General features: G+C 66.9%; 50 protein-coding genes, 2 tRNA genes and 2 other RNA genes (2 of these 54 running past the window's edge). 35 read left to right on the top strand and 19 right to left on the bottom strand.

Features of this window, described 5'->3' with window-relative positions; genetic code table 11:
• The 3 genes from ACILRJ_RS07130 to ACILRJ_RS07120 form a co-directional block, all read left to right on the top strand.
• A protein-coding gene (locus tag ACILRJ_RS07130; protein ID WP_395681799.1) for a protein kinase domain-containing protein crosses the window boundary here: on the top strand, positions 1 to 2,734 show its 3' portion. The gene continues 119 nt to the left of window position 1, outside the view; the window shows 2,734 of its 2,853 coding nt (coding positions 120-2,853); the start codon falls outside the window, past its left edge; the stop codon is at positions 2,732 to 2,734.
• A gap of 103 nt (positions 2,735 to 2,837) precedes the next feature.
• A tRNA-Ser gene (locus tag ACILRJ_RS07125) sits at positions 2,838 to 2,928 on the top strand.
• Between the two features lie 76 nt (positions 2,929 to 3,004).
• Positions 3,005 to 3,397, top strand: coding sequence for a DUF6165 family protein (locus ACILRJ_RS07120; RefSeq protein ID WP_395681797.1), 393 nt, complete (start codon positions 3,005 to 3,007; stop codon positions 3,395 to 3,397).
• A gap of 49 nt (positions 3,398 to 3,446) precedes the next feature.
• Here the strand turns inward: ACILRJ_RS07120 and ACILRJ_RS07115 are convergent, their stop codons facing one another.
• A complete protein-coding gene (locus ACILRJ_RS07115) occupies positions 3,447 to 4,520 on the bottom strand; it encodes a glycosyltransferase family 9 protein (protein ID WP_395681795.1) in 1,074 nt (357 codons plus the stop codon).
• 71 nt (positions 4,521 to 4,591) lie between these two features.
• Between ACILRJ_RS07115 and ACILRJ_RS07110 the strand changes: the two genes are divergently transcribed.
• The 7 genes from ACILRJ_RS07110 to ACILRJ_RS07080 all read left to right on the top strand — a co-directional run bounded on the left by ACILRJ_RS07110 (position 4,592) and on the right by ACILRJ_RS07080 (position 12,149).
• Positions 4,592 to 5,332 carry a 3-deoxy-D-manno-octulosonic acid kinase gene (locus ACILRJ_RS07110; protein ID WP_395681793.1) on the top strand — a complete coding sequence of 247 codons (741 nt, stop codon included), beginning with the start codon at positions 4,592 to 4,594 and terminating at the stop codon, positions 5,330 to 5,332.
• Entirely contained in the window at positions 5,332 to 6,090 is a 759-nt protein-coding gene (locus ACILRJ_RS07105) for an MBL fold metallo-hydrolase (protein ID WP_395681791.1), read from the top strand. The genes ACILRJ_RS07110 and ACILRJ_RS07105 overlap by 1 nt, the downstream gene beginning before the upstream one ends.
• Complete coding sequence (gene moaA, locus ACILRJ_RS07100; protein WP_395681789.1) at positions 6,090 to 7,133, top strand: GTP 3',8-cyclase MoaA; 1,044 nt, start codon at positions 6,090 to 6,092, stop codon at positions 7,131 to 7,133. The genes ACILRJ_RS07105 and moaA overlap by 1 nt, the downstream gene beginning before the upstream one ends.
• On the top strand, positions 7,105 to 7,629 hold the full coding sequence (gene moaC, locus ACILRJ_RS07095) for a cyclic pyranopterin monophosphate synthase MoaC (RefSeq protein ID WP_395681787.1): 525 nt from the start codon (positions 7,105 to 7,107) through the stop codon (positions 7,627 to 7,629). Before moaA ends, moaC begins: the two co-directional genes overlap by 29 nt.
• Positions 7,626 to 7,865: a MoaD/ThiS family protein gene (locus ACILRJ_RS07090; protein ID WP_395681785.1), complete on the top strand. Its 240-nt coding sequence runs from the start codon at positions 7,626 to 7,628 to the stop codon at positions 7,863 to 7,865. The genes moaC and ACILRJ_RS07090 overlap by 4 nt, the downstream gene beginning before the upstream one ends.
• Positions 7,862 to 8,302 (top strand): molybdenum cofactor biosynthesis protein MoaE, encoded by a 441-nt coding sequence (locus ACILRJ_RS07085; protein WP_395681783.1) that lies wholly within the window; start codon positions 7,862 to 7,864, stop codon positions 8,300 to 8,302. Before ACILRJ_RS07090 ends, ACILRJ_RS07085 begins: the two co-directional genes overlap by 4 nt.
• A 256-nt stretch (positions 8,303 to 8,558) precedes the next feature.
• Positions 8,559 to 12,149: a reprolysin-like metallopeptidase gene (locus ACILRJ_RS07080; RefSeq protein WP_395681781.1), complete on the top strand. Its 3,591-nt coding sequence runs from the start codon at positions 8,559 to 8,561 to the stop codon at positions 12,147 to 12,149.
• Positions 12,150 to 12,214: 65 nt separating this feature from the next.
• On the opposite strand, the gene ffs is transcribed toward ACILRJ_RS07080, so the two are convergent.
• Both ffs and ACILRJ_RS07070 read right to left on the bottom strand, forming a co-directional pair.
• Positions 12,215 to 12,311, bottom strand: an RNA gene (gene ffs, locus ACILRJ_RS07075) — signal recognition particle sRNA small type.
• A gap of 36 nt (positions 12,312 to 12,347) precedes the next feature.
• Positions 12,348 to 12,437, bottom strand: a tRNA-Ser gene (locus tag ACILRJ_RS07070).
• 162 nt (positions 12,438 to 12,599) lie between these two features.
• Between ACILRJ_RS07070 and dnaX the strand changes: the two genes are divergently transcribed.
• The 4 genes from dnaX to ACILRJ_RS07050 all read left to right on the top strand — a co-directional run bounded on the left by dnaX (position 12,600) and on the right by ACILRJ_RS07050 (position 15,884).
• On the top strand, positions 12,600 to 14,345 hold the full coding sequence (gene dnaX, locus ACILRJ_RS07065) for a DNA polymerase III subunit gamma/tau (protein WP_395681779.1): 1,746 nt from the start codon (positions 12,600 to 12,602) through the stop codon (positions 14,343 to 14,345).
• A gap of 17 nt (positions 14,346 to 14,362) precedes the next feature.
• Complete coding sequence (locus tag ACILRJ_RS07060) at positions 14,363 to 14,686, top strand: YbaB/EbfC family nucleoid-associated protein (RefSeq protein ID WP_395681777.1); 324 nt, start codon at positions 14,363 to 14,365, stop codon at positions 14,684 to 14,686.
• 126 nt (positions 14,687 to 14,812) lie between these two features.
• A complete protein-coding gene (recR, locus tag ACILRJ_RS07055; protein WP_395681775.1) occupies positions 14,813 to 15,409 on the top strand; it encodes a recombination mediator RecR in 597 nt (198 codons plus the stop codon).
• 130 nt (positions 15,410 to 15,539) lie between these two features.
• The gene (locus ACILRJ_RS07050) at positions 15,540 to 15,884 is read left to right on the top strand and encodes a histidine triad nucleotide-binding protein (protein WP_395681773.1); all 345 of its coding nucleotides are present in this window, start codon (positions 15,540 to 15,542) and stop codon (positions 15,882 to 15,884) included.
• 212 nt (positions 15,885 to 16,096) lie between these two features.
• On the opposite strand, the gene ACILRJ_RS07045 is transcribed toward ACILRJ_RS07050, so the two are convergent.
• From ACILRJ_RS07045 to ACILRJ_RS07030, 4 genes are all read right to left on the bottom strand, one after another.
• Positions 16,097 to 16,657 carry a Slp family lipoprotein gene (locus ACILRJ_RS07045; RefSeq protein WP_395681771.1) on the bottom strand — a complete coding sequence of 187 codons (561 nt, stop codon included), beginning with the start codon at positions 16,655 to 16,657 and terminating at the stop codon, positions 16,097 to 16,099.
• 203 nt (positions 16,658 to 16,860) lie between these two features.
• On the bottom strand, positions 16,861 to 18,813 hold the full coding sequence (locus ACILRJ_RS07040) for a transglutaminaseTgpA domain-containing protein (RefSeq protein ID WP_395681769.1): 1,953 nt from the start codon (positions 18,811 to 18,813) through the stop codon (positions 16,861 to 16,863).
• On the bottom strand, positions 18,810 to 19,796 hold the full coding sequence (locus ACILRJ_RS07035) for a DUF58 domain-containing protein (protein ID WP_395681767.1): 987 nt from the start codon (positions 19,794 to 19,796) through the stop codon (positions 18,810 to 18,812). The genes ACILRJ_RS07040 and ACILRJ_RS07035 overlap by 4 nt, the downstream gene beginning before the upstream one ends.
• A gap of 4 nt (positions 19,797 to 19,800) precedes the next feature.
• A complete protein-coding gene (locus tag ACILRJ_RS07030) occupies positions 19,801 to 20,748 on the bottom strand; it encodes an AAA family ATPase (RefSeq protein WP_395681765.1) in 948 nt (315 codons plus the stop codon).
• A 182-nt stretch (positions 20,749 to 20,930) separates the two neighbouring features.
• Here ACILRJ_RS07030 and ACILRJ_RS07025 point away from each other — a divergent pair, with 182 nt between their 5' ends.
• From ACILRJ_RS07025 to ACILRJ_RS06975, 11 genes are all read left to right on the top strand, one after another.
• Positions 20,931 to 22,172 carry a lipoprotein-releasing ABC transporter permease subunit gene (locus ACILRJ_RS07025; protein ID WP_395681763.1) on the top strand — a complete coding sequence of 414 codons (1,242 nt, stop codon included), beginning with the start codon at positions 20,931 to 20,933 and terminating at the stop codon, positions 22,170 to 22,172.
• A 24-nt stretch (positions 22,173 to 22,196) separates the two neighbouring features.
• Positions 22,197 to 22,685 (top strand): YegJ family protein, encoded by a 489-nt coding sequence (locus ACILRJ_RS07020; protein WP_395681761.1) that lies wholly within the window; start codon positions 22,197 to 22,199, stop codon positions 22,683 to 22,685.
• 5 nt (positions 22,686 to 22,690) lie between these two features.
• Positions 22,691 to 23,395, top strand: a complete 705-nt coding sequence (lolD, locus tag ACILRJ_RS07015) for a lipoprotein-releasing ABC transporter ATP-binding protein LolD (protein WP_395681759.1) — start codon at positions 22,691 to 22,693, stop codon at positions 23,393 to 23,395.
• 122 nt (positions 23,396 to 23,517) lie between these two features.
• Positions 23,518 to 26,040 (top strand): DNA internalization-related competence protein ComEC/Rec2, encoded by a 2,523-nt coding sequence (locus ACILRJ_RS07010; protein ID WP_395681757.1) that lies wholly within the window; start codon positions 23,518 to 23,520, stop codon positions 26,038 to 26,040.
• Positions 25,937 to 26,563 (top strand): MotA/TolQ/ExbB proton channel family protein, encoded by a 627-nt coding sequence (locus ACILRJ_RS07005; protein ID WP_395681755.1) that lies wholly within the window; start codon positions 25,937 to 25,939, stop codon positions 26,561 to 26,563. Before ACILRJ_RS07010 ends, ACILRJ_RS07005 begins: the two co-directional genes overlap by 104 nt.
• 7 nt (positions 26,564 to 26,570) lie before the next feature.
• Complete coding sequence (locus tag ACILRJ_RS07000; RefSeq protein WP_395681753.1) at positions 26,571 to 27,002, top strand: ExbD/TolR family protein; 432 nt, start codon at positions 26,571 to 26,573, stop codon at positions 27,000 to 27,002.
• Positions 26,999 to 28,792: a lipid A export permease/ATP-binding protein MsbA gene (gene msbA, locus ACILRJ_RS06995; protein WP_395681751.1), complete on the top strand. Its 1,794-nt coding sequence runs from the start codon at positions 26,999 to 27,001 to the stop codon at positions 28,790 to 28,792. The genes ACILRJ_RS07000 and msbA overlap by 4 nt, the downstream gene beginning before the upstream one ends.
• Position 28,793: 1 nt before the next feature.
• The gene (gene lpxK / locus ACILRJ_RS06990; RefSeq protein WP_395681749.1) at positions 28,794 to 29,786 is read left to right on the top strand and encodes a tetraacyldisaccharide 4'-kinase; all 993 of its coding nucleotides are present in this window, start codon (positions 28,794 to 28,796) and stop codon (positions 29,784 to 29,786) included.
• A 271-nt stretch (positions 29,787 to 30,057) separates the two neighbouring features.
• Positions 30,058 to 32,748 (top strand): magnesium-translocating P-type ATPase, encoded by a 2,691-nt coding sequence (gene mgtA / locus ACILRJ_RS06985; protein WP_395681747.1) that lies wholly within the window; start codon positions 30,058 to 30,060, stop codon positions 32,746 to 32,748.
• A gap of 95 nt (positions 32,749 to 32,843) precedes the next feature.
• Positions 32,844 to 37,217 (top strand): DEAD/DEAH box helicase, encoded by a 4,374-nt coding sequence (locus ACILRJ_RS06980; RefSeq protein ID WP_395682064.1) that lies wholly within the window; start codon positions 32,844 to 32,846, stop codon positions 37,215 to 37,217.
• Between the two features lie 17 nt (positions 37,218 to 37,234).
• A complete protein-coding gene (locus ACILRJ_RS06975) occupies positions 37,235 to 37,849 on the top strand; it encodes a DUF4142 domain-containing protein (protein ID WP_395681745.1) in 615 nt (204 codons plus the stop codon).
• Between the two features lie 372 nt (positions 37,850 to 38,221).
• Here ACILRJ_RS06975 and ssrA read toward each other — a convergent pair.
• Positions 38,222 to 38,574, bottom strand: a transfer-messenger RNA (tmRNA) gene (gene ssrA / locus ACILRJ_RS06970).
• A gap of 87 nt (positions 38,575 to 38,661) precedes the next feature.
• Here ssrA and ACILRJ_RS06965 point away from each other — a divergent pair.
• Positions 38,662 to 39,498: a sulfotransferase domain-containing protein gene (locus tag ACILRJ_RS06965; RefSeq protein ID WP_395681743.1), complete on the top strand. Its 837-nt coding sequence runs from the start codon at positions 38,662 to 38,664 to the stop codon at positions 39,496 to 39,498.
• An 83-nt stretch (positions 39,499 to 39,581) separates the two neighbouring features.
• Here the strand turns inward: ACILRJ_RS06965 and smpB are convergent, their stop codons facing one another.
• Positions 39,582 to 40,073, bottom strand: a complete 492-nt coding sequence (gene smpB / locus ACILRJ_RS06960) for an SsrA-binding protein SmpB (RefSeq protein ID WP_395681741.1) — start codon at positions 40,071 to 40,073, stop codon at positions 39,582 to 39,584.
• A 77-nt stretch (positions 40,074 to 40,150) separates the two neighbouring features.
• Between smpB and ACILRJ_RS06955 the strand changes: the two genes are divergently transcribed.
• Together ACILRJ_RS06955 and ACILRJ_RS06950 are read left to right on the top strand one after the other, a co-directional pair.
• On the top strand, positions 40,151 to 40,582 hold the full coding sequence (locus tag ACILRJ_RS06955; protein WP_395681739.1) for a type II toxin-antitoxin system RatA family toxin: 432 nt from the start codon (positions 40,151 to 40,153) through the stop codon (positions 40,580 to 40,582).
• Complete coding sequence (locus ACILRJ_RS06950) at positions 40,575 to 40,868, top strand: RnfH family protein (protein WP_395681737.1); 294 nt, start codon at positions 40,575 to 40,577, stop codon at positions 40,866 to 40,868. The genes ACILRJ_RS06955 and ACILRJ_RS06950 overlap by 8 nt, the downstream gene beginning before the upstream one ends.
• Positions 40,869 to 40,874: 6 nt before the next feature.
• On the opposite strand, the gene ACILRJ_RS06945 is transcribed toward ACILRJ_RS06950, so the two are convergent.
• On the bottom strand, positions 40,875 to 41,291 hold the full coding sequence (locus tag ACILRJ_RS06945; protein ID WP_395681735.1) for an outer membrane protein assembly factor BamE: 417 nt from the start codon (positions 41,289 to 41,291) through the stop codon (positions 40,875 to 40,877).
• Between the two features lie 90 nt (positions 41,292 to 41,381).
• Between ACILRJ_RS06945 and fur the strand changes: the two genes are divergently transcribed.
• Both fur and ACILRJ_RS06935 read left to right on the top strand, forming a co-directional pair.
• Positions 41,382 to 41,795 (top strand): ferric iron uptake transcriptional regulator, encoded by a 414-nt coding sequence (fur, locus tag ACILRJ_RS06940; RefSeq protein WP_395681733.1) that lies wholly within the window; start codon positions 41,382 to 41,384, stop codon positions 41,793 to 41,795.
• A 2-nt stretch (positions 41,796 to 41,797) separates the two neighbouring features.
• Complete coding sequence (locus tag ACILRJ_RS06935; RefSeq protein WP_395681731.1) at positions 41,798 to 42,082, top strand: hypothetical protein; 285 nt, start codon at positions 41,798 to 41,800, stop codon at positions 42,080 to 42,082.
• Between the two features lie 123 nt (positions 42,083 to 42,205).
• Here the strand turns inward: ACILRJ_RS06935 and recN are convergent, their stop codons facing one another.
• Positions 42,206 to 43,885, bottom strand: a complete 1,680-nt coding sequence (gene recN / locus ACILRJ_RS06930; protein WP_395681729.1) for a DNA repair protein RecN — start codon at positions 43,883 to 43,885, stop codon at positions 42,206 to 42,208.
• Between the two features lie 208 nt (positions 43,886 to 44,093).
• Between recN and hrcA the strand changes: the two genes are divergently transcribed.
• From hrcA to dapB, 5 genes are all read left to right on the top strand, one after another.
• A complete protein-coding gene (gene hrcA / locus ACILRJ_RS06925; protein WP_395681727.1) occupies positions 44,094 to 45,146 on the top strand; it encodes a heat-inducible transcriptional repressor HrcA in 1,053 nt (350 codons plus the stop codon).
• 117 nt (positions 45,147 to 45,263) lie between these two features.
• Positions 45,264 to 45,779 carry a nucleotide exchange factor GrpE gene (gene grpE, locus ACILRJ_RS06920; protein WP_395681725.1) on the top strand — a complete coding sequence of 172 codons (516 nt, stop codon included), beginning with the start codon at positions 45,264 to 45,266 and terminating at the stop codon, positions 45,777 to 45,779.
• 95 nt (positions 45,780 to 45,874) lie between these two features.
• On the top strand, positions 45,875 to 47,779 hold the full coding sequence (gene dnaK / locus ACILRJ_RS06915; protein ID WP_395681723.1) for a molecular chaperone DnaK: 1,905 nt from the start codon (positions 45,875 to 45,877) through the stop codon (positions 47,777 to 47,779).
• 104 nt (positions 47,780 to 47,883) lie between these two features.
• A complete protein-coding gene (gene dnaJ / locus ACILRJ_RS06910) occupies positions 47,884 to 49,011 on the top strand; it encodes a molecular chaperone DnaJ (protein ID WP_395681720.1) in 1,128 nt (375 codons plus the stop codon).
• 228 nt (positions 49,012 to 49,239) lie between these two features.
• On the top strand, positions 49,240 to 50,052 hold the full coding sequence (gene dapB / locus ACILRJ_RS06905; RefSeq protein WP_395681718.1) for a 4-hydroxy-tetrahydrodipicolinate reductase: 813 nt from the start codon (positions 49,240 to 49,242) through the stop codon (positions 50,050 to 50,052).
• Positions 50,053 to 50,361: 309 nt separating this feature from the next.
• Here dapB and ACILRJ_RS06900 read toward each other — a convergent pair whose 3' ends face one another.
• From ACILRJ_RS06900 to metG, 8 genes are all read right to left on the bottom strand, one after another.
• On the bottom strand, positions 50,362 to 51,627 hold the full coding sequence (locus tag ACILRJ_RS06900; RefSeq protein WP_395681716.1) for an OprO/OprP family phosphate-selective porin: 1,266 nt from the start codon (positions 51,625 to 51,627) through the stop codon (positions 50,362 to 50,364).
• A gap of 117 nt (positions 51,628 to 51,744) precedes the next feature.
• A complete protein-coding gene (gene nth, locus ACILRJ_RS06895) occupies positions 51,745 to 52,383 on the bottom strand; it encodes an endonuclease III (protein WP_395681714.1) in 639 nt (212 codons plus the stop codon).
• Positions 52,380 to 53,066, bottom strand: a complete 687-nt coding sequence (locus ACILRJ_RS06890) for an RnfABCDGE type electron transport complex subunit B (protein WP_395681712.1) — start codon at positions 53,064 to 53,066, stop codon at positions 52,380 to 52,382. The genes nth and ACILRJ_RS06890 overlap by 4 nt, the downstream gene beginning before the upstream one ends.
• A gap of 46 nt (positions 53,067 to 53,112) precedes the next feature.
• A complete protein-coding gene (locus tag ACILRJ_RS06885; RefSeq protein ID WP_395681710.1) occupies positions 53,113 to 54,090 on the bottom strand; it encodes a hypothetical protein in 978 nt (325 codons plus the stop codon).
• Between the two features lie 122 nt (positions 54,091 to 54,212).
• Positions 54,213 to 54,443, bottom strand: a complete 231-nt coding sequence (locus ACILRJ_RS06880; protein WP_395681708.1) for a hypothetical protein — start codon at positions 54,441 to 54,443, stop codon at positions 54,213 to 54,215.
• A gap of 103 nt (positions 54,444 to 54,546) precedes the next feature.
• Positions 54,547 to 54,774 (bottom strand): DUF2007 domain-containing protein, encoded by a 228-nt coding sequence (locus ACILRJ_RS06875; protein WP_395681706.1) that lies wholly within the window; start codon positions 54,772 to 54,774, stop codon positions 54,547 to 54,549.
• 104 nt (positions 54,775 to 54,878) lie between these two features.
• Positions 54,879 to 55,886 (bottom strand): hypothetical protein, encoded by a 1,008-nt coding sequence (locus ACILRJ_RS06870; protein ID WP_395681704.1) that lies wholly within the window; start codon positions 55,884 to 55,886, stop codon positions 54,879 to 54,881.
• 64 nt (positions 55,887 to 55,950) lie between these two features.
• On the bottom strand, positions 55,951 to 56,732 hold the 3' end of the coding sequence (metG, locus tag ACILRJ_RS06865) for a methionine--tRNA ligase (RefSeq protein ID WP_395681702.1). 1,438 nt of this gene lie beyond the right edge of the window; the window shows 782 of its 2,220 coding nt (coding positions 1,439-2,220); its start codon lies off the right edge, out of view; the stop codon is at positions 55,951 to 55,953.

The raw sequence follows: 56,732 nt of genomic DNA, 5'->3' as shown, positions 1-56,732 counted from the left end.
CGCCGAGGCGCGCGCCTTGCTCGCGGCGCAGCCGAGAGCGCCCGACATCCTCGACGACGGCGCGGCCGGGGTGTTGCGGAGCCTGCATGGCGTTGGCTCGTCGGCCCATCTGATCGGCCAGCGGATCGGTGCGTATCGCCTGCTGCGCCTGGTCGGCGAGGGCGGCATGGGCAGCGTGTTCCTCGCCGAGCGCGAGGACGCGGAGTTCACGCAACGGGTCGCACTCAAGCTGGTGCGCAACGACACCCTCGGCGAGGAGGCGAAGGCGGGGTTCCTGCGCGAACGCAGCCTGCTCGCACGACTGGTCCACCCGCATATCGCCCAATTGCACGATGGGGGTGTCGCCCCGGACGGGACGCCATATTTCACCCTCGAATACGTAGAGGGCGAACCGATCGTGCGCTACTGCGACCAGCACAGGCTCGGCTTGCGCGCGCGATTGCGGTTGGCCCTGCAGGTCTGTTCGGCGATCGAGTACGCCCATCGCAACCTGGTCGTGCATCGCGACATCAAGCCGTCGAACATCCTGGTCACGGCGGAAGGCGAAGCGAAGCTGCTCGACTTCGGCATCGCCAAGCTGATCGATCCGGACGTCGGCGATCGCCATGCCGCGACACAGTCGCGCATGATGACGCCTCAATATGCAGCCCCCGAGCAGGTGCTCGGCGACGCGATCACCACCGCGACCGACGTGTATGCGATCGGCGTGCTGGTGTACGAGTTGTGCAGCGCTCACCTGCCGTACGCGCGCGCCGAAGAGGGTTCCGTGAGTTGGTCGAAGGCGGTCGTCGAGGATGGGCCCGAGACGCTGCAACGCGCGCTCGACCGCGACGACGCCGATGCGGCGGAAGCGATCGCCGAGGCGCGCGGCGCGACAAAGCTGTCCTTGCGGCGCGGCTTGCGGGGGGATCTTGACCGTATCGTGCGGCGCGCGCTGGCGAAGGCGCCCGAGGAACGTTATCCATCGGTGGCGGCACTCGCCGCGGACCTGCGCCGGTATGTCGAGGGGCGGCCGGTCAGCGGTGGCAGCAAGCGCTACCTCCTGCGCATGTTCGTGCGGCGTCACTGGTTGCCGCTCGGTGCAGCGGCCGCGATGCTGTTGACCCTGCTCGGCAGTGGCTTGGCGGTGGTCAGCCAGGCACGCGAAAAGGAGCGCGCCGCACAGACGACGCTCGCGGTCAAGGATTTCCTCTACGGATTGTTCACTGCGGTCGATCCGCACGAAGCAAAGGGACGCGACATCAGTGCACGCGAACTGGTCGACCGGGGTGCCGGGCGCATCGAACGCGCGGACATGGACGCGACCCAGAAGGCCGAGATCGAAGCGACCCTCGGACGCCTCTACTACCAACTCGGTGCGTTCGATCGCGCGAACGCGCTGCAGGGGGCGGCGGCGAAAGTACTCGCCGATGATCCGTCGCAGGCATTGGCATTCGCGCGTGTCGAAGCCGCGCGAGCGGAGACCCTGGCCGGCAACGGCGACTTCAAGGAGGCCGCGCCGCTGGCGATGGATGCGAGTGCGCGCATGGTCGCGCTGGAAGCTGCGCCGGTCGATCGCGCCAGGGCGCTGCATGCACAAGCCACCACCGCGATCGGCCTGCGCAGGTTCGATGAGGCCCGACGCTACGCGCAGGCCGAACTCGGATTGGCGCGCAGCGTGGGTGACATGACCGATACCCTGTTCGAGGCGTTGATGACATCCGGTGGTTCCGCCTGGGGCTTGTCGGACATCAATGCCGCGATCGCGTACTTCAGCGAGGCGGAAACGGTGGCGTCGCTCAATGCGGACCCCGATGACCTTGATGTCGCCCGCGCACGCATGAACATGGCGATGGCGATGCAAGCCAGATCGCGCTATGCGGAAGCGCTGCAAGTCGATCTGCTGGCCCTCGCCACGTACGAAAAAGTCCTCGGCGACAACCACCCGTTGACGATGGCGGTCCGGCGTGATGTCGGTCTTGCCCACCATCACCGCGGTGAATACGCGAAGGCGCGCGTCGAGCTGGAGCGCGTACTCGCGGCGCAGCGCGCGAAGCTCGGCAACGACAATCCTGCCATCGCCGGGACCGACATCAATTATGGCCTGACGCTCGTCGCCGCCGGAGACCTCGACGCGGGCGAACGCGCCGAACGCGAGGCGCTGGACATCTTCGAGAAGAAGTATGGACGCGAGTTCCAGGGCGCGCGCATCGCGCTCGGCAACCTGGCCATCATCCACATGCAGCGCGGCGACTTCGAGCTGGCGGCGAAGGAAATCAACGAGGTCCATGCGCAGGAGCAGAAGGAAAAGGCGGGCGAGATGGAAACATTCATGACCACCTATCGGCTCGGCGAGTTGAACCGCCTGCGCGGCGACGCGCGCGCGGCGGTGCCCCTGCAACGCCAGGCGCTGAAGGCGGTGCGATCGAAGAACGAAGAAGGTTCCCGGTACGTCGCGATGGTCCACGATGGCCTCGGCCTCGCCTTGCGCGATGCGGGCGATGTCGACGGCGCGATCCCGGAGCTGCGCGCCGCGCTGGCGTCGTATGCGGGCTACCTGCCGAATGCCGAGCATCCCCTCGCAGCGGATGTGCGCTATGACCTCGGCAAACTGCTGATCGCGCGCCCGGGGGATCGGGCGGAGGGGCTGCGCCTGCTCGGCGAGGCGGCTGCCCTTCGTGAACGCTTTCTGGGTGCCGACGATCCGCGTACCCGCGCTGCGCGCGAGGCCCTGCAGCGGGCAGGGCACGGCTGAGTGGGCGGCCAGTCGGCGGATCGCCCGGGCAAGGTTGTCTTGGGCCAACCTGCCACGTATCATGCGCGGCTCGCTCGGTTCGACCGCCGGGCGGCGTGTAAGCGGAGAGGTGGCAGAGTGGTCGAATGCGCCGGATTCGAAATCCGGTTTACGGTTATGCCGTAACGTGGGTTCGAATCCCACCCTCTCCGCCAGTTTTGCAGAAGGGGCCATCGGCCCCTTCGTCGTTTCCGGGCGCCCGTTCCTGCGCCGGTCTTCGGGAGATGCGCGATGAGCACGATTTCGACCCCCGTTTCCTACGGCGAGCTGATCGACAAGATCACCATCCTCGAGATCAAGTCGGCCCGGATCCGTGATGCCGCCAAGCTCGCCAACGTGCGTACCGAGCTCGACCTGCTGAACGCGACGTGGGCGGCGCATCCCGCCTCGCATACCGACATCGCCGCGGAGCGCGCGCAGTTGCTCGCCGTGAACCAGGCGCTATGGGAGATCGAGGATCACATCCGCGTGAAGGAAAAGGCGAAGGCGTTCGATGCCGAGTTCATCGAACTCGCGCGTTCGGTCTACTTCCGCAATGACGAGCGCGCCGCGGTGAAGCGCGCGATCAACGAAAAACTCGGCTCGACCCTGGTCGAGGAAAAGTCCTACCAGGACTACCGCTGAGCCCCGGGCGGCTTCGCGCCCGGGTGTGGGGTGGGTCGCGACGGTGCGATCACGTGGCGCTTTCGCGCCGCCGCGCATCGAACGCCTCGAGGCGTTCGATCACGTCGGCGACGCCAATCAGGTCCATCACACCCGGATACTCGAGCTTCGTGCCCCAGGCGAGTGCATCGGCCGGCTTGCGCCGGAACTTTCGTGCTGCTGCGTCGTAGCGGTCGACGCACCATTGTCGATCCGAATACGGGCCCGAGCGCGCCGGGTTGCTCGCGGCGTGCAGGCCGAGCACCGGTGTACCGACGGCATTGGCCATGTGCATCGGGCCGGAGTCCGGGCAGAGCACGAGGTTTGCGCGCTGGAGCAGGGCGAGCAGTTGCTTGAGCGTGTCCTTGCCGACGAGGTCCAGCGGGCGCGATTTCATCTTCGCCAGTACCGCGTCGGCGAATTCGCGCTCGAATGCGCTCGGGCCGCCGCACAGCACGACGCGCCAGTCGAGTGCGAGCGCGGCGTGGTCCATCGTGGCGGCGTAGTGCTCCGGCCGCCAGTTGCGCAGGCGATGGCTCGACACCGGGCTGACCAGCAGGGTCGGAGCGGTTCCGGGCAGATGACGCTCGGCGAACGCGTGCGCCTCATCCGGAATCGGGATATCCCAGCGCACGCTGGTCTGCTTGAGCCCGAGCGGCTCGAGGAAGCTCGCCATGGCGTCCAGTACGTGTTCGCCGCGCCGGGCCGGTATGCGGCAATTCACGAACAGGCCATGCAGGTCCTTCGAGCGCGCGCGGTCGTAACCGATGCGCAGCGGCGCCTTGACGCTCAGGCTGAGCAGGTTCGAGCGCAGGGCCACCTGCATGTGCAACAGCGCGTCGAAGCGGCGCCCGCCGAGCTTTTCGCGCACCGCACGCGAGCCGGCGCGCCCGGCGTGCTTGTCGAACACGATGAACTCGACCCCAGGCAGGTCGCCGACCAGCTTGTGCTCGAGCTTGCCGATCAGCCAGGTAAGGCGCGTGGAAGGCCAATGCTGCTGCAGGGTACGCACGATCGGCACGACGTGGGTCACGTCGCCGATCGCGGAGGTGCGCAACAGGCACAGTGATCGGGGTTCGGTGCCCGTCGTTTCTACTTGATCCATGCGGCGCTTGCTACCATCGGAGGTGGATGCGCACGGAGTCCCCGGCGCAAAGGCGGAAACTTGGCAGAGGCATGGTCCAGGCGCAAGTTCAATCGACGACCGACGGCGCGATCGTGTTCGATGCGGCCCTCGGCATCTCGCCCGGCCCCGAGTGGTTCGATGCCGCACGGTGGGCGCCGCTCGGCCGCGTCGCCAGTGGCCGTGGCGGAGTCGTGTTCGTGGACACGCCGGTCGGTGCGTGCGCGCTGCGCCACTATCACCGCGGCGGACTGGCGGCCCGGCTGAGCGCGGATGCGTACCTGTGGTCGGGTGCCGCACGCACGCGCGCGTTCCGCGAGTTCCGGCTCCTCGCCCGCCTCGCCGACAGCGGGCTGCCCGTTTCGTTGCCGGTTGCGGCACGTTATGTGCGCAGCGGATTCGCCTATCGCGGCGACCTGCTCACGCGCCGCATCGAGGCGGACACGCTCGCGACGCGTCTTTCCCAGGGGCGTCTGGATGCCGTGCTCGCGCAGCGTGTCGGGCGCACGATCGCACGGTTCCACGCATTCGGCGCCTGGCATGCGGACCTCAACGCGCACAATATCCTGGCCGATGCGCAGGATCGCATCAGCCTCATCGATTTCGATCGCGGACGACTGCGTAAGGGACAACTCGCCTGGCAGCAGGCGAACCTCGCGCGCCTGCATCGTTCGCTGGTCAAGCTGGGCGCGCACCGCGTGCAGGATTTCGAGGCGCGTTTCTGGCATCCGCTGCTGGCCGCCTATCACGAAGCGATGGCGGCGAAGGCGCTCGCCGCGCCGGAGTCCTCGTGATGACGTTGTCCTTGCGCTTTCTCGGTGTGGGCAGCGCGCAAGCGCCGGAACTCGGTTCGGCCTGCGCGGTGGTCGAGCGCGACGGCGCGCCGCTGTTGATGATCGACTGCGGCGCCGAAGCGCTGTCGATCTACCTCGACCACTACGGCACGCCGCCGCAGGCGATCTACGTCACGCACACGCACATGGACCACGTGGCTGGACTCGAACGCCTGTTTTATCGCACCTATTTCGATGCGGCGCTGCGCGGCAACGTGCGCCTGTACGCGCATGCGGCCCTGATTCCGCTGCTACAGGCGCGCGTCGCCGACTACCCGGAGGTGCTCGCCGAGGGCGGGGCGAACTTCTGGGACACGTTCCGACTGGTGCCGGTGTCACGCGGATTCTGGTGCGACGGACTCTGGTTCGACGTGTTTGCGACGCGCCACCATGCGCCGGGCACGTCGTTCGGCATCGCGCTCGCCGGCAGCTTCGTCTGGACCGGCGACACGCGCCCGATTCCCGAAATGCTGGGTGCGTACGCGGCGAACGGTGAGCTGGTTGCGCACGACTGCGCCCTGCACGGCAATCCATCGCATACCGGACTCGACGACCTCGAGCGCGAATATCCGGCCGGATTGCGCGACCGGCTGATGCTCTACCACTACGCCAGCGAAGGCGACGCGCGCGCGATGGAACGACGCGGTCTGCGCGTCGCTCGGCGCGGCGAGGTGGTCGCACTGGCGGCGCCGCTGGCGCCCCCGGTCGGAGTCGCCTGATGGGTGCGCCGATCCCGCTTCGACTCGACACGGCGGAGCCGCGCGACCGGCACGGGCGTGCGTTGCGCGACCTGCGCATTTCGGTCATCGATCGCTGCAATTTCCGGTGCCCGTACTGCATGCCGGAGGACCAGTATCCGCGCGACCATGAATTCCTCGCCAAGGCACAGCGCCTGCGCTTCGAGGAGATCCAGCGCCTCGCGACGGTGTTTGCCGGTCTCGGGGTGCGCAAGCTGCGACTGACCGGCGGCGAACCGCTTTTGCGCCGGGAATTGCCCGTGCTGGTGCGCGAACTCGCTGCCGTGCCCGGCATCGAGGACATCGCCATGACGACCAACGGCAGCCTGCTCGCGGCGCAGGCCGATGCGCTGCGCGCCGCCGGCCTTGGGCGCATCACGCTCAGTCTCGACACGCTTGATCCGGAGACGTTTCGCGCGATGTCCGGCGGTCGGGGCGAAGTCGCCGACGTGCTCGCTGCAATCACCGCTGCCGACCGTGCCGGCTTCGGCCCGCTGAAGATCAATGTCGTCGTCATGCGCGGCACCAATGACCGATACGTGCTCGACCTGCTTGAACACTTCCGCGGCAGTCGGCATGTCGTGCGCTTCATCGAGTACATGGATGTCGGCACCTGCAACGATTGGCGGCGCGACCTGGTGGTGCCGAGCGCGGAACTGCGCGCGCGCATCGCCGCGCGCTGGCCGTTGCATGAGCTGGCACCGAATTACGGCGGTGAGGTCGCGCGCCGCTGGGCGTTTGCCGACGGCGGTGGCGAGATCGGCTTCATCAGTTCGGTAACCGAGCCGTTCTGCGGCGATTGCACGCGTGCGCGCCTGTCCGCCGACGGCAAGCTCTACACCTGCCTGTTCGCGAATGCCGGCCGCGACCTGCGCGGCCCGTTGCGCGCGGGCGCAAGCGACGCGGAACTAGCCGGACTGATCGCTGCGGTGTGGAATGCGCGCGACGACCGCTACAGCGAGATCCGCAGCGGGATGTCCGCGGCACCGCGCGAACATGTCGAGATGTACAGCATCGGAGGCTGACGTGGCGAAACCCCAACTGACCCACGTGGACGAGAGCGGACACCCGCGCATGGTCGATGTCGCGGACAAGGCCGCAACGCGCCGCGAGGCGACCGCCGAGGTGCGCGTGCGCTTTCCTCCCGCAGTTGCGCGCCAGCTGCGCGCGCAGGATCTGCGTTCGGCCAAGGGATCGCTGGTCGATACCGCGATCATTGCCGGCACGATGGCGGTCAAGCGGACGCATGAACTGATCCCGTTCTGCCATCCGCTGCCGATCGAGAACTGCCGTTTCGAGATCGCGTTCGCGACGAAGACGGAGTTGCGCATCCGCTGCACGGTCGGGCTCACCCACAAGACAGGGGTCGAGATGGAGGCACTGACCGGCGCCAGTGTCGCCGCGTTGACGGTATACGACATGTGCAAGGCGTTGTCGCACGAGATCGTCATCGACGAACTGCGCCTGCTCGCCAAACGCGGCGGTCGGCGTCGTGTGGAGAAGGGCAGGGTGGTCGAGTGAACTACCGGCTGCTGTACTTCGCGAGTCTCGCCGATCGCGCCGGCTGCGCGGCGGAGGCACGCGCCAGCGCCGCCGCGAATCCGCGCGAGCTGTACGCCGAAGTGGCCTCAGCGCACGGGTTCGCGTTTGCGTCCGAGCGCCTGCGCGTCGCGGTTAACGGGGCGTTCGTCGGCTGGGAGCATGCGCTGGCGAATGGAGACGAGGTCGTGTTCATTCCACCGGTGAGCGGCGGATGAAGCGCTTCTCGCTGAGTGAAGAGCCGATCGATGTCGCGCGCGAACGCGGCGCGCTCGACCATGCCGCCGCCGGTGCGTATGCGAGCTTCGAGGGTTGGGTGCGCAACCACAACGACGGGCGCATCGTGCATGGCCTCGACTACCAGGCCTATGCGGCGCTCGCCTCGAACGAGGGCGAGGCAATCCTTGCCGAGGCAGTCGCGCGCTTCGACGTGCGTGAAGCACGTTGCATCCATCGCGTCGGGCGCCTCGTGGTCGGTGACCTCGCGGTGTGGGTCGCCGTAAGCGCGGACCATCGCGCTGCCGCGTTTGACGCATGCCGCTGGATCATCGACGAAGTGAAGGCGCGCGTGCCGATCTGGAAGAACGAGAACTACGCCGACGGCGAATCCGGCTGGCTGCATCCGGGCGGAGCCGCGTCTCCGCCTGCGGGCTGAGGTGGCGGGAGCGTGACGTGCACTGCGCGTCGCGCGCGAAAATTCTGTTGCCGCATCCCTCGAATTGATCCATGCGTCCCTGCTACATTCCGTGATCGTCTGTCGGGTTCGTGCCTTCATGCGGACGACGACGACGAATCGCGCTCGCCGAGGATGGGTCGGGAGAGAGTCCGAGGAGCCTGCGCGAAAGACGTATCCGGTTTTGAATCTTGAACGCGGTCCTGCGCAAGGGCCGCCACTGCATCGGGGACAACGAGTGAACGAACAGTTTGTGAAATCGACGCGTCGCGTGTTGCTGGCGCTGGGTCTCCTCGGTGCCGGCGTTGCATGGGGCGGGCCGAGCGAGGTGTACTGGCACGAGGATGCGTCGCGCAACCTCTCGGCCGATGCCCCGCATCCGGCGGAATTCCGCGCGCTGTCGCTCGAGACGAGCGAAGTCGCGGGTTACCTCAGGGACGCGCACCAGCGCGGCATCGCGGTGGAGATCGCCTTGCCGCAACCGGAGGGCGGCTTCGCGGATTTCATGGTGGTCGACTCGGGCACCTTGCCACCCGAACTCCAGCGCAAGTACCCGGACATCCTCAGCTTCAAGGGCAGCGACGCGAAGGGTCGCCCGGTACGACTGGACGTGTCGCCGATGGGGTTCCAGGCGATGGTGTTCGATCCGGCCGGAATGTGGGTCGTGCGCCCGGAAGTGCCGGGAGCGGGAACGAACTACCTGAGCTACAAGCGGGGCGAACTCGCGACTCCCGAGGGCATGGGCCGTTGCGAAGTGCATGATCGCGCCATCGGCGCAACCGGCAACGACCTGCTGCCGACGCAGCCGATGACGCAGACCGGCATCAATCACCGCACCTACCGCGCCGCGGTCGCGGCGAATCACCAGTACATCGCCGCGGTCGGCGGCGGTACCGTCGCCGGTGGACTCGCGGCGACGGTCGTCGCGGTCAACCGCGTGACCCAGATCTACGAATCGGAAATGGCGATCCAGCTGGTACTGGTGGCGAACAACGACCTGCTCATGTACGCGAGCGCGTCGGGCGACCCGTTCACTGCCAACGACGGCAGCTTCCTCAACAGCGCGACGGGCACCATCAGCGGCGTGGTCGGATCCGGCAACTACGACATCGGACACGTGTTCACGACCGGCAGCGGTGGCGTGGCCGGCCTTGGCGTGGTGTGCAGCAGCTCGCAGAAGGGGCGCGGCACGACCGGCATGCCCAACCCGATCGGTGATGATTTCTACGTCGACTATGTTGCGCACGAAATGGGCCACCAGTTCGGCGGCAACCACACCTTCAACAGCAGCACGAGCAATTGCGGCGGCGGCAACCGCAACGGCGGCACGGCGTACGAGCCGGGCAGCGGCTCGACGATCATGGCGTACGCGGGCATCTGCGGCGCGGACGACCTGCAGCCGCATTCGGATCCGTATTTCCACGCGGTCAGCCTGCAGGAAATCACCAACTTCACCAATGGCAGCGGCGGCAGTTGCGCCGTCAACACGACAAACGACAACCATGCACCCGTGATCGACGCCGGCAGCCTGCCGACCGGTTATTCGATTCCCAAGAGCACGCCATTCGTGTTGAGCGCGACGGCAACCGATGCCGATGCGGGCGATACGGTGAAGTATTCGTGGGAGGAGTGGGATCTCGGTGCCAGCACCACGCTCGTCGCCGCCGACAACGGCGCCAGCCCGCTGTTCCGCGCCTGGCCGGCGACCACCAGCAACGCGCGCATGTTCCCGAAACTGTCCACCGTGCTGACCGGCGTGGCACTCAAGGGCGAGAAGCTGCCGACGGTGGCGCGCACCGCGATGAAGTTCCGCCTGACCGCGCGTGACGAGCATGCGGGCAAGGGCGCCTCGACCAGTGCGGACGTGTCCGTGGCCGTGGTGGCGACGGCCGGTCCGTTCCAGGTCACCGCGCCTAACTCGGCCGTGACCTGGGCGCAGGGCAGCACGCAGAACGTCACCTGGGACGTGGCCAATACCACGGCTGCGCCGATCAGCTGCGCGACCGTGGACATCGATCTGTCGACCGATGGCGGCCAGACCTTCCCGGCCAGTCTCGCCAGCGGCGTCGCCAACTCGGGCAGCGCGAGCGTGACCGTTCCGGCTGTCACGACCACGCAGGCGCGCGTCGGCGTTTCCTGCGCCAGCAACATCTTCTTCGACATCTCGAACGCCAACTTCACCATTTCCGCCGCGAGCGGAAACTACACTGTCGGCGGCAACGTCAATGGCCTTGTGGGCAGCGGTCTGGTGTTGTCGCTCAATGCCGGGGCGCAGACGCTGGCGGTGCCTGCGAGCGGCGCCTTCACGTTCCCGACCGCGCTGCCGAATGGCTCGACCTACGCGGTGACGGTCGGCACGCAGCCGTCCGGCCAGTCCTGCGCGGTCGCGAACGGCAGCGGTCAGCTCAGCGGCGCGAACGTGACCAATGTCGCGGTGACCTGCTCGTCGACCAACTTCACCGTCGGCGGCAATGTCAGCGGCCTTTCCGGGAGCGGGCTCGTGTTGTCGCTCAATGCCGGTGCGCAGACCTTGCCGGTGTCGGTGAATGGAAATTTCGCTTTCCCGACCTCGCTCGCGAACGGGACGAACTACACGGTCACGGTGGGTACGCAACCAGCCGGGCAGGTATGTTCGGTCGCCAACGGCACGGGCCAGATCAGCGGTGCCAACGTCACCAGTGTCGCGGTGGCGTGCCAGTCGGTCTACACCGTGGGCGGCAGTGTCAGCGGCCTCGCCGGCACGGGTCTCGTGCTGTCGCTCGACGCCGGCGCGCAGTCGCTGCCGGTGTCGGCGAACGGCGGCTTCACGTTCCCGGTCGCGCTCGCGAATGGCGTGAACTACGCGGTCACCGTGGGTACGCAACCCGGCGGACAGACGTGCTCCGTTGGCAATGGCACGGGCCAGATCAGCGGCGCCAACGTGACCAATGTGGCCGTGACCTGCGTGTCCCCGACCTTCACCGTCGGCGGCACGGTCAATGGTTTGACGGGCAGCGGCCTGGTGCTGTCGTTGAACGGTGGCGCGCAGTCGCTACCGGTTGCCGCGACCGGCGGATTCACCTTCCCGACCGCATTGGCGAACGGCGCCGCGTATGCGGTGACGGTCGGCACGCAGCCGTCGGGACAGTCGTGCTCGGTGGGCAATGGCAGTGGCACGATCGCGGGCGCGAATGTCGGCAACATCATCGTGACGTGTGCGCTCGACGACACGATTTTCCGCAATGGATTCGATGGCAGCGCGGTGTACGTGCAGCCGCTGCAGGATCCGGGCTTCGAGGCGACCACTGCGGATGCCGGTTCCAATCCTTCGTGGGAGGGCGCCGACACCAATCCGGGTGCGGGTGCGGGTGATACGAACTTCTACAGCGACCTTGGCCAATTCACCGGCCTGCCCGTCCACGCCGGACACTGGACGACGTGGTTCGGCGGATGGGGCGGCGGCGCGGAAGTCCAGCACGTCGCGCAGAGCGTGACGGTCACCAGCGGCGGTCCGCGCTACCTGAACTTCTGGCGTTTCCTGCAGGCGTTGCCGGACGCGGCGGGTACTCTGACCGTGTCGATCGATGGCACTGCGATCGACACGCTCGACGTCAGCACGGCGACGGTGGATACGGACTTCGTGCAGCGTTCGCTCGACATCAGCGCGTACGCCGACGGCGGCGCGCATGTCATTCGATTCGAATACGTCTACGGTGATGCCGGCGCAACCGGTGTGGATGGCCAGATCTTCATCGACGACGTGACCGTCGACGAGACGCCGGTCAGCCCGCGACATGCTGCGCCTTCAGTGCACAAAGCGAACGTGGTGCTGCGCAAGCACGCGCGCTGACGGAGGTTTGCACAAATGCAAAGGCCTCCCGCTCGGGAGGCCTTTTTTTTGGAAGAGGGTGGCGGCTCCGCCAGCCACATCCCGGCACCCGAATCACTCGCTACCGTTGCTTCCTTCCGGACCTGGCGGGGTTTGCAAGCTATCGTCGCGGGAGGACCGACGGAGCCACCATGAACTGGGTGGCGTGATGCAAAAAATTGGCGGAGAGAGCGGGATTCGAACCCGCGAAACGGTTTCCCGTTTACACACTTTCCAGGCGTGCTCCTTCAACCACTCGGACACCTCTCCGCATCAGGACCCGGCGCGATGCGGTCGAATGCATGTGGCGCGGGGTCGCGGAGGATACTAGGCGCGCCGCCCGCATACAAGCGGAAAGGGTGGTACAGGCCGGCGTGAACGAACCTTCCGCTGCGCGCTTGCTACAATCAGACCCCCATTCGCGGATCTCCGATGTCCTACCAAGCCCTCGCGCGCAAATGGCGTCCGCGCCGCTTTTCCGAGCTGGTTGGCCAGGAACATGTCGTGCGCGCGCTCACTCACGCGCTCGACAGCGGGCGCCTGCACCATGCCTTCCTGTTCACCGGCACGCGCGGCGTCGGCAAGACCACGATCGCGCGCATCTTCGCCAAGTCGCTGAACTGCGAGAAAGGTCCGACCTCGAGCCCGTGCGGCGAATGCAGCGCCTGCGCCGAGATCGACGCCGGGCGCTTCGTCGACCTGCTCGAGATCGATGCCGCCAGCAACACCGGCGTCGACAACGTGCGCGACCTGATCGAGAACGCCATGTACGCGCCGACCCGCGGGCGCTACAAGGTGTACCTCATCGACGAAGTGCACATGCTGTCCAAGCCGGCGTTCAACGCGCTGCTGAAGATCCTCGAAGAACCGCCGCAGCACGTGAAGTTCCTGCTCGCGACGACCGACCCGCAGAAGCTGCTGGTCACCGTGCTGTCGCGTTGCATCAAGTTCAACCTGAAACGCCTGACGCCGGAACAGATCAGCGGGCAGATGCGCCACATCCTCGGCGCCGAACAAATCACGTACGACGACGAGGGCATCGAAGTGCTCGCGCGCGCCGCCGACGGTTCGCTGCGCGATGGCCTGTCGCTGCTCGACCAGGCGATCGCGCATGGTGGTGGTGCGCTGCATGCGCATGAAGTGCATGCGATGCTTGGCACGGTCGAGCGCGCGAAGGTTCGTGTGCTGCTCGATGCTCTTGCTGCCGGCGATGGTGGCGCGCTGGTGGACGAGATCGAGCACATCGCGGGTTTTTCGCCGGACTTCGGCCAGGTGCTCGACGAACTCGCCGGCTTGCTGCATCGCCTGCAGTTGCTGCAACTGGTGCCGGACGCTGCCGGCGAGGGCGGTGCGGACCTGCTCGCCCTCGCGGGGAGGCTGGCGCCGCAGGACGTGCAGCTCTGGTACCAGATGGCAGTGACCGGGCGCCGCGACCTGCCGCTCGCACCGACGCCGCGCGTGGGGTTCGAAATGGCGTTGCTGCGCATGCTTGCCTTCGTCCCGATCGGCGGTAATCGGTTTATGGGGGCAGGCAGCCGGAGCGAACCGCGAAGCGTGCCGGAAGGGCGAGCCGCGGTGGCGGCGAGTCAATCGGGAAGCGGTAATCGGGGCGCAGGCGGGGTCAGTCCGGCTTCCATCCCGCGGCAGCCGGCAGCAGCGCCGCCGTCGGCAGCACCAGCCGCTGGCGAACGGCGGCCTCCAAGCGCCGATGCCGGACCGGTATCCGATCCCGGCAGATCATCCGGCACGCGATCCGTTGTTGCGGAACCGGTGTCCGATGCCCGATCGCCAATTCCCGCTTCATGGTCCGAACTGATCGAGCGCGCCGGACTCGGCGGACCGGCCGGAGAACTGGCGCGAAACTCTTCGCTCATCGCAATCGATGGCGATGTCGTGCGCCTCGCGATCGGGCCGTCCCACGCGCACCTGTCCGAAGGACCGTTGATCGCGACACTCGAACAGCGCATCGGCAACGCGCTTGGCCGTGTGGTGAAAGTGAAGTTCGAACGTGCCGGCGCCGTCGCGCAGACTCCGGCCGAACAGCGCGCGCGCGCCGAGCATGCGCGACGTTCCGCCGCCGAGGAAGCCGTGCAGGACGATCCGTTCGTGCAGTCGATGATCGACACGTTCGGCGCGCGCGTGGTTCCGGGCAGCGTGCGCCCGCTCGACCCACAGTAGATGCAGGAGACGATTCGATGAAAGGTCCTCTGGCAGGATTGATGCAGCAGGCGCAGCGCATGCAGGAAGACATGAAGCGCGCGCAGGACGAGATTGCGCAGATGGAAGTCACTGGCCAGTCCGGCGGCGGCCTGGTCAGCGTGCGCATGAGCGGCCGCCACGAAGTGCGCGGAGTGACGATCGATCGCAAGCTGTTCGCCGACGATCCGGAAATGGCTGAAGATCTCGTCGCCGCCGCGATCAACGACGCGGTCAACAAGATCGCCGGCCTGAGCCAGCAGAAGCTCGGCAACCTGACCGCCGGCATGAACCTGCCGGCGGGATTCAAGTTGCCGTTCTGAAGCCGGGAACAGGGAGTCGGGAATCGGCAATCGTTTCGAGGCCAAGGCTTCCGGTTGACGCCAGCCCGCCCGCCGTTGCTTCAACGATTTCGCATTCCCATTCCCATTCTCGATTCACGTGGAAGCATGTCCTCCTCCCCCCTTCTCGCCGACCTTATCGATGCCTTGCGCTGCCTGCCGGGTGTCGGTGCCAAAACCGCGCAGCGCATGGCCTTCCATGTGCTCGATCGCGATCGCGCGGGTGCGCGCCGCCTGGCCGAGCGATTGAATGCCGCGGTCGAGCGGATCGGCAACTGCACGCGCTGCCGTACCTTCAGCGAGCAAGCGGTGTGCGCGCTGTGCGCAAGCGCAACGCGCGAGCGCAGCCTGCTGTGCGTGGTCGAGACGCCGGTCGACCAACTCGCGATCGAGCAGGCGACCGGTTACCGCGGACAGTATTTCGTGTTGCTCGGCCGGCTTTCGCCACTCGACGGCCTCGGCCCGAAAGAGCTTGGCCTCGATCAGCTCGCGCAGCGACTCGCGGAAGGCGAGGTGCAGGAACTCATCGTCGCGACCAATCCGACCGTCGAAGGCGAGGCGACCGCACACATGCTGTCCCAGCTCGCACGCACGGCCGGCGTGCGCGCAAGCCGCCTCGCGCATGGCGTCCCGCTCGGCGGCGAACTCGAATTCATCGACCGCGGCACGCTCGCACACGCGTTCGGCGGGCGGCAGGCGCTTTGAGGCATTGATTGGTGATTGGGGGGGGGACCGCAGGTCCCTGCTCCACCCGCAGTCAATGCTTGCACGCACCATCACAAGCTGAGAGCCTGAATCTGAATCCCAATCACCCATCACCAATCACGGCTCTCCAATGACCGACACGCTGTTCGCCAAGATCATCCGCCGCGAGATTCCTGCCGACATCGTGCATGAAGACGACGCCGTGCTCGCGTTCCGCGACATCAATCCGCAGGCGCCGGTGCATGTACTGTTCATTCCGAAACAGCCGTTCGCGACGCTCAACGAACTCGGCGATGACGATGCGTTGCTGATCGGCAAGCTGGTGCTCGCTGCGACGCACTGGGCGAAGGCGCAAGGTTTCGCCGATGATGGGTATCGCCTCGTGATGAACTGCAACCGCGACGGCGGGCAGACCGTGTTCCACATCCACCTGCACCTGCTCGCAGGCCGCGCGCTGCACTGGCCGCCGGGCTAGCTGCCTGCGCGGCAAAGAAATGTCGGACGTGGAAATCGGGGCGCGAGAGGGATTGCCTGGATCGAGCCCGGCAAGTTCGGCTCTACGACAGCACAGTCGGCCGCCGATTGAGCCGGGCCAGCCCGGCTCCGCCCCACCCCCATCATCACCGGATCACCGCTTTGTGGAGCGGAACTCGCTCCGCTGCTCCTGCCGGCTGATTTCTGATATCGCTAGGGCTTCGGCGTGTCCGGGTGGTGCGGGTGTTCGCGGATGATGATCGGCGGGCCGCCCCAGTACGGGCCCCAGCCGGGGCCGTACCAGCCCCAGCCCGGCCCGAATCCGTACATCCATGGATCGTAGTACGGAGTGCGCGGCACACGTTTCGGCCACAGGTAGACCTCGCTCGCGACGACGTGCGGATAGGTGTAGTCGAACTGGCCCACCTTGCCATGCTCGGTGCCGGAGAGTTGCCCGACCACCGTGACCTCGCGTCCGCGATCGTATTCCTCCGGATCGTAGAAGCCGCTGCGGCAGGCGATGAAACGCCCCTGGCTGCCTTCGCGGCGGGTCGGACGCGCGCTCGCGTCGAGTTCGCGCGCGAGCACTTCGAAACAGGTCGAATCCTGTTTCGGCTCGACCTTGATGATCTCGCCGCCCCAACGCACGGCCTGACCGTCCGAGTGCGCATCGCGTGGCGTCGATGCGGTGAACTGCCCTTGCAGGGCTGCCGGTACGGTTGCGCAGGAAGCGACGGCGCAGGCGAGCAGGGTGATCGTGAGCGGTTTGTTCATGGCGGCCTCGGTCAACGCTGGCGGAAGGCGGTCCGCGTAACGTCGAGAATAATATGCAGACGCGGCTGAATGCAGGCCCGTCGCACCGGCCGTCAGGATGGGCCGGGTTCGATGAGTGAGGCCAACGCCAGTACGCGGGTTTTGGCGGATGGCCGCGGCCCCGTCCCGGCAAGCATATCCGCGTTTGTCCGTGTCGATCCGCGTCACGATTTTCGTTCGACCCTGCGCAGGGACAGCGTGCGCAGGCGCGTCGCGAGGTGCGCGATGTCTTCCCTCGCCGGATTGGCGCTGCCGTAGCGCAGCACGACGTAGTCGTCGACCAGCGGGTCGAGTTCGCGCGCCAGTCCCGGCGCATCGCGACGCAAGCGATCGCGCAGGTCGAGCGGTCCCTCCTGCGCGCGCGGCGTGATGCCGATGCGCGAGAGGCGTGCGCCGAAGCGCGCCCAGGCACGGTCGAGTGCGTCGCCGTGGTGCTCGCGTGCGCCGCGCATCGCCCATGCGGTCGCCAGCAGCATGGCCGCGGCGAGCAGGCCGGACAGCCACAACAAGAGGTTGTGCCGGCTCACGTCGGCGACGCCGAACTCGGTCAGCAGGCCGCGCTGGCGCAAGGTGTCGAAGCGCACGATCGATTCGGTCCACAACCGGCTGGCGAAGTCGAACTGGTTGCGCAGATTGCGAAACCACGCGGCGCCGATGGCGCCTCGGTCCAGGTTTGCGACAGCCGCGCCGAGTTCGACCCGCGCGGGACTGACCGCAGCAGTCGGGTCGACGCGCTGCCAACCGATCCCCTCCTGCCAGACTTCGGCCCAGGCATGCGCGTCGGATTGGCGCACGAGCAGGTAGTCGGCGCTGTCCCAGCCGCCCTGGTAGCCGGTGACGATGCGCGCGGGAATGCCGGCCGCGCGCATCAGGAACACGAACGCCGAGGCGTAGTGCTCGCAGAACCCGCGCTGCGTGCCGAACAGGAAGTCGTCGACCGAGTCGCGCGCCAGCGGCGGCGGTTCCAGCGTGTAGGTGAAGCTTTGGCGAAACATCTCGAGTGCGGCCTGCACGATGCGCTCGTCGTCGCGCAGATCAACGCGCCAGCGCTGGCTGAGTGCGCGCGCCCGGACGCCGTAGTCGGCCGGCAGGCGCAGCGCCCGTGCGCGCTCGACCGGAGTGAGCATGGTCGATGCGCGTGCCTGCGGCGCGGAGCGGACTTCATAACGGCGCGGCTGTACGACCGGAGATGCGGCGACGAGCACTTGATCGGCATTCATTCGCGCGCCATCGGGGGCGGCCAGTGGCAGGTCGAGTGATGGCAGCCAACGGTGTTCGGTCGCTTCGAGAGTGATCGCGTAGTCGAACACGGCACCCTTCGGCGGCACCTGTGACGGGCCGCGGCCTGCATCGAACTGGCGCGTCCATGTCGTGCCGTCGAAATCCATCAGCACCAGGGTGCGGAAATACAGCGCGGACGGCAGCGGTCTCGCACCGGTGAACACTACGCGGAACGCAGGCGTGTCGTCGAGGATCAACTGCGCGAACTGCCCGGGCGCCATTGACTCGCTGAGTCCGGATCGCCCCGAGCCATCGCCACCGCGCGAGCCCCACATCGGCGCTTCCAGTCGCGGCAGCAGCACGAACGCGGCTGCGGCGAGCGGCAGGCTGCTGCCGAGCAACAACAGCGCCACGCGAAGGTCCGCGCGCAGGCGGTGGCGGGCGGGAAGCAAGGCGGGTTGCAGCGAAACCAGCGTCGCGAGCAGCAGCACCAGCACGCCGCCGACGGCGATGCTGAAGAGAAGAGTCTGCGTGAACAGCAGCGCGGACATCAGCACGAACGCGCAGAAGCCGAGGGCGATGCGCGCGTCGCGAATACGTTCGGTTTCCAGCAGCTTGAGCGCGAGCAGGCCGCAGGCGAGCGTGCTGCCGGGGATCTTGCCGAACACGTTGCCGTAGCTGACCACGACCAGCACCAGCAGCAGCGCGGTCAGCGGCACGCGGATCCACGCGCTCGGCGAGGCCACGCCGCGGCGGCGTGTCCATGCGCGCAGAGCGAGCGCGAGTGCGAGCGGCAGCGAGAACCACAGTGGCAGGTGGCCGGCATGCGTCGCCACCGTCGCAGCGACCGCCATCGCCACGCGCTCGAATTGACGGGTATCGAGACGGTCGTTCATGCCGCGTCGCCGTGACCCGGCATCAGCGCGAGTGCGCGCAGGCAGGCGCGTCGATGCTCGGCCCCGAGTCCGGGGCCGATGGATTCGCCCGGCAGACGCAGGGTGCAGGCGCGTTGCGCGGTTTCCGCCTCGACCACCCATGCAGCGAGGCGGCGGATCCTCGCTTCGCCATCCATGCCGCGCAGCGCGGCGTGATCGAGGGTCAGGGCCTCGCCGGAGCGGTGTTCGATGTCGCGCACGAGCAGGCTGTCGTGGCGCACCGACGCCTTCCAGGCGATCAGCCGGGTCGGATCGCTTGGTCGGTAGTCACGCAAGCCCGCATGTTCCTCGCTCGCGCCCGCCGCGGCCTGTTCGCCGATGCGTCCGGCGCCGGCCGGGAGTGGCGGCGCCGGGCGCTCGAGCGCCGGATAGACGAGAAATTCGGCATCCGGATTGAGCCAGCTCCAGATGCGAAAAAGGCCGAGCGGATAGTCGGTCCAGACTCGCACGCGACCGATGCGTTGCCAGCCGCGGCGGGTGTCCTCGATCATGAGCGCGACATCCGCCGGCGCGTTCGCCGGCAATGCGAACGCCACGTCGAGGTCGCGGTGGCGCAGGCGCAGTCCGGCGCGCGCGCGCGCGCCGGGTTCGAAGCGCAGGCGCACCTGCAGCGGGTCGCCGGCATGCGTCTCGTCGCCCTGCGCCCGTGCGAGCACGAGCCCGCTCATGCCGCGGAAACCGACGAACAGACTCGCGCCAGCGGCGCCGGCGAGCACGCAGGTCAGCAACACCGCCGCGTTGTTGCCGTAGTTGAGCGCGCCGACCAGCATCACGAACAGCAGCAGGCCGAACAGCAGTCCGAAGCCGCTCGGCAGCACGTAGATGCGCCGCCGATCGAGGCGGGTCGGCAGCGATTCCGCTCGTCGCAAGCGGGTCAGCGCCGGCAGGCGTCGTTCCGCCCAGGCGAGGACGCGCGCGCTGAGGTCGGCAGTCGCGGCGGTCATGGCGTCAGCGCACCGGGGTCGACTCGATCAATTGCAACGCGAGTTTCGCGCGGTCGACGCGCGCGCTTGCGCCTGGCGCCAGGCGATGGCTGGCGACGAAGGGGAAGACCGCCTGCACGTCCTCGGGCACGACGAACGTCCGGCCGGCAAGCAGTGCATGCGCGCGTGCCGCCGACAGCAGCGCGAGTCCCGCGCGCGGGGAAAGGCCGACGCGGATCTGCGCATGCTCGCGACTCGCCGCGAGCAGCGCCTGCACGTATTCGATCAGTGCGGGACTCGCGAGCACGTTCGTGCAGGCGTGACGCAAGGCGACGATCTGGTCCGGCCCGAGGCATGGCGTCAGAGCGGCGATCACGTCGCGGCGATCGCTCGCTCCGAGCATCGCGCGCTCGGCGTCGCGGTCCGGATAGCCGAGACTCATGCGCAGCATGAAGCGATCCAGTTGCGAGTCCGGCAGCGGCCAGGTGCCGGCTAGGTCGAGCGGATTCTGCGTCGCGACGACGAAGAACGGCGGCGCGAGGCGGTGGGTGGTGCCGTCGACCGTTACCTGACCTTCGGCCATCGCCTCCAGCAGGGCGCTCTGGGTCTTCGGCATCGCGCGATTGATCTCGTCGGCGAGCAGCAGCTGGGTGAACAGCGGGCCCGGATGGAACTTGAACTGGCCGGCTTCGCGTTCGTAGATGCCGACGCCGATGATGTCAGAGGGCAGCAGGTCGGAGGTGAACTGCACGCGCTGGAACGCGAGTCCGAGGGTTGCCGCGAGCGCGTGCGCAAGAGTCGTCTTGCCGACGCCTGGCAGGTCCTCGATCAGCAGGTGCCCGCCGGCAAGCAGGCAGACGAAGGCAAGGCGCACCTCGTGCGGCTTGCCGAGCACGATCGTATTGACCTGCGCAACCGCACGTTCGAGCGGGTCACGCAGGGCGGGGGCGAGGGGGGGCTGGGAGTCGGTCATCGGGCTTGGCTGGATCTCGGAAGGTGAATGGACAACACGGGGCGCGGAGAATTCGCACAGCCGGCAGCGCCGTCGGCCGACTTGCCGTGCCGACGGCCTTTGCGGCACTCTGCACCGCCGTCGCGGTGGAACGCAACGGCACGGCGCAATCGGGCGCCGCGACGCCCAGGACCGCCATTCGCATGTTCCGCCCCCTCGAAGTCTTCATCGGCCTGCGCTACACGCGCGCCAAGCGGCGCAACCATTTCATATCGTTCATCTCCCTGGTCTCGATCCTCGGCATCGCGGTCGGCGTGACTGCGCTGATCACGGTGATCTCGGTCATGAACGGCTTCGACAAGGAGCTCAAGGACCGCATCCTCGGCATGGTGTCGCACGCCACCATCGAGGGCATTGGTGAAAGCGTGCGCGACTGGCCGCACGCGATCGAGGTCGCGCGTGCGAATCCGCACGTGCTCGGCGCCGCGCCGTACGTCGAGCGCCAGGCCATGCTGCAGGGCACGCGCGTCAGCGGTGCGATCATCCGTGGCGTCGATACGACGCTGGAGCCGACCGTCTCGGAAGTCGGCGCGCGCATGGTCGAGGGCAAGCTGGTCGACCTCGTGCCCGGAAAATTCGGCATCGTGCTCGGCAAGGAGCTGGCCATGACGCTCGGCGTCGGCGTCGGCGACCTCGTCACGGTGTTCGCGCCGGAGTTCAGCGCGACGCCGATCGGCGCGATTCCGCGCATGAAGCGCTTCACCGTGGTCGGCGTGTTCGAGGCCGGCATGCAGGAGTATGACTCCGGCCTCGCGGTGGTCGCGATGCAGGACGCCGAGACCCTGTATCGCCTCGACGGACCGACCGGCATCCGCCTGCGCCTCGACGACCTGTTCCAGGCCTATCCGGTCGGCAAGCAGCTCGCCGGCACGCTCGGCCAGTATTACCGCGTCACCGACTGGATGCAGGGGCACAGCAACTTTTTCAAGGCGGTCGCCATGGAGAAGAAGGTGATGTTCCTGATCCTCTCGCTGATCGTCGCGGTCGCCGCATTCAATCTCGTGTCGACGCTGGTGATGCTGGTGCAGGACAAGCAGGCCGACATCGCGATCCTGCGCACGCTCGGCCAGAGCCCCGCTTCGGTGATGGGCACGTTCATGGTGCAGGGCATCCTCGTCGGCACCCTCGGCATCGCGCTCGGCGTGCTGTTCGGGGTGCTGCTGTCGCTCAACCTGTCGGCGATCGTGCACTGGGTCGAGCAGACCTTCCACGTGACCTTCCTTTCGCCGGATGTGTACTACATCAGCGAACTGCCGAGCGATCTGCATTGGCCCGATGTGATCTGGATCACCTTGACTGCGTTCGCCTTCTGCACGTTCGCGACGCTGTACCCCGCGCGCCGCGCGGCGAAGACCGATCCAGCGGCGGCGTTGCGGTACGAGTAGACGGATCACCACGGAGAATTGCTCATGCATTCCTTCCTTGTCGCGCTCGTCGTCGTCACTTCGCTTCCGATGTCGGTTCCACCGGGGTCGGACGAGAAGATGCCGGATCACACCGTGCTGGTCTCAGGCGAGGACCGCGAGATGAACGAGGCCATTGCCAAAGCCCAGGCAAGCCTCGACGGCTTCCTTCGCCTGAAGGCGAATCCACCGAAGGGTGCAGCGGGATTCAAGCTCAAGCTGAAGGTCACGGACGGAAACGGCAGCGAACACCTTTGGATTACCCCGTTCCATGCGACAGCGAAGGGCTTCGCCGGCACTGTGTCGAACGCGCCGGAATACGTGGAAAGCGTCACAGAGGGCGAGGAAGTGGAATTCCGACGTGAAGACATCAGCGATTGGGGCTACGAATTGAACGGCAAGCAGAAGGGCAGCTATACCGTGTGCGTGTTGTTCAAGCACATGGACAAGGAGGAAGTTGACGTGTATCGGCGCGACTACGGTTTCGAGTGCTGAACCCAATGAACGAAGTGGTCCTTGACGCGAACAGGATTGCCAAGACCTACCAGGAAGGCAGTCTGCGCACCGACGTGCTGCGCGAAGTCAGCTTGACCGTGCGCCGTGGCGAGACGGTCGCGATCGTCGGCGCATCGGGCACGGGCAAGAGCACGTTGTTGCACATCCTCGGCGGCCTCGATGCGCCGAGCGCGGGCGAAGTGATGGTGGACGGCCAGGCGATGTCGCGCCTGTCCGACCGTGCGCGCGGTGAACTGCGCAACCGTGCGCTGGGCTTCGTCTACCAGTTTCATCATCTCCTGCCGGAATTCACCGCGGTCGAGAACGTGTGCATGCCGTTGCTGATCCGCGGCGGTGCGATCGGCGAGGCGCGCGAGCGCGCGATCGCGTTGCTGCAGCGGGTCGGGCTTGGTGCGCGACTGGAGCACAAGCCGGGCGAACTCTCGGGGGGTGAACGGCAACGTTGCGCGGTCGCACGCGCGCTGGTCACCCGGCCGGCTTGCGTGCTTGGTGACGAGCCGACCGGCAACCTGGACGAGAAGAACGCGGCGCAGGTGTACGACCTGATGCTGGAGCTGAATCGCGAGATCGGCACCGCACTCGTGCTGGTCACGCACGATCCGCGCCTGGCCGCGCGCGCCGATCGCATCCTCGAATTGTCTGGTGGTGCGTTGCGTGCGTTCGTGGCGAACCACGGGAAGTTGTCGTAGGAACGGCTTCAGCCGCGATGCCTGAAGCCCTCCCGTTCGAGGGAAGGGTTGGGCGGGAATGGTGGTTGATCGCGAAGGAGCATTGCGGCTTCCGCGGTTCCCACAGGGAGTGAAGGAGCAGGATGCTCGGCACAAGGACTGCGACCGTCGGTACGGCGAGCGCCCTGGCGTTGCTGCTCGGCGTGCTTGCCGTGCATGCGCTGCCGGGCCTGCCGCCGCGTGGTGTCGACTTTGCGCTCGCAGCACTTGGTTTCGGTGCCTGGTGGCATCCGCGCCTGCGGCTCGTAGGCTGCGTACTGCTCGGATTTGCCTGGTGCGCGTTCCGCGCCGACCTCGCGCTCGATGCGCGCCTGCCGCCGGAACTGGAAGGTCGCGACTTCCTCGTCACCGGCGTCATCGACGCATTGCCGTTGCGGCGTGACGATGCGACGCGTTTCGTCCTGCGCGTGGAAGCCGCAGAACTCGATGGCGGTGATGTGCCGCTGCACGGTCGAGTGCGCGTGTCTTGGTACGACGGCGCGCCCGCGGAGGCCACCGCGTGCAGTCGCTGGCAGCTGCTCCTGCGCCTGAAGCGGCCGCGCGGGCTCGTCAATCGCGGCGGCTTCGATTCGGAGCGGCAGGCGCTGGAACGCGGCATTGTCGCGGTCGGCTACGTGCGCGACTCCGATGCGAACCGGAATCTCGGCGAACGCGCGCTGTGCGTGGACCGCTTGCGCGAGTCGATTTCGCAGGGCATTGCCGCGCGCATTGCCGATCCGCACGACGCGGCCTTGCTGCAGGCGTTCGCGATCGGCGACACGCGCGGGCTCGATCAGGGCGACTGGGAGGTCGCGCGGGCGAATGGCATTCCGCACCTGATCGCGATCTCCGGCTTCCACGTCGGCGTTGCCGCGGTCTTCGGTGCCGTGCTGGCGTGGTTGCTGTGGACGGCGTGCCCGCGCCTCGGCCTGTACGTCGCGTTTCCACTGGCACAGGCGCCGGCTGCGCTCGCCAGTGCCATCCTCTACGGCATCCTCGCCGGCGGCAGCCTGCCGACCGTGCGCACGCTGGCGATGATCGGCGTTGTCACCCTCACGCGTTTCGGCCGCCGCGCGGGAAGCGCGCCGCACTCGCTCGCGCTGGCCCTGCTCGCGATCGTGCTGTTCGATCCGTTGGCGACACTCGCCGCGGGATTCTGGCTGTCCTTCGTCGGGGTGGCGTTCCTGATGCTGTGTCTCATGCGCGGCCATGGCCTGCGCGGGTTCCTGCGCGAGTTGACCCTTGGCCAGCTCGTGATGACGGTGTCGCTGATGCCACTGTCGATCTGGTTCTTCGGCGAGGCCTCGCTGGTCGGCGCGTTGTCGAATGTCATTGCCGTGCCCCTGATCAGCTTCGTGATCGTGCCGCTGTGCCTGCTGGGCGTGCTCGCGCTGCTGACATTGCCGTCGTTGGCAGCGCCGGTGCTGCTGATTGCGGCGGGCATCGCGCATGCGCAGTGGTGGTTGCTCGAATGCCTGGCGCAGTGGCCGGGCGCGCACTGGTACCTGCCCACGCCGTCACCGTGGACGCTGCTGCAGGCCCTGGTTGGCGCGACGTGGCTGTTCGCGCCGCGCGGCGTGCCGTGCCGTGCGTTCGGCCTGCTCCTGTTCCTGCCTCTGCTGTCGCCGCCGCCCGCGCTGCCTGCGGACGGTGCGTTCGAAGCGGTCGTGATCGATGTCGGGCAGGGCTTGTCGGTGTTCGTGCGCACGCACGGGCACAGCCTGCTGTTCGACGCGGGCGCGCGCTACCCCTCGAGGTTCGACCTTGGCGAAGCCGCCGTGCTGCCGACCCTGCGTGCGTATGGCGTCGACGCGCTGGATCGTTTGGTCATCAGCCACGGCGACAACGATCACGCGGGTGGGGCGGTGGCGGTTGCGCGTGCGTTCCCGGCGGCATTGCGTTCGAGTGGCGAACCGCAGCGACTACCCATGACCATGGCGCGATGCCGCGCCGGCGAAACGTGGGACTGGGACGGTGTCCGCTTTCGCATGCTCGATCCGGAGCCCGCGACCGATACCGCGCATGCGAACGACCGTTCCTGCGTCCTGCTGGTCGAAGGCGTCGGCGGTCGGCTGCTGCTGCCCGCAGACATCAGCAGCCGGATCGAGCCGGATGTCGCGGCCAAGCTCGGCAGCGGACCGCCGCTGGTGCTCGTGGTGCCGCATCACGGCAGCCGAAGTTCGTCCAGCGCGGCATTTCTCCGGGACGTGCGCCCGACCATCGCGGTGGTGTCTGCGGGCTGGCGCAACCGCTTCCACCATCCGGCCCGCGCGGTCGTCGCCCGCTACGCCGCAGCGGGGCTGGCGCTGGCCAACACGGCGGATGCGGGCGCGCTGCACCTGGTGTTTCCGGTCGATGCCGTGCCGCGCATCGATGCCCGCGAGCGCGACGCCCAGCGGCGCTACTGGCGCGAGCAGGACTGGCGCACAGACACGGGCGATGGCGCTGCTATGATGCGGGCTGGTCGCAATCGCATCGAAAGGGTGGCACGTGTTCGAAATCCTCATGGCCGGCAGCTGGGCGATGCTGCCGATCCTGGTCTGCTCGGCGATCGCACTGGCGATCATCCTCGAACGCTTCTGGACCTTGCGCCGCAAGACGGTGGTGCCGCCGGGGCTCGGCAATGAAGTGCGTGAATGGGCGCGCACGCGCAAGCTCGATCCGGAGCATCTCAACGCGCTGCGCACGAACTCGCCACTCGGCGAGATCCTCGCCGCCGCGCTGACCGTGCGCAACCGACCGCGCGACGTGATCAAGGAACGCGTCGAGGACACCGGCCGGCACGTCGTGCACCGGCTCGAGCGGTTCCTCAACACGCTCGGCACGATCGCGCTGATTTCCCCGTTGCTCGGCCTGCTCGGCACCGTGTTCGGCCTGATCCGCATGTTCTTCGCGGTGATGGTCAGCGGCGTCGGCGATCCGCTGAAGATGGCCGGTGGCATCGGAGAGGCGCTCGTGTGTACCGCGGCCGGCTTGTGCGTGGCGATTCCCGCCTACGCGTTCCATCGCTTCTTCCGCAGCCGCGTCGCCGGCCTGGTGGTCGAGATGGAGCGCCAGGTGTTCCTGCTCACCGACGAGCTGACCGCGACCAGCGAAGCCGTGCCGGCGGCACCGGCCAGCGCGGTTCGCGTCGCGCGGACCGCAGGCTGAGGCACGCGTGCGAATCGCTGCCGCCCGCCGCGAGGACGATTTCGAGATCAACGTGATCTCGCTGATCGACGTGCTGCTCACCTTGCTCATGTTCTTCGTGCTGACCACCACGTTTGTGCAGAACTCGCGCATGCAGGTCACCCTGCCACAGGCCGAGGCGAGCGAGCAGGTCGAGCAGCGCGATGCGTTCGTGCTTCTGATCGACCGCGACGGCCACTACTTCATCGACAGCAACGAGGTGCTCAACCCCGGGCTCGATTCATTGAAGGAAGCGATCGGGCGCTTTGCCGGCGATGACCGCTCGCGTCCGGTCATCCTTCGCGCCGACGCGATGACGCCGCACCAGGCCGTCGTCACCGCGATGGATGCGCTTGGCCAGCTCGGCTTCACGCGCCTGTCGATCGCGATCGCGCAGGCGCAGGCGTCGGGCGCGAAGTGACCCCAGCCGACGCGTCCGTCCGATCCAGTCTCGCGGTATACGCCAGACTGCTCGGCTACGCGCGACGCTACTGGTTCGTCGCGCTGGCCGCCGTACTCGCGATGATCGTCGACGCGGCCTGCATGGGACTGTTCGCGCACAGCATCAAGCCGATGCTCGACAACCTGTTCGTCGCACGCGACAAGGGCACCATTTTCTGGATGCCGATCATCATCATCGCGATCTTCGCGGCGCGCAGTTTCGCGATCTACCTGACCGATTACGGGACCGCCTACATCGGGCGCGGCGTGGTGCAGCAGCTGCGTCAGCAGGTGTTCGACCATTATCTCCGATTGCCGGCATCGTTCTTCGATACGGAGTCGTCGGGCCACCAGATCGCGCGCATCACCTATAGCGCCGAGCAGGTGGCGCAGGCGACGACCGAGGCGGTGAAGATCGCGGTGGTCGATGGTCTGGTGATCGTGGCCTACGTCGGCGTCATGCTGAACTCGAGCGTGCAACTGACGCTCGCGCTGCTGGTGATGGTGCCGCTGGTGGGCGCGCTGGTGGTCTACGTCGGCCGACGCTATCGGCGCATCAGCCATCGCATCCAGGCCTCGATGGGTACGGTCAGCGGGGTTGTCGAAGAGGCGGTCGGTGCGAACCGTGAAGTGAAGGTGTTCGGCGGCCAGGCCTACGAATCCCGGCGCTTCAACGAGGTGTCGGAGCAGACGCGAAGGCTTGGGATCAAGGTCGCTTCGACGAATGGACTTGCCAGTTCGCTGGTGCAGATGATCGCCGCGGTCTCGCTTGCCCTGATCATCTTTTTCGCCACGCGACCGGCGATGCTCAGCACGTTGTCACCAGGCGCGTTCACCGCGTTGATCCTCGCGATGGGTGGAATCCTGCCATCGCTGAAGCGGCTGACCACGGTGCAGGCGAACCTGCAGCGAGGCATCGCTGCGGCGGAAGAAATCTTCGGCCTGATCGATACGCCGCCCGAACGCGACGATGGCCGGGTTGAACTCGACGCCTGCACCGGAGACCTCGAGCTTCGCGACGTTCGCATGTCCTATCCCGGTGCCGCCACGGCGGCGCTCGACGGCATCGACCTGCATTGCCCGCGCGGCAGCGTAACCGCGCTGGTGGGACGTTCGGGCAGCGGCAAGTCGACGCTCGCAAGCCTGGTCCCGCGGTTCCACGAGCCCTCATCCGGCGTGATCCTGCTCGACGGGCGACCGCTCGGCGACTACACGCTCGCCAGCCTGCGCCGCCGGATCGCCTGGGTCGGGCAGGGCATCGCGCTGTTCGACACCAGCATCGCGCACAACATCGCCTATGGTGGCCTTGCCGGTGCGAGCGAAGCCGATATCGTCGCTGCCGCGGAAGCCGCGAATGCGATGGAATTCATCCGCCAGTTGCCCGACGGCATCCATAGCCGCGTCGGCGAGGGCGGTGCGCTGTTGTCCGGCGGTCAACGCCAACGCATCGCGATCGCGCGCGCATTGCTCAAGGACGCGCCAATCCTGATTCTCGACGAAGCGACCAGTGCGCTCGACAGCGAGTCCGAACGCCTGATCCAGGATGCGCTGAAGCGCCTGATGCGCGAGCGCACCGTGCTGGTGATCGCGCACCGCCTCTCGACGATCGAGCATGCCGACCAGATCGTCGTGCTCGACCGCGGCCGCATCGTCGAGCAGGGCACCCATCGGGCCTTGCTCGCGCGCGACAGCCACTACGCGACCCTGCACCGGATGCAATTCAGCGACCGGGAAGCGGTACGCCCGGCGAATGCCGCAGGCATCGGCTGAGATGGGCGGCTTCGCCGAGCGCGTCGCCGCGATCTGGTATGAAGGCTCGCCCGTGCCCTGGTGGCTGAGCATGCTGCAACCGGTCTATCGCGGCTTGCGTGCGCTGCACCTTGCGCCCTATCGCATCGGCTTGCGGCATGCCGCGCGGATCGCGGTGCCGGTGATCGTGGTCGGCAACATCACCGCTGGTGGAAGCGGCAAGACGCCGCTGGCGATCGCGCTGGTCGATGCACTGCGCCAGCGCGGCTGGCGCCCCGGCGTGATCAGCCGCGGCCACGGTGGCACCGAGCTCGGTCCGTTGTTGCTCGACGATCTGCCGGATCCCGCGCGCGTCGGCGACGAGCCGTGCCTGATCCGCCGTCGCACCGGCGTTGCGGTGGCGGTTGGACGCGACCGTGCACGCGCCGCCGCGTTGCTACTCGAGCGTGGCGTCAATGTAGTGGTCGCCGACGACGGTTTGCAGAACCCATCGTTCGCGCGCGACATCGAGATCTGCGTGATCGATGGCCAGCGTCGTTTCGGCAACGGGCGGCTGTTGCCGGCGGGCCCGTTGCGCGAACCGCTCGAACGCCTCGCCGGCGTTCCGTTTCGGGTCTGCAACGGCGGCGTTGCGCAACCCGGGGAGATCCCGATGCGCCTGCTCGGCGACGTGGCGGTGCCGGTCGAGCGTACGGCAACCACGCGGCCGCTTGAATCGTTTGCCGGCCAGCGCGTGCATGCGGTCGCGGCGATCGGCAACCCGGAGCGTTTCTTCCTCGGCCTGCGCGCACATGGCATCGAGGTCATCGCCCATCCGTTCGCGGACCATCATGCGTTTGTCTCGTCCGACCTTGCGTTCGCCGACGATTTGCCGGTGCTGATGACCGAGAAGGACGCGGTCAAGTGCGTCGCGTTCGCGAGCGCGCGCTTCTGGTGCGTACCGGTGCGCGCCGAGTTGCCCGCGTCCTTCCTCGACGCCGTTGCCAGTCTGCTCGTCGCAGCGCCAAGGACCTGAACCCATCGCGAACAAAGCGATCGATGGCGGCTCCTGAAAGCGTCCTGACAGCCCGCGTGACGACAATATCGGCGTGCCGGCCCCGCGCACGACGTTTCCTTCCTCTTTGCGAGGTTCCCTCCGTGGAAAGTTGCAGTAGTCACAGACGAAGCAGCGCTGCCTCCACGGAGCGGATTGCCGCCTGAGCGGAGCGTCAACGACGCGCCGCCAATGACGGCGATTCCCGCGGCGGCAGCGTGACCATGAGTCACCGCCCCCTTCTGGAGTCGCCATGTTCAAGTTTCCAACGATGCCGTTCGGCTTGTTCGCCGCGGCCGTGCCGATCGCTCTGCGCGTCGATGCGCGTCGCGTTCAGGCCGCGCATCCCCTGATCGAGCTGGTTCGCCTCGACGGCGCGGCCGTGCTGGCGCGCCTCGGCGTCGACGGCGAGGGACTGAGCGCGGCCGAGGTGGATGAACGCCTGGCCCGGTTCGGTCCCAATGCGGTTGCGCAGGAGAAGCGCCTCGGCGTGCTGGCCGAGATCGCGCATCGCTTCCTGTTCAACCCGATCAATGTCCTGCTGGCCATCCTCGCGGTCGTGTCGTACCTCGGCGACGACGCGATGGGTGCCGCGATCATGCTGGCGATGGTGTTCATGGCGGTGTTCCTGTCGTACTTCCAGGAAGCACGCAGCGGTCGCGCGGTGGAACAACTGCGCAGCCTGGTCAGCAACACCGCGACCGCGCGACGGATACCCGCGACGGAGGCAGTCGCCGAAGCGACCGTCCTGCCGGCAATCGCGCGCAGGACCGAAGTGCCGATCGAACGGCTCGTGCCGGGTGATGTGGTGCACCTGTCCGCCGGCGACATGATCCCGGCCGACCTGCGCCTGCTCGCCGCGAAAGACCTGTTCATCAACCAGGCGGCGCTGACCGGCGAATCGATGCCGGTCGAAAAGTTTGCGCCGGTCGATCTCGAAGCAGCGTCACCGCTCGACGCGCGCAACCTGTGTTTCATGGGCAGCAACGTGGTCAGCGGCAGCGCGACCGGGGTGATCGTCGCGACGGGCGCGCGCACCTGTTTCGGTGAGCTCGCCGGGTCGCTGGTCGGCCAGCGCGTGCAGACCAGTTTCGATCGGGGCGTGCAGCGCTTTGCCTGGCTGATGCTGCGTTTCATGGCGGTGATGGTGCCGCTGGTATTCCTCGCCAACGGTCTGATCAAGGGGGCCTGGCTCGACGCGTTCATGTTCGCGGTAGCGGTATCGGTGGGCCTGACCCCCGAGATGCTGCCGATGATCGTCACGATAAATCTCGCCAAGGGCGCGTTGGCGATGGCGAAGAAGGATGTCATCGTCAAGCGCCTCAACGCGATCCAGAACTTCGGCGCGATCGACGTGCTGTGCACCGACAAGACCGGCACGCTGACCCAGGACAAGGTGATCCTCGAGCGGCATGTCGACGTCAATGGCGACGAGGACGAGCGCGTGCTGGAGTTCGCGTTCCTCAACAGCCACTACCAGACCGGCCTGAAGAACCTGCTCGATGTCGCCGTCATCGAGCGCGTCGACGCCGACACGCGTCGGCGCCTGCAGGGCGAATACACCCTCGTCGACGAAGTGCCGTTCGATTTCAGTCGTCGCCGCATGTCGGTGATCGTGCGTGATCGCGCCGGACGACATTTCCTGATCGCGAAGGGTGCGGTGGCGGAGACGCTGGGCATCTGCACGCGCATCCGTGTCGGCGAGCGGGAGACGGCGACGGACCAACGGGCGCTTGCCGACGTACGCGACGTCGCGCGAGACATGAACGATGACGGCTTCCGGGTCATCGCGCTCGGCGTGCGCGAAATCCGGGCAAAGGCGGCCTACTCGATCGCCGACGAAGCGGAACTTACGCTGATGGGCTTCGTCGCCTTCCTCGACCCGCCCAAGGACAGTGCGGCCGATGCGATCCGCGCGCTGCACGATAACGGTGTCGCGGTGAAGATCCTCACCGGTGACAACGACATCGTCACGCGCAACGTCTGCCGTCAGGTCGGCTTCGAGGTCGAACGCTTCCTGGTCGGCCCGCAGGTCGAGGCGATGAGCGACGATGAACTGACCATCGCCGCGCGCGACACGCAGGTTTTCGCACGCTTGAATCCGGCGCAGAAGGTGCGCGTGATCGAGGCGTTGCATCGCGACGGCCACGTGGTCGGGTTCATGGGCGACGGCATCAACGACGGCCCCGCGCTGCGCGCGGCGGATGTGGGCATCTCGGTCGATACCGCAGTCGACATCGCCAAGGAAGCCGCCGACATCATCCTGCTCGAGAAGAGCCTGATGGTGCTGGAGGAGGGAGTGCTGGAAGGGCGCAAGGTGTTCGGCAACATCCTCAAGTACATCAAGATGACCGCCAGCTCGAACTTCGGCAACATGTTCAGCGTGCTCGGCGCGAGCGTGTTCCTGCCGTTCCTGCCGATGGCCGCGGTGCAGATCCTGCTGAACAACCTGCTGTACGATTTCTCGCAGACCTCGGTCGCGAGCGACGACGTCGACCCGGAGTACCTCGCGCGCCCGCGCCAGTGGGACATGCGCGCGATCACGCGCTTCGTGCTGTTCATCGGGCCGGTCAGCTCGATCTTCGACTACGCGACGTTCGCGCTGATGTGGTTCGTGTTCAAGGCCAACGCGCCGGAGCATGCCGGCCTGTTCCAGACCGGCTGGTTCGTCGAGTCGCTGCTGTCGCAGACCCTCGTCGTACACGTCATCCGCACCGGCCGTATGCCGTTCGTCGGCAGTCGCGCGAGCCTGCCGCTGACGATCACCGGGCTCGTGATCTGCGCCATCGGTGCACTGCTGCCGTATTCGCCGCTGGCCGGCAAGTTCGGCTTCGTGCCGCTTCCGGGTGCGTACTGGTTGTATCTGACCGCGATCATCGGCGCCTATGTGCTGCTGACCCAGTTCGTGAAGGCATGGCTGATCCGGCGCTTCGGGTTGCTCTGAAGCCGGGGCACCGACCTTGCGCCGACGATCGTGTGCCCTCACCATTGAAAAAGCCGAATCTCACATCCTGAGACGAAGGCGTGCACACTGCCGCCATGCCGCTCGACACCTTCCATCCTGCCGTCGCCGCCTGGTTCAGGCGCACGTTTCCCGAACCGACCCCGGCGCAAGTCGAGGCGTGGCCGGCGATCGCATCCGGCCGGCACACCCTGATCGCGGCGCCTACCGGCTCGGGCAAGACTTTGGCGGCGTTCCTCGCGGCGATCGACGATCTTGTGCGCCGTGGTGTCGAAGGCGCCCTGCCGGACGAGACCGCGATCGTCTACGTCTCGCCGTTGAAGGCGCTCTCGAACGACGTGCGCATCAACCTCGAGGTGCCACTCGCCGGCATCCGCGACGAGCTGCTGCAGCTGTGGCTGCCCGACGTCGAGATCCGCACGATGGTGCGCACCGGCGACACGCCGCAGGCCGAGCGCGACAAGATGCGCAAGCGTCCGCCGCACATCGTGGTGACGACGCCGGAGTCGCTGTACATCCTGCTCGGCTCGGCGTCCGGCAGGCGCATGTTGGCGACGACGCGTACGGTCATCGTGGACGAAATCCACGCGCTCGCGCCGAACAAGCGCGGCGCGCATCTCGCGCTCTCGCTCGAACGTCTCGATGCGTTATGCGGACGCCGTCTCGTGCGCATCGGCCTGTCGGCGACGCAGAAGCCGATCGGCGAGGTCGCGCGGTTCCTGACCGGTGCCGATGCGGCGGCGCCGGATGAGCCGGCGTGCCGCATCGTCGATGCCGGCCACGTGCGCGCGCGCGACCTCGCGCTGGAACTGCCCGAGGCGCCGCTCGAAGCGGTCATGTCCGGCGACGTCTGGGGCCAGGTTCATGCGCGTCTGGAAGCCCTGATTGCGGAACACCGCACTACGCTGATCTTCGTCAATACGCGGCGCATGGCCGAGCGCCTCGCGCGGCATCTCAGCGAACGACTCGGCAAGGACAAGGTCACCGCGCACCACGGCAGCATGGCGAAAGAGCATCGCTTCGACGCCGAACAGCGCCTCAAACGCGGTGACCTAAAGGCGCTGGTCGCTACCGCATCGCTCGAGCTAGGCATCGATATCGGCGATGTCGATCTCGTCTGCCAGATGGGTTCGCCGAGAGCCATCGCGGCCTTCCTGCAGCGCGTCGGGCGCTCCGGCCATGCCGTCGGTGGCACACCGAAAGGACGCTTGTTCCCGCTGTCGCGCGACGAGCTGGTCGAATGCGCGGCGCTGCTCGATGCAGTGCGCCGTGGCGAACTCGATGCCTTGAAGGTTGAACCGGCACCGCTCGACGTGCTGGCCCAGCAGGTCGTGGCCGAAGTCGCTTGCCGCGAATGGAGCGAGGACGAGCTGTTCGAGTCGGTGCGCCACGCGTATCCGTTCGCCGACACCACCCGCGGGCAGTTCACCGCGGTGCTGCGCATGCTTGCCGAAGGCTACACGACGCGACATGGACCGCGTGGCGCTTACCTCCATCGCGACGCGGTCAATGGCGTGCTGCGTGCGAGCCGCGGTGCGCGTCTGACCGCGATCACGTCCGGTGGCGCGATTCCCGACACCGCCGACTACGAAGTCGTGCTCGAGCCGCAGGCGACGCCGATCGGCAGCGTGCACGAGGACTTCGCGGTCGAGAGCATCGCCGGCGACATCTTCCAGCTCGGCAACCATGCCTACCGCGTGCTGCGCGTCGAGCGTGGCCGCATCCGGGTGGAGGACGCGCAAGGCGCGCCGCCGACGATCCCGTTCTGGCTCGGCGAGGCACCGGGGCGAAGTGACGAGCTTTCGTTTTCGGTGTCGCGCCTGCGCCAGGAAATCTCCGATCGCCTGGATGGGTCGGCTGCCATGGGCGTCGAAGCATGGCTCACGGACGAAGTCGGCATCGATGCCGGCGCCGCGCGCCAGCTCATCGACTACCTCGGTTCCGCAAAGATCGCCCTCGGTGTGCTGCCGACGCGCGACACGCTGGCGATGGAGCGCTTCTTCGACGAATCCGGCGGCACCCAGCTGATCATCCATTCGCCGTTCGGCAGCCGCATGAATCGTGCCTGGGGCCTCGCCTTGCGCAAGCGCTTTTGCCGCACGTTCAACTTCGAGCTGCAGGCGGCGGCGACCGAGGACGCGATCGTGCTGTCGCTGTCCACCAGCCACAGCTTCCCGCTCGACGAGGTCGCACGCTACCTGCACTCCGGCTCGGTGCGCGGCGTGCTGGTGCAGGCCTTGCTCGACGCGCCGATGTTCGGCCTGCGCTTCCGCTGGAACGCGACGACGTCGCTCGCGCTGCCGCGTTTCCAGGGTGGCAGCAAGGTGCCGCCGCAATTGCAGCGCATGAAGTCCGAGGACCTGCTCGCCGCGGTGTTTCCCGACCAGGTCGCCTGCCTCGAGAACATCGTCGGCGAGCGCCAGATTCCGGATCATCCACTGGTCGAGCAGACGCTGCGCGACTGCCTGCACGGAGCGATGGACATCGACGGCCTCGTCGCGCTGCTGCAGCGGCTGGAGCAGGGCAGTGCGTGCATCGTCGCGCGCGACCTGACGGCACCGTCGCCGCTCGCTGCAGAGATCCTCGGCGCGCGTCCGTATGCGTTCCTCGACGACGCACCGCTGGAGGAGCGTCGAACGCAGGCCGTCAGCAGTCGGCGCTGGAGTTCGCCGGAGAGTGCGGATGACCTTGGTCGACTCGACGAGGACGCGATCGCCGGCGTGCGCGAGGAAGCCTGGCCGGAAGCGCGCTCCGCGGACGAGCTGCATGCCGCGTTGATGGGCATCGCATTCGCGACCGACTCAGAAGTGCTGGCGAATCACGGCTGGTCCCAATGGCTCGCGAGCCTCGCCGCGGATCGGCGCGTCACACGCCTGCGGTTGCGTGGTGTCGATGTCTGGATTCCCGCCGAACGCCTGCCGCAATTCGCCGCGCTGGTGCCGGACGCCATGGGTGAACCGGCGATCGAAGCGCCGACGGAGTTCGCCGCGGTCGCATGGACGCCGGAGGATGCGCTGGTCGAGATCCTGCGCGCGCGCATGACCGCGCTCGGTCCGGTTTGCGCGAGTGCGATTGCCGTCTCGCTCGGAGTCGGCAAGGTCGACGTCGATCTCGCGCTGCTCGCGCTGGAGCGCAACGGCTTCGTCATGCGTGGCCGCTTTTCGGGCACATCGCTCGCACCGGATCGCGAGATCGAATGGTGCGAGCGGCACCTGCTCGCGCGCATTCATCGCTACACGGTCAAGCGCCTGCGGCGCGAGATCGAGCCGGTCGAGGCACGTGACTTCATGCGCTTCCTGTTCGACTGGCAACGTGTCGCGCCTGCGAGCCGGGTCAGTGGACCGGACGCGCTCGCCGGAGTGCTGGCGCAACTCGAAGGCTTCGAGGCACCCGCGTCGGCGTGGGAAGGCACCATATTGCCCGCGCGCGTGGATGGCTATGAAATCGCCTGGCTCGACGCATTGTGCCAGTCCGGGCGAGTGGTCTGGTCGCGCCTGCGCCCGCGCAAGGGCGGCACCGAGCGCGTCGGCGGTCCGGTACGTTCGACGCCGACCGTGTTGTTGCAGCGGCGCAATCTGGAAACGTGGATGGCGCTCGCCGGTTCGAGTACGGATGCGTCGCCGTTGTCGTCGCGCGCGCAACTGGTCGCCGAGTGGCTGGCCGGGCACGGTGCCTCGTTCTTCGACGAACTGCTCAACGGGACGCGACTGCTTCACGTGCAACTCGAGGAAGCGCTCGGCGAGCTGGTTGCCGCAGGCGTGATCAACTCCGACAGCTTCAGTGGATTGCGCGCGTTGCTGGTTCCCTCGTCGAAGAGGCCTTCGACGCAGCGCCGTCACGGTAGGCGTCGCGCGCTGTTCGGGATCGAGGACGCGGGCCGCTGGTCGCTCGTGCGCAAGGGCGCGGCGGCGACCGGCGCACACGCAAAGCCGGAGGATGAAGCGAACGAGCACGTTGCCCGCGTGCTGCTCAAGCGGTACGGCGTCGTATGCTGGCGATTGCTCGCGCACGAGGCGGAATGGCTGCCGCCCTGGCGACAGCTGGTGCGCGTTTTCCACCGCCTCGAAGCGCGCGGGGACATCCGTGGTGGCCGGTTCATCGCGGGTATTTCCGGCGAGCAGTTCGCTTTGCCCGAAGCGATCGCGGCACTGCGCGCGACGCGCCAACGCGCGCCCGACGGCAGCTTCGTCTGCGTCAGTGGAGCGGACCCGCTGAATGTCGTCGGCAGCCTGCTCGCCGGCGACAAGGTGCCGCACGTTGCCGGTGCACGGGTGCTCTATCGCGACGGCGTCCCGGTAGCCCGGCGGGTAGCGGGGGAGATCGTCTTGAACGGAACATTGTCCGCAACCGAAGAACATGCGATTCGTGCAATGCTGGTTCGCGACAACCCACGCCGACCCTCGGCTATCGAAGCCGATCATCAGGAAGCTGGTCATCAGGAAGAAGAGTGACGACTGGACAAGACTGAATGCTGACCTACCGCGCAAGGTCCGGCATACGGTCCGTTAAGGCGGGCGAGAAGATACTCCGGTCACTTCCTCAACCTAAGGTCGTGACCATGCGCTCACATATGCTCGCCGTTGCATTCGCTTTTGTGTCCATGTCGGCGATGGGCCAGATGCGCGAAGCGATCGAAGTGCCGGCAGGCGCACTCGCCCCGGCCGACGTCGACTTCCTGCAGACTGTCGACACCTCGAATATCGATCAACTGACGTTCGGCAAGCGCATCATGGGCCGCAAGCGCACTGGCGTGCGCTCGCTGGCCGAGAACGTGGTCAGCAGTCATGCGAAGGCGGACGATGCCGTGCGCCTTCTGGCGGCCGCGAAGCACGTGCAACTCGATCACCGCATGAGCGCGCGGGCGAAGGGCGAAGCCGATGAAATCATCCGCAAGGACGTCAACGCGGATCGCATGTACGTGGAAAACGTCGTGCGCGACGGCAATGACCTCATCGCGCTCTACCAGCGCACCCGCGACCAGAGCGCAGACCCCGACATCCGGAAGTTCGCCGAGCAGATGCTGCCGGCTCTCGAGAGCAATACGCGCCAGGCGGATGACCTGCTGAAGCGGATGGGGGAATAGGGTCGAGGCCTGCTCATTCAGGACGGCGTGCGCTGCGGGCGTGAGTTCGCATTCGCAGCACCTCCAAAAAGCAGAAGGGCCACCTAGAGGTTCGGCGGGAATGATTCGCGCCATCCATGGCGCTCACACTCGCGCGGTGCGCGAGGGTCATCGCCTGGGGCGATGTTCGCGCAGGCAGTCCTGCCTGCGCAGTGTTCGGCTCAACCCTGAGCCTCACCCCTCCGCGCTACGCGCTGCGGGGCCAGCCTGCGGCTGTCCAAAATCGTTCCAGACGATTTTGTGAACCCGCGTGCGCGGCGCGCCGCTGGGGTTCGCATCCGTCACCGCCTCCATCAACGAAAAGGCCACCGCGAGGGTGGCCTTTCCGTTCATTGGTGGAGGCGGCGGGAATTGAACCCGCGTCCGAAGGCACTCCGCGCCCAGCGCTACATGCTTAGCCCGCCGTTTGATCTCGTCCTGCGGCAACACGGCGGACAAAGCGCACCGCAGGACCAGCCTCTTGGTTTTTGCTCTTGCCGAAAGGCGCCGGCTTCGAGCGATCCCGTGATAATGACCCTACATCCACGAGCACAGGCACAAGTGGGTTCGGGGCTAGGCCTTAAGCGGCCAGAGCGTAGACGTTGTCGTTCGCGTCTAGGTTTTTTGCCACCGGATTAACGAGGAAGATGACGCCCTCGGCATGCTCCAAGCTACTTCGCGTCCCCCGTCGAAACCGGATCGCCCCCGGGAGAACCTTCATGGTGCGGGTATCGAAGCGGGAAATCAACCCGAACTGCTAGCATGTGCGGTTTCCGTTCATCGACTTCCGCGCCATGGGCAATATCGTCTGGCTCGCCTCGTACCCGAAATCCGGCAACACCTGGGTTCGCGCATTCCTCGCCAACCTGGTCGCCAACCGCAGCGAGCCGGTGCCGCTCGACGAATTGGCGCGCTACGCCGAAGACGAGGCGAATCCGGAACTGTTCTCCGACCTGGCCGGCAAGCCGAGCGCGCAACTCGACCCCGGCGAGATCGCCGGGCTGCGACCGCAGGTGCACGCGGCGATCGCGCAGCGTGCGCAGGGCACGCGCTTCGTCAAGACGCACAACATGGCTGGCAGTTTCGACGGCCATCCGCTGCACAACTGGCAGGTCAGCGCGGGCGCGATCGTCGTCGTGCGCAATCCGCTCGATGTCGCGGTCAGCATGACGCACCACTTCGGCCTCACGCTCGACGAGGCGATCGAACGCCTCGGTGACGACAACGTCGCGACCGCCAACGACGCGCTGTTCGTCAGCCAGATTCTTGGCTCGTGGTCGACGCACGTGAAGGGCTGGGCCGACATGGCCAACGACAGCGTGCTGGTGCTGCGCTACGAGGACCTGCTCGAAAAGCCCGCAAAGAACTTCGCGAAGATCGCCAAGCTCGTCGGCCTGGGCCAGGACCGCACGCGCATCGATCGCGCCGTGAAGCACGCTGGCTTCCAGAGCCTTTCAGGCATGGAGAAGAAGCACGGCTTCGCCGAGGCGACCGGCAAGGGCGCACGCTTCTTTCGCAAGGGTCGGGTCAACGAGTGGCGCGAGGCGCTGAGTCGCGAGCAGGTGCAACGGGTGGTTGGTGTACATCGCGAGCAGATGCAGCGGTTCGGCTACGTGCCGGCCGGGTATTGATCCGCGCGTACGTGGCAGGTTCGCTTGGCCGTCGGCAGCGCCACTCCGGAAGCGCGGCTGAAGGCGTCCTGCATCGAGGTGCTCTAGGCGCCCTTGTTCTTCGCCCGCATCACGCGCTGCTTCTCGCGGTTCCAGTCGCGTTCCTTCTCGGTGTCGCGCTTGTCGTGTTCCTGCTTGCCGCGGGCGACGCCGAGGTCGACCTTGGCGCGGTTGTTCTTCCAGTACAGCGCCAGCGGGATCAAGGTGTAGCCCTTGCGTTCGATCGCGCCGATCAGCTTGTCGATCTCTTCGCGGTGCAGCAGCAGCTTGCGCGTGCGGCGGTCGTCGGCGACCACGTGGGTCGAGGCCGAGATCAGCGGCACGATCGAGGCGCCGAACAGGAAGATCTCGCCGCCCTTGACGATGGCGTACGCGTCACCGAGGTTGATCCGACCGGCGCGCAGGCTCTTCACCTCCCAGCCTTCGAGCGCGATGCCGGCCTCGTAGTGCTGGTCGATGTGGTACTCGTGGCGCGCGCGCTTGTTCTGCGCGATCGTCGAGTCGGCCTTCTTGTCGCTGGATTTGGTCTTTGCCATGCCGGTTGTTGTATTTTTGCGTTCCTCCGTGAACGCGAAGAATCGGGCGGCCGTCCTGGCCGCACTTCCCGAAAAACATGATCCAGATACGTCGCCACGCCCTGGTTCGCCAGACGCCCGAACGGATGTTCGATCTCGTCAACGACGTCGAAGCATACCCGAGCCGCTTCCCCTGGTGCGCCGCCGCGCGCGTGCTCGAGCGCGAAAGCGATGTGCTGGTCGCGCGACTGGAACTGCGCTTCGCCGGCATCACCCAGGCGTTCACCACGCGCAACACGCCCGTCCACCCGCAGCGCCTGCACATGCAGCTCGTCGACGGGCCGCTCAAGGCGCTCGAAGGCGAGTGGACGTTCGAGCCGCTCGGCGATGACGGCTGCAAGATCGCTCTGGCGCTCGACTTCGACTTCTCCGGGCGACTCACCGGTACCGCGCTGCGACTCGGTTTCCAGGGGCTCGCCAATCGCATGGTCGACGATTTCTGCGCTGCCGCGGCGAAATCCCGTGGCTGAGCGGATCCACGTCGAGGTGGCCTACGCCGAGCCGCAACGGCAATTCCTGCGTCGCGTCGAGCTGGGCGAAGGTGCGACCGTCGCAGATGCGATCGGTGCGTCGGAGATCGAGCGCGAGGCCGGCATCGACGCCGCCGGCATGGCGCTCGGCATATGGTCGAAGCCGGCGCGCGCGTCAACGATGCTGCACGATGGCGACCGCGTGGAGGTGTACCGTCCGCTCAAGGCCGACCCGAAGGAATCCCGGCGTCGCCGCGCCGCGCGCGCCAAAGAAACGAGCCGCTGACCCGATTCAGCCCTGGTCTCCGCCGCGCCTCTTTTTCTTCTTCTCGTCGGGAGCTTTTTCGTCCGGATACTCGCGCTTGTACTTGCGCGCATCCTTGATCAGCTGGTTCGGATCTTCCGGGAAGTAGTCGCCGTCGATCTTCGCGAGCGCGTCATTCTCGAAGTACAGGGTCAGGTCCTTCGACGCCATCTTGCCGCGGCCGCGACGGATCGTCGAAACGTAGTCCCAGCGATTCTGGTTGAAGGGGCTGATCACGGACGGAGAGCCCATCACCAGCAGCACCTGGCGCTTGCTCATGCCGGGCTTGAGCGTTTCCACCGTGGACTTGTCGAACAGGTTGCCCTGTTGCGCGTCGACCTTGTAGATCAGGCCGCAGCCGGTCAGCGGAGCGAGGGCGAGGAGGGCGAGCCAGCGAAGGCGCATGCGCGGGGATTCCGGGGTCGGTACGAACCCCGGATGATACACTAGAGGACTGAACCGCAAGGCCAATCAGCAGGGACGGGGAGCCGGAGGATGAACATGGAATCGACCGAACTGCGCAAGGCCGGCCTCAAGGTCACGCATCCGCGCATGCGCATCCTGGAGATCCTCGATACCCACGACGGCAGGCATTTCACGGCCGAGGACATCTACCGCCAATTGCTCGAACACCACGACGACATTGGCCTCGCCACGGTCTACCGGGTGCTGACCCAGTTCGAGGCGGCCGGGATGGTCCTCAAGCACAATTTCGAGGGCGGCCAGGCCGTCTACGAACTCGACCGCGGCAAGCACCACGACCACATGGTGGACGTGGAGAGCGGCAAGGTCATCGAGTTCGCCAGCGAGGAGATCGAGCGCCTGCAGCACGAGATCGCGGCGAAGCACGGCTACGTGATCGAGGACCACAGCCTCGTGCTGTACGTGCGCCCGCTCAGGGCGAAATAGCGATGCGAAGCTGGATCAGCCGGCGGATCGAACGTGCGCATGCGTGGTGGAAAGCGCCGGTCACGGCGCGTGATCGGATGAGCGCAACCGTGATTGGCGGGATGGGCGGCTTCTGGATCGGGGCACTGGGGCGCATCCTGTTCGGGTCGTTGCCAGTCGGCGTCAGCGTGGTGCTGCTCTGGGGCATGGCCGGAATCCTTGCGGGCGCCGTCTTCGGTCGCCTGCGTCCGAGGGCGACCCTCGTTTTCCTCTTGCCGTTCGCGACGTTCGGTTGCTCGCCGGCCTGAACGCTGTCGCTGTCAAAACCCGTTCGCCCAACGCCAAAGGCGCGCAGTCGAAGAGCACGGACTGCACGATATTCCGGTGTTGGCTGCGCGGAACTTCGTTCCTCAGCGCTGGAGGCCTCGCCCTCAGCCCTCGGCCCTCAGCCCTTTCCCCAGCATCTGTTTTGCATGAGCGAGCGTCTCGCGCGTGATCTCGATGCCGCCGAGCATGCGCGCGACTTCTTCCTGCCGCGCCTTGCCGTCGAGCGCGTCGATGCGCGTTTCGGTCGATGCGCCGTCGCTGGTCTTGACGACGCGCAAGTGCTGGTGACCCTGCGCGGCGACCTGCGGCAGGTGGGTCACGCACAGCACCTGGCTGCGCCCGCCGAGTGCGCGCAGTTTCTGCCCGACGACTTCCGCGACGGCGCCACCGATGCCCGAATCGACCTCGTCGAACACCATGGTGCCGATCGCGTCGCTGCCGAGTGCCGCGACTTCGATCGCGAGGCTGATGCGTGAAAGCTCGCCGCCGGAGGCGACCTTTCGCAGCGCGCGGGGCGGTTGGCCGGGGTTCGCGCTGACGAGGAACTCGCAGCGTTCCGCGCCTTGCGGGTCCGGATCTTCGCCGTCCACGGTTTCGAGCTGGGCTTCGAACCGACCGCCGCGCATGCCGAGTTCGTCCATCAAGGCGCTGACCGCGTCGGACAGCGTCTTCGCGGTCGCGGCGCGCCGGGCGCTCAGCGCCTTCGCCGCGGACGCCCATGCGGTGGCGTGGCGCTGCTGCTGTTCGCGCAGGGACGCGATGCTGGCGCCGGCGCCGCGCAGCGATTCGAGTTCCTCGCGCAGCGCATCGGCGTGCGCCTTCAACTCGGGCATGCGAACGCGGTGCTTGCGCGCGAGTTCGTGCAGCTTGCCGAGCTGGGCTTCCGCGTCGGCGAGACTGTCCGGATCCAGGTCGAGTGCGCTCTGGTGCCGTGCGAGCGCGTCATTCGCTTCGCCGAGCTGGATCTGCGCCGTGTCGATCAACTCGCCGATCGGCGCGAGGCGATCATCCAGCGTCGCGAGATGTGCGATCTCCGCTTGTGCGCGCGCGACGAGGCGCAGCAGCGCATGCTCGCCGTCGCCGTCCAGGCGCTCGGCGAGCACGGCGCAACCCTGCAGCAGCGCACCCGAGTTGGCGAGGCGGCGATGGCGTTCCTCCAGCGCGACGAGATCCTCCGGCGCCAGCGCGTGGCGATCAAGCTCCTCGACCTGGTGGCCGAGCCATTCGATCCGTTCGGCATGATCGGCACCGCGCGAAAGATCGGCGATGCGCGCGCTCGCCTCGCGCCATGCGCGCGCATCTCGCGCGACCATCGCGACTTCGTCGGCGTGACCGCCGAACGCATCCAGCAGGGCGAGCTGCTGGCCGCGGTCGAGCAGGGCCTGGTGCTCGTGCTGGCCATGGATCTCGATGAGACCGGCGGCGAGCGTCTTCAACTGGGTCAGCGTCACCGGGCGGCCGTTGATCCACGCGCGCGAACTGCCTTCGCTGCGGATCACGCGGCGCAGCTGGCAGGCGCCGTCCTCGTCGAGGTCCTCGGCGACCAGCCATTCGCGCAGGTCGGCGCGACCGGCGAGGTCGAAACTGGCTGCCAGTTCGGCGCGTTCGCTGCCGTGGCGGACCATGCCGGCGTCGGCACGCCCACCCGCGAGCAGCAGCAGCGCGTCGACCATCAGCGACTTGCCGGCACCGGTTTCACCGGTGACCACGGTCATGCCGGGTCCGAAGGCGATCTCGGCCTCGCCGACGATCGCGAAATCCTTGACGTAGAGACTTTCCAGCATGACCAGCGCGATGCTCCTTTCAAGCCGCGGAACGCTAGCACGCGGACATGCGGCGGCCAAGGCGGCAGGTGCGGAGGTTCACGGGCCGTGGTCGCAGCGTTCGAGACGGCGGTGCTGGAAAACCGCGGCCGCCGACCCTATTGATCGTCCTGAAGCCGCTTGTTAGCGTGCGATGGATCAGTGGCGCATCGGCGCCCGCCGGACCTTGATGAACATTCCTTCCCAGCACCTCGACGCCCGCGCCCGCCAGCTGCTGCGCACGCTCATAGCGCGCTACATCGCCGAGGGGCAGCCGATCGGCTCGCGCACGCTGGCGAAGGCGTCGGGCCTCGATGTCAGCCCGGCGACGATCCGCAACATCATGTCCGATCTGGAGGAGTTCGGCCTGGTTGCCGCGCCGCACACCTCGGCCGGCCGCATCCCGACCTCGCAGGGCTACCGGGTGTTCGTCGACAGCCTGCTGGAGATGCGCCCGCTCGGCGAGCCCGAGGTGGAACAGTTGCGGCGCGAGTTGCCGACCGACGCGTCCACGCCGGACCTGCTCGGCAGCGCGACTTCGCTGCTTTCGGAGATGACCCATTTCGTCGGCGTGGTGAGCGTGCCGCGGCGCGAGGAATTTCCGTTCCGCCACATCGATTTCGTGCAACTGGACGGCGGTCGCGTGCTGGTGATCCTGGTGTTCACCGACGGTCAGGTGCAAAACCGCGTGATCGCGACCCAGCGCACCTACGCGCCGGCCGAACTCGAACAGGTTGCCAATTATCTCAACGCCAACTTCGCCGGCATGCGCATCGACGAGATCCGCACGCGCCTGCTGCGCGAGATGCAGGACGAGGGTGCGCGCCTGAATCACCTGCTCGCGGCTGCGGTCGAAGTCGCGCAGGCAGCGTTCCAGGACAGTGCCGGCAACGACATGCTGGTGTCCGGTCATGCCAACCTCATGGGGCGGCAGGACGGCGCCGACGTCGATCGCCTGCGCGAACTGTTCGAGGCCTTCCAGCGCAAGCGCGATCTGCTGCAACTGCTCGAACGCTGCTCGCGGGCCGAGGGTGTGCGCCTGTTCATCGGCGAAGAATCCGGATTCTCGGCGCTCGGCAGCTACAGCCTCGTCACGGCGCCGTACGGCGTCGGTGGTCGCGTGCTCGGCGTGCTCGGCGTGATCGGACCGACGCGAATGGCCTACGAGCGGGTGATCCCGGTCGTGCAGGCGACCGCGCAGATCATTTCCGGGGCCTTGAAACGGGGTCCCGCGACCCCATAGTGCGGGACAGAGCGGGGGCTCGTGCCGCATTCGCGGTGCGCCGGCACGACCGGCCAGCAGATGATCGATCGCCGTCCGCGAGCGCGCGGAAGGCGTGGTTTTGACTTGGAGGCACGAATGCAGCAGACCGACCCGAACGCGTCGCAGACGCCCGGCAACGACGACCAGCTGGTCGATGGCGAACTCGAGACCCTGTCGCGCCAGCTCGGCGAGGCCGAGACCAAACTTGCAGAAATGCGCGAGACGGTGTTGCGCGAACGCGCCGAACTCGATAACCAGCGCAAGCGCCTGCAGCGGGACCTCGACCAGGCACGCCGCTTCGCCAACGAGAAGCTGCTCGGCGACCTGCTGCCGGTGCTCGACAACCTCGAGCGCGGGCTGGCCGCCGACGGCGACATCACGGCGTTGCGCGGTGGCGTCGAATTGACGATGCGCGAGCTCCTGCGCGTCGCCGAGACGAACGGTCTCAAGGCGGTCGGCGCGATCGGCGAGGCGTTCGATCCGGAGCGCCACCAGGCGATGGCGATGGTCGATGCCGGATCGGCGCCGGGGCAGATCGTTTCGGTCATGCAGAAGGGCTATGTGCTGAACGATCGCCTGTTGCGACCGGCGCTGGTATCCGTGTCGAAGTGACGCAAAACGCTTGAATCAGGGGCGCGGGGCCCCACGTTCGGGTGCAATCGCGGTCCATCGGATCGCATCAATCCAGAAAGCGGGAGAGAACGCAAATGGGCAAGATCATCGGCATCGACCTCGGCACGACCAACTCGTGCGTGGCGGTCATGGAAGGCAACACGGCGCGCGTCATCGAGAACTCCGAAGGCGATCGCACGACGCCGTCGGTGGTCGCGTTCAAGGACAACGAAGTGGTGGTCGGCGCGACCGCGAAGCGTCAGGCCGTAACCAACCCGAAGAACACGTTCTACGCGGTGAAGCGCCTCATCGGCCGCAAATTCACCGACGCGGAAGTGCAGAAGGACATCGGCATGGTGCCGTACAAGATCACCGCGCACGACAACGGTGACGCGTGGACCGAGACCGCCGACGGCAAGAAGATGCCGCCGCAGGAGATCTCGGCCAAGATCCTCATGAAGATGAAGAAGACCGCCGAGGACTTCCTCGGTGAAGCGGTCACCGAAGCGGTCATCACGGTGCCGGCGTATTTCAATGACTCGCAGCGCCAGGCGACCAAGGACGCCGGCCGCATCGCGGGCCTTGAAGTGAAGCGCATCATCAACGAGCCGACCGCGGCCGCGCTGGCCTACGGCCTCGACAAGAAGGGCGGCGACCGCAAGATCGCCGTGTACGACCTCGGCGGCGGCACGTTCGACATCTCGATCATCGAGATCGCCGAAGTCGACGGCGAGAAGCAGTTCGAGGTGCTGGCGACGAATGGCGACACCTTCCTCGGCGGCGAGGACTTCGACAAGCGCGTCATCGACTACCTCGTCGAGGAGTTCAAGAAGGAACAGGGCGTCGACCTCAAGAACGATCCGCTCGCGCTGCAGCGCCTGAAGGACGCGGCCGAGCGCGCCAAGATCGAGCTGTCCTCGTCGCAGCAGACCGAAGTGAACCTGCCGTACGTGACGGCGGACGCTTCCGGTCCGAAGCATCTCAACATCAAGCTCACGCGCGCCAAGCTCGAGGCGCTCGTCGGCGACCTGGTCGAGAAGACGATCGCACCGTGCCGCACTGCGCTCAACGACGCGGGCCTCAAGGTGTCCGATGTCAACGAGGTCATCCTCGTCGGCGGCCAGACGCGCATGCCGAAGGTGCAGGACGCGGTGAAGGACTTCTTCGGCAAGGAACCGCGCAAGGACGTCAACCCTGACGAGGCCGTCGCCGTTGGTGCGGCGATCCAAGGTGGCGTGCTCGGTGGCACGGTCAAGGACGTCCTGCTGCTCGACGTGACCCCGTTGTCGCTCGGCATCGAGACGCTCGGTGGCGTGTCGACCAAGCTGATCGAGAAGAACACGACGATCCCGACCAAGGCGAGCCAGGTGTTCTCGACCGCCGAGGACAACCAGAACGCGGTCACCGTGCACGTGCTGCAGGGCGAGCGCGAGCAGGCGCGCTTCAACAAGTCGCTCGGCAAGTTCGACCTGCAGGGCATCCAGCCGGCGCCGCGCGGCATGCCGCAGATCGAGGTCACGTTCGACATCGACGCGAACGGCATCCTGCACGTCGGCGCGAAGGACAAGAACACCGGCAAGGAGCAGCGCATCGAGATCAAGGGCAGCTCCGGCCTGTCCGAGGACGAGATCCAGCGCATGGTGCGCGACGCCGAGGCGAACAAGGAAGACGACAAGAAATTCCACGAGCTCGTCGCGGCGCGCAACAAGGCCGATCAGCTCGTGCACGCGACGCGTGACGCGATCAAGGAGCATGGCGGCAAGGTTGCCGGCGACATCGGTCGCATCGAGGAAGCACTGTCCGATCTCGAAAAGGTCATGAAGGGCGAGGACAAGGCGCAGATCGAGGTGCGCACGACCACCCTCGAACAGGTTGCGCAGCCGTTGTTCGCGGCCGCATCGCAGCAGGCTCCGGGCGCCGGTGACGGGGCGCAAGCCGGTGCATCGGCGAAGAGCGACGATGTCGTCGACGCCGAGTTCACCGAGGTGAAGGACAAGTAAGCCCTCACGCGCACGCCGGGGATTACCCGGCGTGCTTTATTCATGGCCGCTCCGGCGGTTCCCGATTCTCCCGGTCGCCGGATCGAAGCATACGTGTCGTCCCCATGAGCAAGCGTTGCTACTACGAGGTGCTCAGCGTCGAGCGCTCCGCCAACGACGAACAACTGAAGAAGTCGTTCCGTCGTCTCGCGATGAAGTTCCACCCGGACCGCAATCCGGATGCGGAAGCACAGGAGAAGTTCAAGGAGGCGAAGGAGGCCTACGAGATCCTCTCCGACGGGCAGAAGCGCGCGGCCTATGACCAGCACGGGCATGCCGCGTTCGAGCACGGCATGGGTGGCGGCCGCGGCGGCGGCGGTTTCAACGGCGACGTCGGCGACATCTTCGGCGACATCTTCTCGGACATCTTCGGCGGTCGCGGTGGTGGAGCGCGCGCCCGGCGCGGTTCGGACCTGCGCTACCTGATCGAGCTCGATCTCGAAGAAGCGGTATTCGGCGTCGACAAGCAGATCGAAGTGCCGACCCTGGTCGAGTGCGGAACCTGCAAGGGCAATGGCTCGGCCGACGGCAAGACCTCGACCTGCTCGACCTGCAAGGGCCACGGTCGCGTGCGCATGCAGAACGGCATTTTCTCGATCCAGCAGGCGTGCCCGCATTGCGCCGGCAGTGGCAAGGTCATCACAAACCCGTGCAAGGAATGCCAGGGCGAAGGCCGTGTGCACGACGAGCGCACGCTCGCGGTGAAGATTCCCGCCGGCGTCGACAACGGCGATCGCATCCGTCTCACCGGCCAGGGCGAAGCAGGGCCGAGCGGCACCGTACCGGGCGACCTCTACGTCGAGGTTCGCGTGCGCGAGCATGCGATCTTCCAGCGCGATGGCGACGACCTGCACTGCGAGATCCCGCTGCGCTTCGGCCAGGCCGCGCTGGGCGCCGACATCAGGGTGCCGACGCTCGAAGGCGAGGCCGAGATCAAGGTCCCGGCCGAAACGCAGACCGGAAAGGTGTTCCGCCTGCGCGGCAAGGGCGTGAAATCCGTGCGCAGTGGACGCCACGGCGACCTCATCTGCCGCGCCGTGGTAGAGACCCCGGTGCGCCTGACCGGCGAACAGCGCGAGCTGTTGCGACAGTTTGAAGCGACGTTCAACGACGCGGATGCGGGCAAGCACTCGCCGCGCGACAGCAACTGGCTGGACGGCGTGAAGCGCTTCTGGGACCGCGTCACGTCCTGAAGCCATCCGGGCCCGGACATTCGAGCACTGCGGCCTGTGGGAGTACCTGCCTGCGTTCGGGCCGCGGCCGGGAGCATCGCCGATTGCCTCGCTCGCACACGGGAAGCTTGAACTTGGTCGCGCAGGAGCAGCTTCTCGCCGCCCCCGCAGGACACGATCGCGGCTGGGGCCTACGCGGTGCTCGCGGCGGTCTACAATCGATGCCTCCCCGATACGGAAAATGCGCGCATGTCGGCGACGACGATCCATGTGGCGGTATACGGCGCCGCCGGGCGCATGGGCCAGGCGATCCTGCGTGCAATGGCCGATCAACCCGGCCTGCAGGTTTCCGCGGCGCTGGTTCGTGCCGGATCGGACCTGTCGGGGCGACCGCTGCGCGACGTCCACGGCAGTGGCGCACCCGATCTCGAATTCGCAAGCGCGCTCGATCCCGATATGCCGGTCGACGTGCTGGTCGACTTCAGCGGAGCGCATGCGTTCGATGCCGCCCTCGCCCTCGCCATCGAGCGGCGGGCCGCTTTCGTCAGCGGCACGACCGGCCTGAGCGAGGTCCAGCGCCGAGCGCTCGAGCAGGCCGCGGCGCGCATCCCCGTGCTGTGGGCGTCCAATTTCAGCCTTGGCGTCGCGCTGCTGATGCGACTCGCGCGCAGTGCCGCGCAGGCACTGCCGTCCTGGGACTGCGAGATCGTCGAGATGCATCATCGCCAGAAGCTCGATGCGCCGTCCGGCACCGCGCTCTCGCTGGGCGAGGCAGTTGCCGAAGGACGCGGTGTCGCACTCGGCGATTGCGCCGTGCATGGCCGCAACGGCAGGACGGGCGAGCGGCCGACGGGTGAAATCGGCTTCCACGCATTGCGCGGCGGCGACGTCGTCGGCGAGCACACGCTGGTATTCGCCGGGGCAGGAGAGCGCATCGAACTGTCGCATCGTGCGACGGACCGCGACGTGTTCGCACGTGGCGCGGTGGTCGCTGCGCGCTGGATCGCCGGACAGGCACCCGGTCTCCATTCGATCGACCGGATTCTTGGCGAAGCGGATTGAGATCCTGGTCGTCGCTGGGATTACCGGGGGCGATCCATGGCTGCGCCGGAATTTGATCAACGGCGCGCAATAGCCAGCGTTTCTGTAGCGTGGAGGACACCGGAATTTGCTCCTGCAAATCCGGCATTCAGTCCATCTATGGACATCAAAAAAAGGGGCGCTTGCGCGCCCCGAGGAGAGTGTACTGGAGGAGGTGGATCACACCGCATCCGCAGGTAGATCCCCCGCGGGCAATGACTGGTGTTTCGGTAGCGTGGAGGACACCGGAATTTGCTCCTGCAATTCCGGTGTTCCGTCCATCCATGGACATCAGAACATGATCTGCGCGCGCATCTCGAACACACGCGGATCGACATCGGCTTCGCCGTTGATCGGTGCGCCGTAGTGCTTGGTGCTGTTGGCCCAGATGTAGTTCGCCTGCAGCTTGAAATGCTGGCCGAGGTACCAGTTCGCGCCGATGGTCCAGTCGTCCTGCTTGCCGCCGAGCACCGGGCCGTCGTTGAGGTCGACGTGGCTGTAGCGCAGCGCGACTTCGAATGCGCCGTAGTCGTTGATCGGGCGCACGTTGCCGATCGTGCCCTTGCTGTATGGGCGGCTTTCGCCCGTCAGCACCCATGAACCCTGCAGGTAGTAGCCATCGCCCTCGAAGCTCGGCTTGCCGCGCGGGTCGGCGCTGACCGTCATGTATTCGCCCTGCACCAGCAGCGGACCATGGATCCACGCGCCTTCCACGCCCATGCGCTTGATCGTGCCCGGGAAGCTCAGGTTGCCGCTGTCGACGAGGCGCGTGGTGATGAGGCCCGCTTCCGGCTTGGCACGGAAGCGCGCCGCCGGATTGGAGACGACGCCGCGACCGTCGGTGGTCGCATCGCGGTCTTCGGTCGAATACGCAAGGCCGAGGTGGAGCACGTTACCCATTTCGCGCGAGCCCTGGCCGGGCTGGCGGTTGAGCGGCGTCCACACGACGCGCCCGGCCGGGCCGTCGCCGTCGTTGTCACCGTTGAGGTCGCCGCCGCTGAAGTAGCCGAGGTAGAACAGCCAGTTCGGAATGCCGGTGTAGGTCCAGTCGGCACCGATGCGGCGGCCCATGTTGGTCGCCTGCACGGGCAGCGCGCGCTCGAGGAAGGTCGTCGCGCTCGAGCTGATCGTCTCTTCCCAGCCGACCGGGGTCTTGAACTGGCCGATGCGGAAATCGCCGGCGTCCTTGTTGCTGTAGCGAATGAAATTGTCGATCCACTGGCCGTGCACGCCGGCGCCGGTCGCGGATGCCTTGAAGCCGCTGACGGTGAAGTCGTAGCCGATGTTGAAGTCCCAGCCGCCCGGCAGCTTGCCGTAGAAGTTGAATTCCTTGCGACGCCAGGCATTGAGGTCCGGCAGGATCTCCGAGCCATTGGTCGGACTCAGCGTGTCGCCCGAGAAGCTGTTGAAGTCGTACTGGTACAGGCCCTTGAAGCCGAACTCGTAGCCTTCGGCGGGTTTGTACTTGGTCGGCCAATCGTTGAGCAGGTCGTAGGCCAGGGCGTTGGTACCAAATCCGCACAGCAACGCGGCGGCAATCGCATGTCGCAATTTCATGGGAATCCTCGAGACGGAGCTGGAACTGGCGCGAAGTCTGGCCAGTCCTTGTTACGCTCGGATGACAAACGAACGAGGAATTAACGCGGTTTCGACGAAGAATCGCGGATGTCGGCGTCATCGCGTGACCGTCTTGTGACGCCAGCCGCACAAGTCGTTGATCGCGCAGGAGGGGCATTCGGGCCTGCGTGCCTTGCAGGTGTAACGCCCGTGCAGGATCAGCCAGTGGTGCGCATCCTTGCGGAATTCGTCCGGCACTGCCTTGTCCAGCTTGTCCTCGACCGCGCGCACGGTCTTGCCCTGCGCGAGTCCGGTGCGATTGGAGACGCGGAAGATGTGCGTGTCGACCGCGATCGTCGGTTCGCCGAACGCGGTGTTGAGCACGACATTCGCCGTCTTGCGTCCGACTCCAGGCAATGCTTCGAGCGCCTCGCGCGAACGCGGCACCTCGCCGCCATGCTGTTCGACCAAGATGCGGCACGCTGCGATCACGTTCTTCGCTTTCGCATTGAACAGGCCGATCGTCGCGATGAACTTCTTCAGCCCGTCCTCCCCGAGTGCGAGGATGGCGGCTGGCGTGTTCGCGACCGGGAACAGCTTCTTCGTCGCCTTGTTGACGCCGATATCGGTCGCCTGCGCGGACAGGATCACAGCGACCAGCAGTTCGAACGGTGTCGTGTAGTCGAGCTCGGTGGTCGGATGCGGGTTCAATTCCCGCAGGCGCCGGAAAAGCTCGATGACCTTCTCGCGCTTCACGATCCGTCGGCGTCCTTCGCGCGCCGCGCCTTGCCGCGCGCGATCGCCGCGAGCACTGCGGAACGCGTGATCGGTGGAGCGGCAGTCGGGAGGTCTTTTGGGGGAGCGGCGGAAGCCGCGATGCTCTCATTCGTCATTGTTGTGGAAGACTTGTCCCTGCCGGGCAAAAGCATCGCGGCTTCCGCCGCTCCCACAGTGACGGCGCCCTTGCGGGCATTGCGCGCCTCGAAACGCATGCGCGCCAGGACGGCGCGCTGCAGCACCTCGGGCCGCGACAGCGGTGCCGCCGCGATCGTCACCAACGCGATGCAATCCACCGGGCACGGCGGCAGGCACAGCTCGCAGCCGGTGCATTCGGCCGCGATGATCGTATGCATGCGCTTCGCCGCACCGACGATCGCATCGACCGGACACGCCTGGATGCATTTGGTGCAGCCGATGCAGACGTCTTCGTCGATGACCGCGACGATCGGCGGCGCCTCGATCCCGTACGCGGGGTCGAGCGGCTTCGTTGCGACATTCAGCAGATGCGCTAGCGCAGCGACGCCATCGGCGCCGCCCGGCGGGCAGCGGTCGATATCCGCTTCGCCGGTCGCGATCGCATCGGCGTACGCGCGACAGGTCGGAAACCCGCACCGCGTGCACTGCGTTTGCGGCAGCAGCGCGTCGATGCGCGCGGCCATCGTATTCGCCGTTTCAACCGGGTTCAAAACCCACCGACCCCGCCGCTCATCGCGTCCTTCGCCGGCTTCGCGACGCCCACGCCGCGGTGAACAGAAGGCCCGTGCCTAGCAGTGCCAGTGCGAAGGGTGAAAGCGTCGGTGCAGCCACGACGACGCTGCCGGCGGGTCCCGGCGCCATCAGCGCGGTCTGGTTGTTGGCCTCATACGGGTCGTATACGTCGCCGCCCGTCGTCGTGCCGATCAGCCAGACGTTCCAGTCGGGCTCCTGGTCGAGGGACAGCACGCCGAATTGCGGAACCTGCGTCGCGCTTCGCACGCTGATCAGGCACGAGGTCTCTTCGCCCGGCGCGAGGGCGGGCAAGTGGGCACCCTGAGCCGGGAACGGAATGAATCCGCGTGCACACTGGCTGATCGTGGGCGCGCAGCCGCCCTCGATCGCGTTGTCGAATGTCGGGTCGTGGGAGCAGGTCATCGCGTCAAACTCGCCGACCGGCGTGCTGCCCACGTTCCGGGCGGTCACGCGGAAGACGCCGTGCGTGGTGCCGTCAGGATCGGTGGAGTAGGAGACGAGTTCGTTGGAGAGTGCAATGTCGGCCAGTCGCCCGAGGCCGATGCGCAACAAGCTGTTGTTGAAATCGACGCTCGTCCACACGTCCATGGCCGCGTCGTCGATGCTGCCGGCCGGTCGCGTCACCGTGAGGACGCAATCGAGGGTACCGCCGGCCGGCAGCGAGACCATCGGGAACGAGTAGCCGTTGCTGGATATCGGGCCGCAGCCGGGGGGACCGCTGACCGCTACCGGCCAAGGCGTGCTGCCGTGGTCATAGATGAAGAAGTAGACCTCGCCCACGTCGGACGGCTGCGCGTCGATGTTGTGGAAATGGATGGGGATCGCGACCGAAGCGCCGGGCGCCACCGGTGCTGCCAGGGTCGGCGTCGAGATCTCGACGTCGCCGGCGGCGTGCGCGGTGGCCATGCCGCTGGCGAGGACAACGGCGATCAGGCGTGGATACAGGCAGGGCATGAGGGTCTCCGTGGATCGGGCTGCGTACCAGGGTGCGCACCGTTCGTTGGCGATGGTACCCCGTGTACGGCGCCGGGCAATACGCAAAAACTGCGACCGGACCGGCGACAGTGCTCGCGTGACTACCATTCGCTCGCTGAATGGGATGCGGCCTCGACCTCGCGTGCAGCCTCGGCGTGCGGCGCCGGAACCGCACGCCAGCGCTTGCGGCATGCCGTGCATCGGTAGCGACTCTTCAGGAATCGCGACAGCGCGACCGGGACCAGCAGCCCGCCGACGATGTAGATGCCGACCGCGAAAGGCAAGGCGCCCTCGAAGATGCGTGCGACGAGCATCACGATGGCGAACGACACCAGCTCCCCGCCGAGGATCAGCGCGAAGATGAGCCGGCGCGGACCTGAATCATCGACTCCTTCCGAGCGGCAGCGAGGGCACGCGGGCCGATCGGTCGTCGTGTCATCGAGCGCCAGTCGGCCGGCGCGGTAGTACCTCGAGCAACGCCTTCGCGCGTTCGACGTCGGCGTCCGCCACCATCACGCGGTAGCCGCCGAACGCGAGGGTCTGGAACCAGTCCTGGCGCACCATGTTGCGGTCGAAGACGTGCGCGTCGACTTCGTTTGCGCGCAGCATCGCCACGGCGAGATGGGCCTCGACGAAGTCCGCGGACCAGTACGCGCGCTGCATGCGGCGGCGCTACTTCACCGTCGCGGCCGGCACCGCGCCCGCGGCGATGCCAGCCGTAGCCTGGACCGTTGCCGTGGCTTGGGGCAGCGCCGGGCGATGGAAGATCATCGGCGTGAGCGACGGGTTCGCGCTGCCGCGAGCGCAAGCACCGCAGCGAGGAGGCCAAGGGCTAATGGGCCGAGCGACGGTACGCCAGACAAGGCTTCGCCGCTTCCTGTCGGCGCGAGCAGCAGGACCGCCGAATTGTTGTCGCGGTTGGTATCCATCAACGTTCCTCCGCCGATGCCTTGCTGCGGCCAACTCACCTCAACCGGATACTGGAGCGATCCCGTGTACCGCGTGAATGACTGCAAGTGGATAAGGCAGCGATGGGTTTGCCCTGGTTCCAATTGCGGAATCAGGAATCCGTAGCCCCGATCGAAGCAAAGTGGTCCGAATCCGTCGTCGCCGCAGCCGTTCGGTCCGCTCCCATCGGTGAAGAACGGCCGGAATGCAGTGTCTTCGCACGAGCCGGCTGCTTGCTCCATGAGGGTCGCTCGCCCCCCGTTGTGGACCGACAACTCGACCGTTGCCCGCGCGATGCCGTTTTGGTCCAGCGAAAAGTCGACGTTGCGTGTCGTGATCGAAGTTTCCGCGAGCGTGCCGATCAGCGCGATGTCCGAAGTCGACGCGTACAGCGGCGTAGTGTCGCGCACGGCCCAATAAAGAGACGTATCGCGAGGCGATGTTGCCGGACGGGAAATCATCAGATCGCAATCCAACGTGCCGCCCGGTGCGATCGGCGCGGTTTCGAAACCCTGGCCTTGCGTAAACCCATCCAGCGCGGACGGATGCAGCGGACCGCACCGCGGGTCCGCAGATTGCGTCAACGTGTAAGGGTCCCAGCGGTTCTCGAACCAGAAATAGGCGAACAGGGGCGCGATGCCGGTTTCGTCGCCGACGTTGGTGATGCGCAGGACATACCTGGTAGATGCGCCCGGCACCAGCGGCATTTCGCGCGGGGTGACGCGCTGCAGTTGGAAGGATGCTGCAGCGTGCGCGGCACAAGCGCTCGCCAAAAACGTGACGATCGCCGAGGCCGCGGACCACCGGCGCCGATTCGTGCGCGGCATTGCGTCGATCGCGTGCGCCTTAACGAATTCCGAGCTGGGGCAGGATCCACGCACGGCATTCTCCCTATTTCACGGTGGCGCCCGCTCGCGCACCGGCGTCGGCATCGAGCAGGAACAGGTCGTCGCCGCCGGTGCCGGCGGAGAGGATCATGCCTTCGGAGATCCCGAAGCGCATCTTGCGCGGCGCGAGGTTCGCGATGAACACGACATTGCGGCCGACGAGTTTCTCCGGCTCGCCGTACGCGGCGCGGATGCCGGAGAAGATCAGGCGCTTGCCGAGTTCGCCGGCATCGAGTTCGAATCGCAGCAACTTGTCGGAGCCGTCGACGAATTCGCAGGCGAGCACCTTGCCGACGCGCAGGTCGAGCTTCGCGAAGTCGTCGATGGAAATCGTCGCGCTGGTGATCGAGAGTGTCGCGGCATTCGTTGCAGGAGCGGCATCTGTGGGAGCGGCGGAAGCCGCGATGCTCTTCTTGGCCGCTTCGCCGGTCGGAATCGCGGCGGAACCCGCGCCTGCGGGAGCGGATGCTTGCACCGAATCGGCAGGCTTCAGCGATTCCTTCGAGGCTTCGATCATGGTTTCGATCTTCTTCGGGTCGATGCGGGTGGTCAGGGTGGCGAATTCGGCAAGGCGTGTGCCGAGCGCGGGCGCAGTCGCGGCATCGAAATGCGTCCAGTCCTCGGCGAGGAAGGTGCGCGCGCTTGCGGCGATCGCCGGCACGACCGGGCTCAACCAGATCGAGAGCAGGCGGAATCCGTTCAGCGCGAGCGTGCAGGCGACGTGCAGCTCTTCACGCTTGCCTTCGTCCTTCGCGAGCAGCCACGGCGCCTTTGCCGCGACATACG

Origin of the sequence: Dokdonella sp., assembly GCF_044227025.1 — a bacterium.
GTDB lineage: Bacteria > Pseudomonadota > Gammaproteobacteria > Xanthomonadales > Rhodanobacteraceae > Dokdonella_A.
Note: the sequence above shows the minus strand (reverse complement) of the source record. Positions and strands in the feature narration are given on the sequence as shown.

Coding starts and splice junctions, on each gene's coding strand:
- ACILRJ_RS07110 (WP_395681793.1), top strand. CDS start 4,592: ATGGTCCAGGCGCAAGTTCAATCGACGACCGACGGCGCGATCGTGTTC.
- ACILRJ_RS06980 (WP_395682064.1), top strand. CDS start 32,844: ATGCCGCTCGACACCTTCCATCCTGCCGTCGCCGCCTGGTTCAGGCGC.
- ACILRJ_RS07010 (WP_395681757.1), top strand. CDS start 23,518: ATGCTCGGCACAAGGACTGCGACCGTCGGTACGGCGAGCGCCCTGGCG.
- recR (WP_395681775.1), top strand. CDS start 14,813: ATGTCCTCCTCCCCCCTTCTCGCCGACCTTATCGATGCCTTGCGCTGC.
- ACILRJ_RS06945 (WP_395681735.1), bottom strand. CDS start 41,291: ATGCGCCTTCGCTGGCTCGCCCTCCTCGCCCTCGCTCCGCTGACCGGC.
- dnaX (WP_395681779.1), top strand. CDS start 12,600: ATGTCCTACCAAGCCCTCGCGCGCAAATGGCGTCCGCGCCGCTTTTCC.
- moaC (WP_395681787.1), top strand. CDS start 7,105: ATGTCGAGATGTACAGCATCGGAGGCTGACGTGGCGAAACCCCAACTG.
- ACILRJ_RS06965 (WP_395681743.1), top strand. CDS start 38,662: ATGGGCAATATCGTCTGGCTCGCCTCGTACCCGAAATCCGGCAACACC.
- ACILRJ_RS07035 (WP_395681767.1), bottom strand. CDS start 19,796: ATGACCGCCGCGACTGCCGACCTCAGCGCGCGCGTCCTCGCCTGGGCG.
- recN (WP_395681729.1), bottom strand. CDS start 43,885: ATGCTGGAAAGTCTCTACGTCAAGGATTTCGCGATCGTCGGCGAGGCC.
- ACILRJ_RS06885 (WP_395681710.1), bottom strand. CDS start 54,090: ATGCCCTGCCTGTATCCACGCCTGATCGCCGTTGTCCTCGCCAGCGGC.
- ACILRJ_RS06890 (WP_395681712.1), bottom strand. CDS start 53,066: ATGGCCGCGCGCATCGACGCGCTGCTGCCGCAAACGCAGTGCACGCGG.
- hrcA (WP_395681727.1), top strand. CDS start 44,094: ATGAACATTCCTTCCCAGCACCTCGACGCCCGCGCCCGCCAGCTGCTG.
- lpxK (WP_395681749.1), top strand. CDS start 28,794: ATGGGCGGCTTCGCCGAGCGCGTCGCCGCGATCTGGTATGAAGGCTCG.
- dnaJ (WP_395681720.1), top strand. CDS start 47,884: ATGAGCAAGCGTTGCTACTACGAGGTGCTCAGCGTCGAGCGCTCCGCC.
- ACILRJ_RS07060 (WP_395681777.1), top strand. CDS start 14,363: ATGAAAGGTCCTCTGGCAGGATTGATGCAGCAGGCGCAGCGCATGCAG.
- ACILRJ_RS07105 (WP_395681791.1), top strand. CDS start 5,332: ATGACGTTGTCCTTGCGCTTTCTCGGTGTGGGCAGCGCGCAAGCGCCG.
- ACILRJ_RS07085 (WP_395681783.1), top strand. CDS start 7,862: ATGAAGCGCTTCTCGCTGAGTGAAGAGCCGATCGATGTCGCGCGCGAA.
- smpB (WP_395681741.1), bottom strand. CDS start 40,073: ATGGCAAAGACCAAATCCAGCGACAAGAAGGCCGACTCGACGATCGCG.
- mgtA (WP_395681747.1), top strand. CDS start 30,058: ATGTTCAAGTTTCCAACGATGCCGTTCGGCTTGTTCGCCGCGGCCGTG.
- ACILRJ_RS07005 (WP_395681755.1), top strand. CDS start 25,937: ATGCTGCCGATCCTGGTCTGCTCGGCGATCGCACTGGCGATCATCCTC.
- ACILRJ_RS07030 (WP_395681765.1), bottom strand. CDS start 20,748: ATGACCGACTCCCAGCCCCCCCTCGCCCCCGCCCTGCGTGACCCGCTC.
- ACILRJ_RS06955 (WP_395681739.1), top strand. CDS start 40,151: ATGATCCAGATACGTCGCCACGCCCTGGTTCGCCAGACGCCCGAACGG.
- ACILRJ_RS07045 (WP_395681771.1), bottom strand. CDS start 16,657: ATGAACAAACCGCTCACGATCACCCTGCTCGCCTGCGCCGTCGCTTCC.
- lolD (WP_395681759.1), top strand. CDS start 22,691: ATGAACGAAGTGGTCCTTGACGCGAACAGGATTGCCAAGACCTACCAG.
- ACILRJ_RS07020 (WP_395681761.1), top strand. CDS start 22,197: ATGCATTCCTTCCTTGTCGCGCTCGTCGTCGTCACTTCGCTTCCGATG.
- ACILRJ_RS06875 (WP_395681706.1), bottom strand. CDS start 54,774: ATGCAGCGCGCGTACTGGTCCGCGGACTTCGTCGAGGCCCATCTCGCC.
- ACILRJ_RS07120 (WP_395681797.1), top strand. CDS start 3,005: ATGAGCACGATTTCGACCCCCGTTTCCTACGGCGAGCTGATCGACAAG.
- dapB (WP_395681718.1), top strand. CDS start 49,240: ATGTCGGCGACGACGATCCATGTGGCGGTATACGGCGCCGCCGGGCGC.
- grpE (WP_395681725.1), top strand. CDS start 45,264: ATGCAGCAGACCGACCCGAACGCGTCGCAGACGCCCGGCAACGACGAC.
- ACILRJ_RS07040 (WP_395681769.1), bottom strand. CDS start 18,813: ATGAACGACCGTCTCGATACCCGTCAATTCGAGCGCGTGGCGATGGCG.
- moaA (WP_395681789.1), top strand. CDS start 6,090: ATGGGTGCGCCGATCCCGCTTCGACTCGACACGGCGGAGCCGCGCGAC.
- ACILRJ_RS06975 (WP_395681745.1), top strand. CDS start 37,235: ATGCTGACCTACCGCGCAAGGTCCGGCATACGGTCCGTTAAGGCGGGC.
- ACILRJ_RS06870 (WP_395681704.1), bottom strand. CDS start 55,886: ATGCCGCGCACGAATCGGCGCCGGTGGTCCGCGGCCTCGGCGATCGTC.
- ACILRJ_RS07025 (WP_395681763.1), top strand. CDS start 20,931: ATGTTCCGCCCCCTCGAAGTCTTCATCGGCCTGCGCTACACGCGCGCC.
- ACILRJ_RS07050 (WP_395681773.1), top strand. CDS start 15,540: ATGACCGACACGCTGTTCGCCAAGATCATCCGCCGCGAGATTCCTGCC.
- dnaK (WP_395681723.1), top strand. CDS start 45,875: ATGGGCAAGATCATCGGCATCGACCTCGGCACGACCAACTCGTGCGTG.
- ACILRJ_RS07115 (WP_395681795.1), bottom strand. CDS start 4,520: ATGGATCAAGTAGAAACGACGGGCACCGAACCCCGATCACTGTGCCTG.
- fur (WP_395681733.1), top strand. CDS start 41,382: ATGAACATGGAATCGACCGAACTGCGCAAGGCCGGCCTCAAGGTCACG.
- ACILRJ_RS06900 (WP_395681716.1), bottom strand. CDS start 51,627: ATGAAATTGCGACATGCGATTGCCGCCGCGTTGCTGTGCGGATTTGGT.
- ACILRJ_RS06935 (WP_395681731.1), top strand. CDS start 41,798: ATGCGAAGCTGGATCAGCCGGCGGATCGAACGTGCGCATGCGTGGTGG.